The following is a 55677-nucleotide window of genomic DNA, read 5'->3' on the forward strand; positions in this document are numbered from 1 at the left end:
GACGGCACGCTGGGCGAACTGGTCCGCGCGGAGGTCCGGATGGCGATGCCCGCACCGGCGGACGACGATCCACGCTGGTCGACGGCGATGGCCGGCGGCGCAATGATGGACCTGGGCTGCTACGGGATGCATCTGCTGCGCAGGCTCGGCCGCCCGTCGATCGTGAGCGCCCGTGCCGAACAGCGCTTCCCTGGGGTGGACGCCCGCTGCGACGTCGAGGTCGCCTTCCCCGGCGGGGCCACCGGCCTGTCGACGAATTCAATGGTCGCGGATGACTATTCGTTCACTCTGCGGATCGCCGGAACCATGGGCGAGGTGCTGGTGCACGACTTCATCAAGCCCCACGACGACGACCGGGTGACGGTGCGCACCGCGGCGGGCGTCTCGGTCGAACGGCTGGGCACCCGACCGTCCTACACCTATCAGCTGGCGGTCTTCGCCGCCCACGTGGAAACCGGTGCGCCACTTCCGATCGATCTCGCCGACGCGGTCGAGAACATGGCCTATGTCGACGACGCCTACCGGGCGGCCGGGATGGCGCCGCGCTAGGGGCGTCGGTTGGTGTGCAGCCGCTGGCTCAGCTGTCCCAGCGGCCGCCTGCGGTCGGTGTCGGCGTGCCGGCGTTCGTGCCACCGCAACCGCAGCATCAGCAGTTGCCGGTGGGCAGACCAGCCGACCGACATCGGATCGCGCCACGCTGAGGCGCGGCTCCGTGCGGGATGTGGCTCCATGGCTCCATTGTGCCCATCTCCGGCGAATCGGCACGTCGACGCACCCGTGCAACGGATGTCGACCTGGTGAATTGCCGCCGAATTGAGGTGTCGGTCACCCTCGCTCCGCGAGGTAGTGGGCGGAGATGTCATCGGATGTGGTGACCCACACGTCGGGATGGTTGACGACGTAGCGCAGCGCCTCGTCGAGATATCTGGCGCGGAACGGCTGGCCAGTCACGAACGGGTGCAGCGCCAGTGCCATCACCCTGCCGCTGTGTTCGGCGTCGGCGTGCAGTTGATCGACCTGGTCCTTCACGATCTGGACGAACTGGTCACCGGGGAGGCTCTTGCCGACGAACAGCGGGATGTCGTTCAGTTCCACGGAATACGGCAGGCTGTGCAGGCCGGGGGTGCGCAACGGGTAGGGCTGGTCGTCGTTGGTCCAGTCCAGCGTGTAGCGGACGCCCAGTTCGGCCAGCAGTTCCGGCGTGCGGAATGTTTCGGTCAGAGCAGGGCCGAGCCAGCCGGAAGGGCGCTGCCCGGTGGCCTTCTCGATGGTGTCGAGGACCTCGAGCAGGTAGTCGCGTTCGTCGTCGCCGAGATCGGTCTGCAGCGTGGAATTGTTCCTGCCGTGCGCCAGCCACGCCCACCCGCGGTCGACGCCGGCCCGGATCACCTGCGGGTAATGTTGCGCCACATCGGAGTTCAGCAGGACACTCGGCCGGATCCCGTGCCTGTCGAAGATCTCGACGAGGCGCCAAATCCCAACCCGCAGTCCGTAATCGCGCCAGCCGTAGTTCAGCGGGTCGGGAGTCAGCGCCGCGGTGTCGGGATGGATACTGGTCGACGGGCGGTCGACCTCGAAGTGTTCGACGTTCAGCCCGACGTAGAACGCCACCCGGGCGCCGCCGGGCCATCGGATGGCCGGTCGTTCAGTGATCGGTGTGTAGGTGATGAGTTGGGTGTCCACGGCGGTATCGTCGAACCCTGACATCGATGCGAAGGTCAACCCCGGAGTGAGGTGCGTCACATGCGGATCGGCGAGCTGGCGCGGCGCACCGGGGTCTCCACCAGACTGCTGCGCTACTACGAGGACCAGGGCCTGATCGTGCCGCAGCGCTCGGCCAACGGGTACCGGGCCTACAGCGAGGAATTCGTCGACCAGATCGCCCAGATCCGCAGCCTGCTCGACGGTGGCCTCCCGACGCGGGTGATCAGGCAGGTCCTGCCCTGCCTGAAGACACCGCGGAACATCCACTTCGCCGACGCGTCCCCGGAGATCATCGCGGTACTGCAGCGCGAATGCGACCGGATGGGCGACCGGATCGACCACCTCACCCGCAACCGCGACGCGATCTCGGCCTACCTCGCCGAACTCCGCCGCTGCGCGCGGCCCGCGTGAAGCGATTTCGGCGCGGTCTCGTTCGTTGAGCGAACGAAACCGCGCCCGAATCGCTACTTGCCGCTGCGAAGCTCGTGGGACAGCGCCTCGAGTTCGTCGCCGCCGGCCATCTCCTGGGTGAGGTGCTCGAGAGTGATGTCGTCGTAGGTGCAGTCGAGCTTCTGGCGGCCGCGGTTGAGCAGCACGAAGTGGTCGCCGACCATGTGGGCGTGATGCGGGTTGTGCGTGATGAAGACGACGCCGAAGCCCGCCTCCTTGGCCGCGGTGATGTACTTCAGCACCACGCCGGACTGCTTGACGCCCAACGCCGCGGTCGGTTCGTCGAGGATCAACACCCGGGCGCCGAAGAACACCGCCCGCGCGATGGCCACACACTGCTTCTGCCCGCCGGACAGCGAGCCGATCGGCACGTCGACGTCGGGCAGGTCGATCCCCATCTTGGACAGCTCGATCAGCGTGGTGGCCCGCATCGCGTTGGCGTCCAGCGAGTACGGGAACGACGACTTGCGGAGCTCCTGGCCCAGGAAGAAGTTGCGCCACACCGGCATCAGCGGCACGACGGCGAGGTTCTGGTACACCGTCGCGATGCCCTTCCCGAGCGCATCGGCGGGCGATCCGAACCGGGTGGGCTCGCCGTCGACGAGGAGTTCGCCGTCGGTCTGCTGATGCAGCCCGGCGATGATCTTGATCAGCGTGGACTTGCCCGCGCCGTTGTCGCCGAGGATGCCGGTGACCTCGCCCGCGTGCACCCGAAGGCAGATGCCCTTGAGCGCGGTGATGTTCCCGTAGGACTTGCCGACGTCGCGCAGTTCGACCAGCGGTACCCGGCCGCCGGAAGGGGCGTCGTGGGCGGGCTTTTCAACAGAGATGGTCATCGGATCACTTCTTCGCTGCGTAGTTGCGGAAGGCGTTGTTGGCGATCACCGCGAACAGCAGCATCGCGCCGAGGAAGAACTTGAACCAGTCGGGGTCCCAGCCCGCGTAGACGATGCCCTGGTTCGTCATGCCGAAGATGAACGCGCCGATCGCGGCCCCGATCGCGGTGCCGTAGCCACCGGTCAGCAGGCAGCCGCCGATCACCGCGGCGATGATGTAGAAGAACTCGTTGCCGATGCCCTGACCGGACTGCACGGTGTTGAACGCGAACAGCAGGTGCATGCCCACGAACCAGGCGCAGAAGCCGACGAACATGAACAGCCCGATCTTGACTTTCGTGACCGGGACACCCACGGCGCGTGCGCTGTCGGCGTCACCACCCACCGCGAAGATCCAGTTGCCGATCTTCGTCTTGAACAGCACGTAGGTCGCCACCGCGGTGAACACCAGCCACCACACCACGGTGATGCGGATACTGACGCCGAAGACGGTGAACGACGAGGCGAAGACCTTCTGTGCGGAGTCCCAGCCCTGCATGTCACTCACGCTCTGCGTGGCGACCTGGCCGGAAACCAGCTTGGTCACCGCGAGGTTGATGCCGGCGAGCATGAAGAACGTGCTCAACGTGATCAGGAAGCTGGGGATCTTCGTCTTCATCACCAGATACCCGTTGAAGAATCCCACCACCAGCGCGAGCACCAGCGCGAGGAGCGCGCCGACCCACAGGTTGAGGTGCAGGTTGTAGGCCAGCATCGACGCGGCGAGTGAGCTGAAGGTCACCGCCACGCCCGCCGACAGGTCGAACTCGCCGCCGATCATCAGCACGGCCACGCCGCACGCCATGATGCCGATCGTCGAGCTGGCGTAGAGCACCGTCGCCAGCGATCCCGCCTCGCGGAACGGCGGCGCGACGACAAGGAAGAACACGAAGATGCCGATCGCGCCGATACCGGCGCCCATCTCGGGACGGATCAGCAACCGCTGCAAGCGGTTCCGCTCCTTGACACGTTCGTCGCGGATGACCTTGTGGTCGGCGACGTCCAGATCTGCCTGTGTGGTCATGTTCTCTGCTCCTGCCGCTACCGAGTACCGGCCTTGGCCAGTTCGGCCACGGCGTCGATGTTGGACTTGTCGATGAAGGACGGGCCGGTCAGCGTCGGCTCACCACCGCCGATCAGGTTCTTGTTGTTGAGGAACAGCCAGAGCCCGTCGATGGCGAGATAGCCCTGCAGGTACGGCTGCTGGTCGACGGCCCACTGCACGTCGCCCTGACTGATGGAGTCGACGAGCGCGGCGTTCGTGTCGAACGTCACGATGTTGGCGTTGCTGCCCGCGTTGGTCTTCGACTGCACGGCGGTCAGCGCGATCGGCGCACCGAGCGCGACGAAGGTGTCGACCGCCGGATCCTGCTGCATCTTGGCCGTGATCGTCGCGTCGACCGACGGCATGTCCTTGCTGTTGACGTTCAGGATCTCGCTCGGCCCTTTGAAACCCTGCTTGACACCCGCACAACGTGATTCGAGCGCGACCTGGCCCTGCTCCTGGATGATGCAGACGACCTTCTTCGCGCCGTCCTTGGTCAGGCGCTCGCCGGCGGCGATGCCGGCCAGCTTCTCGTCCTGCCCGAAGTACTCCTGGATGCCCATCTGCTTGAAGTTGTCGAATCCGGAGTTGAAAGCGACCACCGGGATGCCCTTGTCGATGGCGGCCTTGATCGCGGGAGCCATGGCGTCGGGCTTGGCGAGTGTGACGGCGATGCCGTCCACACCACTGTCGATGGCGCTCTGCACCAGGTTGGCCTGGTTGGGCGCCTCGGGATCGTTCGAGTAGCGGAGCTCGATGTTGTCCTTCTTGGCGGCGGTCTCGGCGCCCTTGCGGATCAGGTCCCAGAACGAGTCGCCGGGCACCTCGTGGGTGATCATCGCGATGGTCTTGCGGGGGGTGTCGACCGTGCCTCCGCCGTCTCCGCCGCCGGCCGAATCGGGTCGCCCGCCGGTCGATGAACACGACACGGCAGCCAGCGCCAGAACGCCCGCCCCTGTGATCGCCGCGAGCCGCTTGAACGCCATTGTCTGTCTCCTCGCTGTCAGTTCGCCGCGGCGTCCGCCAGTGGCGGCCGACACGCCTCGCCGTTGATGTAATACGGCTCACAGCGGAATGTCAATACTTTGTCCTGACATTAGGACTGCACGTCAAATGTTGGGTGCATGCCGCTACCGCCCGGGCGGCTCACACTCGCCGAGTGTGAAGCCACTGCGAGATTTCGGGTCGTTTCTCGCAGTGGCCGCACGTTCGGCGAGGTCGCGCCCAGGGTCGTGGGTCAGCGGTCGACGAGCGTCGTCTCGAAGTAGTAGCGGGAGGCCCGGTAGCAGTGGTCCCCGAACTCGACGGCCTTGCCCGAGTCGTCGAAGGCGGTGCGGGACATCGTCAACAGCGGGGCGCCCGCCTTCTCGTCGAGTAGCCGGGCCTCGGTCCTGGTGGCGGGCTTGGCGCCGATGCGCTGCCGGGCCAGCCGGATGTGCACGCCGCGGGCGCGCAGGGACTGGTAGAGCCCGTTGGCCTCCAGCTGATCCGCCTCGGGCGCGAGTTCGACGGGCAGGTAGTTGGTCATCACCGCCAGCGGTTCGCCGTTGGCGCACCGCAGCCGCTGGATGGTGACGACCTCGTGATCCTTGGCGAGGTTCAGCTCAGCGGCGATCTGTTCGTCGACGATGCCGGCGTGGTACTCGAGCAGCTCGGTGGTGGGTTCTTGTCCGGCCCGGACGAGGTCGTCGAACAAGCTTGTGAGCTCCACCCGGCGATGGACTGGGTTCTGCACCACCTGGGTGCCGACACCCCGCTTACGCACAAGCAGGCCCTTGTCGACGAGCTCCTGGATGGCCCGCCGGGTCGTCGGCCGGGACAGCGTGAGGCGACTCGCGAGGGCGAGCTCGTTCTCGAACCGGTCCCCCGGCGCGAGTTCCCCGTCGCGGATGGCGGCTTCGATCGCCTGGGCGAGTTGGTAATAGAGCGGCACAGGGCTGGACCTGTCGAGCTCGATGGATAGGGGCACGTCCACTCCGATCTCGGGCCTTGCCAGAAAAGAGTAGCTGAATCCTAACATCGGCATGACATAAAGTTAGAATGTCAGGACAAACTATTGACAGAGCCGAGTGGCGCGAGGCACAGTCGTAGACACCTACCGCCCCCCGATCCCTGGGAGCCGAATTGACCAGCACGGAACCGTTCGACGTCGTCGCGATCGGCCGCAGCGGTGTCGACGTCTACCCCCTCCAGACAGGCGTCGGCCTGGAGGACGTCGAGACCTTCGGAAAGTTCCTCGGCGGCAGCGCCGCCAACGTCGCGGTTGCTGCCGCCCGGCTCGGCAACCGCACCGCACTGATCTCCGGAGCCGGCGCGGATCCGTTCGGCCGGTTCGTGCGCGCCGAGCTCGAACGCCTGGGCGTCGACAGCCGGTTCGTCTCCGTGCACGACGAATTCCCGACGCCGGTGACGTTCTGCGAGATCTTCCCGCCGGACCACTTTCCGCTGTACTTCTACCGCAAGCCGTCGGCTCCCGACCTGCAGATCAGCGCCGACGAACTCGACACCGATGCGATCAGGGCGGCCCGCCTGTACTGGTCGACCGTGACTGGCCTCTCCGAAGAGCCAAGTCGCAGTGCGCATTTCGCGGCCTGGGCAGCTCGCGGCAGAAGCCCGCTGACGGTGCTCGACCTCGACTACCGGCCGATGTTCTGGGAGTCGCCCGCCGCCGCGACCGAACAGGTGCAGCGCGCCCTGCCCCACGTCACTGTCGCGGTGGGCAACCGCGAGGAATGCGAGATCGCTGTCGGCGAGTCGAATCCGCGCAAGGCCGCCGAGGCCCTGCTCGACCTGGGTGTCGAGCTGGCCATCGTCAAGCAGGGCCCGCGCGGCGTGCTCGGCAAGACCCGACACAGTTCGGTCACCGTGCCGCCCAACGACGTCGACGTCGTCAACGGCCTGGGCGCCGGCGACGCGTTCGGCGGCAGCCTCATCCACGGCCTGCTGAACGGCTGGCCGCTGGAGAAGACACTGCGCTATGCCAACGCCGCAGGTGCCATCGTGGCGACCCGGCTCGAGTGCTCGACCGCGATGCCGACCACGGCCGAGGTCGCGGCACTGGCCGAGCAGACCGCCGTGGAGGCCGTCAATGTCTGACCTCACCTACGCCGACATCACCGGGATACGTGCTGCCGATCCCGGCGCGGTCGCCCGGGCCTGGGCGGACCGCGTCACCCGCCCGACTGTCCGCGGCGACGGCCGGCTGATGATCGTGGCGGCCGACCACCCGGCGCGCGGCGCGCTCGCCGTCGGATCGCGTGTCACGGCGATGAACAGTCGCGTCGATCTGCTCGACCGGTTGCGGGCCGCACTCGCCGACCCCGGCGTCGACGGGGTGCTCGCCACCGCCGACATCCTCGACGACCTGGTGCTGCTCGGCGCGCTGGAGGACAAGGTGGTGTTCTCCTCCTTCAACCGCGGCGGGCTGGCCGGCGCATGCTTCGAACTCGACGACCGCATGACGGGTGCGACCGCCGCCTCCACTGCCGCAGCGCGGATGAACGGCGGGAAGATGCTGTGCCGCATCGATCTCGACGACCCCGGCACCGTGTCGACCATGGTGGCGTGCGCGCGAGCGGTCGACGAACTGGCCGCGCACGGACTGGTCGCCATGGTGGAACCGTTCATGTCGGGCCGGGTCGCGGGCAAGGTCCGCAACGACCTGTCCCCCGACGCGGTGATCAAGTCCATCCACATCGCGCAGGGGCTCGGCTCCACCTCGGCGTACAGCTGGATGAAACTTCCCGTCGTCGACGAGATGGACCGCGTCATGGAGGCGACGACAATGCCGACCCTGCTGCTCGGCGGCGATCCGACCGATCCCGACGAGGCATTCGCCAGCTGGGAGAAGGCACTCGCGCTGCCCGCGGTGCGCGGCCTCATCGTCGGCCGCACCCTGCTCTATCCCCCCGACGACGACGTCCGCACGGCCGTCGCCACCGCCGTGTCGATGGTGAGGTGACGATGCACAGCAAGCTCTACATCCCGGCCCGCAGCGCGACGCCGCCCCACACCGTCGACATCACCCCGGAATCGGCGGGCTGGACCGAATCCTCGCTCCAGGTGCTCGAACTCGACGACACCGGGTGTGCCGAGCTCGCCACCGGTGACACCGAGGTGATGATCCTGCCGCTGGCCGGCGGCGGCACCGTCGACTGTGGCGGCGAGAACTTCGAACTCGCGCCTCGTGCTTCGGTGTTCGACGGTCCCTCCGACATGGTCTATCTCGGCATCGGCCAGAGGTACGTGCTCACCGGCTCGGGTCGGTTCGCGATCTGCGGAGCCCGCGCAACCCGGCGCTTCCCGAACCGGCGGGTCGCCGCGGCGGACGTGTCGGTGGAGTTGCGGGGTGCGGGCAACTGCAGCCGCCAGGTGCACAACTTCGGCACCGCGGATGTCTTCGAGGCGGACTCGCTGATCGCCTGCGAGGTCATCACCCCCGGCGGCAACTGGTCGAGCTACCCCGCGCACAAGCACGACGAGAACACGCCGACCGAAAGCGAACTCGAGGAGATCTACTACTTCGAGATCGCCCCCGGCCCGGACGGTTCGCGGGGCTTCGGCTACCACCGGGTGTACGGCACGCCGGAGCGCCCCATCGAAGTGCTCGAAGAAGTGCGCACCGGCGACGTCGTGCTGGTGCCGCACGGCTACCACGGTCCGTCGGTCGCCGCCCCCGGCTACCACATGTACTACCTGAACGTCATGGCCGGACCGGGCGAGGAACGCGCCTGGAAGATCGTCGACGATCCCGAGCACACCTGGTTGCGCGGCACCTGGGCCGACCAGGCCGTCGACCCCCGCCTTCCCCTGCACGCACCGAGAGGACACTGATCGTGGTCTCCACCGCACCGAAGCGGGCCGAGAAGACGCCCGACACCGAGGCGACCGTCCGACTCACAGTGGCGCAGGCCACCATCCGTTTCCTGGGCAACCAGTACGTCGAACGCGACGGCGAACGCACGAAGTTCTTCGCCGGCTGCTTCGGCATCTTCGGCCACGGCAACGTCGCGGGCCTGGGGCAGGCGCTGCTCGAGGACGAGGTGACCGCGCACGAAGCCGGCACCGCCCCGAAGCTGCCCTACGTGCTCGGCCGCAACGAACAGGCCATGGTGCACAGTGCCGTCGCTTACGCGCGGCAGAAGGACCGGCTGCAGACCTGGGCGGTCACCGCCAGTGTCGGCCCCGGAGCGACCAACATGCTGACCGGCGCCGCACTGGCGACGATCAACCGGCTCCCGGTGCTGCTGCTTCCGGCCGACACCTTCGCCACCCGCGCCAGCGCGCCCGTCCTGCAGGAACTCGAACTGCCGTCCAGCGGCGACGTCACCGTCAACGATGCGTTCAAACCCTTGTCGCGGTACTTCGACCGGGTGTGGCGGCCAGAGCAGCTGCCCGCTGCACTGCTCGGCGCGATGCGCGTGCTCACCGATCCCGTCGAGACCGGCGCGGCCACCGTCGCGATCCCGCAGGACGTTCAGGCCGAGGCCCACGATTGGCCGGAATCGCTTTTCGCCGAACGCACGTGGCACGTCGCGCGGCCACTGCCGGAACGCTCGGTGATCGAGCGCGCCGCCGAGGTGATCCGGTCGGCGCGTACCCCGCTCATCGTCGCCGGCGGCGGCGTCGTGTACTCCGGGGCCACCGACGCGCTCGCCACATTCAGCAAGAGGACCGGAATCCCGGTCGGGATGAGCCAGGCAGGCAAGGGGGCGCTGCCCTACGACCACCCGCAGTGCATGGGCGCCGTCGGATCGACGGGCACCACCGCGGCGAACGCCCTGGCCACCGAGGCCGACGTCGTCATCGGGATCGGCACCCGCTACAGCGATTTCACCTCCGCGTCGCGCACCGCGTTCAACAACCCCGACGTGCGGTTCGTCAACATCAACGTGGCGTCGCTGGACTCGGTGAAGCAGGGCGGCATCAGCGTCGTCTCCGACGCGCGCGAGGCGCTCGATGCGCTCGGTGCGGCACTGGACGGGTATGCGGTGAGCGACGACTACCGCGCCCGCGCCGCCGCGCTGGCCACGGAATGGGACGACACCGTGTCGGCCGCCTACGCGGTGGAAGACGGTGTCGCACTGAACCAGAACCAGGTCATCGGCCTGGCGAACACGCTCAGCGATCCGCGTGACGTGGTGGTGTGCGCGGCCGGGTCGATGCCCGGCGATCTGCACAAGCTGTGGCGCACCCGCGATCCCAAGGGCTACCACGTCGAGTACGGCTACTCCTGCATGGGTTACGAGGTCGCGGGCGGCCTCGGCGTGCGGATGGCCGACGAGACCCGCGACGTCTTCGTGATGGTCGGCGACGGCTCCTACCTGATGATGGCCACCGAGCTGGTGACCGCCGTCCAGGAGGGCATCAAGGTGATCGTCGTGCTCGTGCAGAATCACGGCTTCGCGTCCATCGGGTCTCTGTCGGAGGCGCTCGGCTCGCAGCGGTTCGGCACCGCGTACCGCTTCCGTGGCCGCGACGGCCGGCTCGACGGCGACAAGCTGCCCGTCGACCTCGCCGCCAACGCCGCCAGCCTCGGCGCCGAGGTGATCAAGGTGAGCACCGCGGCCGAGTTCGGTGACGCCGTCAAGGTGGCCAAGGCCAGCGACCGCACCACAGTCATCCACGTCGAGACCGATCCGCTGATCCCCGCGCCGGACAGCGAATCCTGGTGGGACGTACCGGTCAGCGAGGTCTCCACCCTCGAGTCCACACAGGCCGCCCACCGCACCTACGCCGACTGGAAGACGATCCAGCGGCCCCACCTCCGACCCTCCTGAGCACGAAGGACACAGCGTGAGCACCATTCTCGTCGGCAGCGCCCCCGACTCCTGGGGCGTGTGGTTCCCCGCCGACCCGCAGCAGACGCCCTACACCCGGTTCCTCGACGAGGTCGCGGCGTCCGGTTACGAGTGGATCGAACTCGGTCCGTTCGGCTACCTGCCCACCGACCCCGCCCTGCTCTCCGACGAGCTCGCCAAGCGCAACCTGAAGTTGTCGGCCGGCACGGTCTTCGAGCATCTGCACAAAGACGGCGACGATTCGTGGTCGGCGGTGTGGAGCCAGGTCGAGGACGTCGCCAAGCTGACCGCGGCGGTCGGCGGCAAGCACGTGGTCGTCATTCCCGAGATGTGGCGTGATCCCGCCACGGGCGAGGTGCTCGAGGACCGCGATCTCACCGCCGAGCAGTGGCGCAAGAAGACCACGGGCATGGACGAACTCGGCCGGGCGATGTTCGAGAAGTACGGCTTGCGTGCGCAGTACCACCCGCATGCCGACAGCCACGTCGACACCGAGGAGAACGTGTACCGGTTCCTCGACGGGACGGACGGCGAGTTCGTCAACCTGTGTCTGGACACCGGGCACATCAGCTACTGCGGCGGCGACAACATCGCCATCATCCGCCGGGCGCCCGAGCGGATCGGCTACCTGCACCTCAAGCAGGTCGACCCGGCGGTGGTCGCCAAGGTCGAGGCCGAGGACCTTCCGTTCGGTGAGGCCGTCCGACTCGGCGCGATGATCGAACCGCCGCTGGGTGTTCCGGAGATGCCACCGCTGCTCGCGGAGATCGAACGGCTCGGTATCGATGTCTTCGCGATCGTCGAACAGGACATGTACCCGTGCGAGGTCGACGCTCCCCTGCCCATCGCCCAGCGCACCCGGTCCTACCTGGGTTCGTGCGGTGTCCCTTCCGTCCGCTTCAACCAGGAATGAGAAGCCATGTCTGACTTGCGTGTAGCCGTCCTCGGTGTCGGCGTCATGGGCGCCGACCACGTGGCGCGTCTCACCACCCGGATCTCGGGGGCCCGGGTGTCCGTGGTCAACGACTACGTCACCGAGAAGGCCGAACAGATCGCCGCGGCCATCCCCGGGTGCCGCGCGGTCGTCGACCCCCTCGACGCCATCGCCGATCCCGACGTCGACGCCGTCGTGCTCGCCACCCCGGGCCCGACCCACGAGAAGCAACTGCTGGCCTGCCTCGAGCACGGCAAGCCGGTGTTGTGTGAGAAACCGCTGACCACTGACGTGGAGACCGCCCTCGGCGTGGTCAAACGCGAGGCCGAACTGGGTCGCCGGCTCATCCAGGTCGGCTTCATGCGCCGGTTCGACCACGAGTACGCCCAGCTGAAGGCCCTGCTCGACGGAGGTGAGCTGGGCCGCGCGCTGGTGCTGCACTGCGCGCACCGCAACCCCGCCGTGCCACCGACGTTCGACAGCGCGATGGTGGTCCGCGACTCGCTGGTGCACGAGGTCGACGTCACCCGTTTCCTCTTCGACGAGGAGATCACATCGATCCAGATCATCAAGCCGGCCGCCAATCCCGGTGCACCACAGGGGCTTGCCGACCCGCAGATCGCGATCATGCGGACGGCGTCGGGCAGGCACGTCGACGTCGAACTGTTCGTCACCACCGGCGTCGCCTACGAGGTGCGCACCGAGGTGGTGGCCGAGAAGGGCAGTGCGATGATCGGCCTGGACGTCGGACTGATCCGCAAGCGCGGCGACGGCACGTGGGGCGGGCAGATCACGCCCGGGTTCCGCGAGCGGTTCGGCCAGGCCTACGACACCGAGTTCCAGCGCTGGGTGGACGCGGTGGCGGCCGGGGCCGGCTCGGGAGACCACACAGACGGGCCCACCGCCTGGGACGGGTACGCCGCCGCCGCCGTGTGTGAGGCGGGCGTGGAGTCGCTGAACAGCGGACTGCCCGTCGACGTGACGATGGTCGACCGCGCGTCGATCCCGGGGGCCTGACGTGAAGATCGCCCTCGACCCCACGCCGTTCCACCACGACCACGACCTGCTCGAGTTCCCGGCGCTGGTCGCCGAACTCGGCTACGAACACCTGCAACTCACCCCGCACCGGGACTTCATCCCGTTTTTCAACCACCCCCGCGCCGACGACGACCTGGTGGCGAAGTTCCGCAAGGCGTGCGCCGATGCGGGTGTCGGCATCGCGTCGGTGCTACCGGTGCTGCGGTGGTCGGGCCCCGACGAGGATGCCCGCGAAGCGGCAGTACGCAATTGGAAGCGGGTCGTCCAGATCACCGTCGACCTCGGGGTGAACGTCATCAACACCGAGTTCTCCGGCCGCCCGGAGAAGGCCGAGGAATCGGAGCGGGCGTTCTTCCGGTCGATGGAGGAGCTGGTGCCGATCTTCGAGCGCGAGGGCATCGACGTCCGGATCGACCCGCATCCCGACGATTTCGTCGAGGACGGCCTCGAAGCGGTCCGCATCATCCGCGGCGTGAACTCACCCAACATCGGCATGGTCTACGTCGCCTGCCACACCTTCCATATGGGGGGTGACATGGCGGCCATCATGCGGGCCGCCGGTGACAAATTGCGCCTGGTGCACGTCGCCGACACCATGGACCACCACCGCAGCCACGGCTTGCGTTACATCACCAATCCGCCGGGCAATCCGGCGCGGGTGCACCAGCACCTCAAGATCGGCGACGGCGACGTCGACTGGGACGAGTTCTTCGGCGGCCTGGCTGAACTCGGCTTCTACGATCGCGATGACACCGTGATGGTGTCGTCGGTGTTCGCCGAGGACGAGACCGCCCACGACGTGTCCCGCTACCAACTGAAGACCATGACCGAGTACGTCTCGAAGTACGGAGCCCGACCATGAGCACGATCACCCACTGGATGAACAACGCGCCGTTCACCGGCACCGGCACCGGGACGGCCCCGGTGACCAACCCGGCCACCGGTCAGGTCACCGGCGAGGTCGCCCTGGCCGGCGTCGAGGACGCCCGCGCCGTCATCGACGCCGCCGCAGCGGCGTTCCCGGCGTGGCGCGACACCTCGCTGGCCAAACGCACCGCGATCCTGTTCAACTTCCGGGAACTGCTCAATGCCCGCAAGGGCGAGCTGGCCCGGATCATCACCGCCGAGCACGGCAAGGTCGTCTCCGATGCGCTCGGAGAGGTCAGCCGCGGCCAGGAGGTCGTCGAGTTCGCCTGCGGCATCCCGCATCTGCTGAAGGGCGGGTTCACCGAGAACGCCTCGACCAAGGTCGACGTCTACTCGGTCCGCCAGCCGCTCGGCGTCGTCGGCGTCATCAGCCCCTTCAACTTCCCGGCGATGGTGCCGATGTGGTTCTTCCCGATCGCCATCGCGACGGGCAACACCGTCGTGCTCAAGCCCTCGGAGAAGGACCCGTCCGCGGCGCTGTGGATCGCCGCGCTGTGGGCCGAGGCCGGTCTGCCCGACGGGGTGTTCAACGTGCTGCAGGGCGACAAGACCGCCGTCGACGAACTGCTGACCAACCCGAAGGTCAAGTCGGTGTCTTTCGTCGGGTCGACGCCCATCGCGCAGTACGTGTACTCGACCGGCACCGCCGCGGGCAAGCGGGTCCAGGCCCTCGGCGGCGCCAAGAACCACGCCGTGATCCTGCCCGACGCCGATCTCGACCTGGCCGCCGACGCGATGGTCAACGCCGGCTTCGGCTCCGCCGGTGAGCGGTGCATGGCCATCAGCGCCTGCGTGGCCGTCGGCCCGATCGCCGACGACCTGGTCGCCAAGATCGCCGAACGCACTACGCCGTTGAAGATCGGCGACGGCACCGGGGATTCGGACATGGGCCCACTGGTGACCAAGGCCCACCGCGACAAGGTGGCGTCCTACATCGACGCCGGCGAGGCCGACGGCGCCAAGATCGTCGTCGACGGCCGCTCCGTCGAAGCCGACGGCGGCGAGCAGGGTTTCTGGCTCGGGCCCACCCTGATCGACCACGTCACCCCCGAGATGAGCGTCTACACCGACGAGATCTTCGGCCCTGTGCTGTCGGTCGTGCGCGTCGAAACCTACGACGAGGCACTCGATCTCATCAACACCAACCCCTACGGCAACGGCACCGCGATCTTCACCAACGACGGTGGCGCCGCCCGGCGGTTCCAGAACGAGGTGCAGGTCGGCATGGTCGGCATCAACGTGCCGATCCCGGTGCCTATGGCGTACTACAGCTTCGGCGGCTGGAAGGCCTCGCTGTTCGGCGACTCCCACGCCCACGGGATGGACGGCGTGCAGTTCTTCACCCGGCAGAAGGCCATCACCAGCCGCTGGCTCGACCCCAGCCACGGCGGCATCGAGTTGGGCTTCCCGCAGAACCAGTGATTTGTGGAGTCTGAGCCGCGCTCACCGCGGCTAGGACTCCACAAATCGCAAGGTCCCCGGCGCTCAGTCGGAGGTGCCGCGGGCGTCGAGGCGGCGCAACACGCGATCGACGACGGTGGGGTCGGTGCCCGATTTCGCGCGGGCGCCCACCACCGCGTCGCGAGCGGCTTCGAGCACCTCCTCCTTGAGCGCGTTCACCGTGCAGGCGTCGTGCACGTGCACGGTGTCCTGCCGGTCGGCCTCGTCTCGGATCAACCCGAGCGAGTGCCACATGCGGGTGGCGTTCTCGCAGGCCTCGTCGATCACCTGCGAGTCGACGTCGCCGCGGTCGCGGACCTCGTCGAGACGGCGGAATCCGGCGTCCCGGGCCCGTTGCAGCAGCTCCTGTTCCTCGGCGTCCTGCTCTTCGCCCGACACCGTGACACCGAGAACGCGGACCAGCACCGGCAGGGTGAGGCCTTGGGCCAGCATCGTGCCGATGATCACCACGAACGCGATGAAGATCAGCCGCTCACGCTCCGGGAAGCCGGGCGGCAGCGCCAGCACCGCCGCCAGCGTCACCACCCCTCGCATGCCCGCCCACGACGCCACCGTCATCTCCCGCCAGCCGACGGGTTCGGGCCTGTCGCTACGTCGCCGCATGACCTTCTCGTCGATCGCGGCGACGGGGAAGATCCACAGGAACCGCACCACCACCACCACCGCCGTGATCAGCAGTGCCTGCCCGATCAGCGTGCCGAACGACCCGGACACCTGGTCGGCGACGGCGCGCAGTTCCAGGCCGACGAACGCGAAGGCCGCCCCCGTGACCAACAATTCGATGATCTCCCACGTCGTCCCGGACACCAGCCGGGTCTGCGCGGACTCCTGGTCGGCATAGCGGCTGAGCGCCAGCGCGATCGTGACCACCGCGAGCACCCCGCTGCCGTGCGCCGCGTCGGCGGCCACGTATGCCGCGAACGGCATCACCAGCACCAGTGCGCTGCCCGCGGGGTGGGCGGGCAGCTTCTTCAGCAGCCAGCGCGTCGCGACGGCGATCGCCAGCCCCACCGCGATCCCGATGCCCACCGCCGCTCCGAGCGTCGCACCGGCATGCCAGGGCACGAACGCCCCCGTCACCGTCGACGCGACAGCCACCTCGTAGAGGACCAGTGACGTCGCGTCGTTGACCAGTCCCTCGCCCTCCAGGATGGTGCGCAACCGGCGGGGCAACTTCAGCTTGTTCGCCACCGCGGTGGCGGCAACCGGATCGGGCGGCGCCACCGCCGCACCCAGCGCGAGCGCGGCGATGAGTGGCAGCCCGGGCACCACCGCCTGCAGCACCACGCCGACCGCGCACGCGGTCACCCCGACCAGCGCGATCGCGAGCAGGCCGATGGCGCGACGGTTGTCCAGGAACTGCCGCCACGACGTGCGACGGGCCGCGGCGAAGAGCAGCGGGGGCAGCACCAGCGGCAGGATCAGTTCCGGGTTCACCGTCGGCGGCGGAAGCCCCGGCACATAGGCCAGGGCGAGGCCGAAGATCAGCAGTACCACGGGATAGGGCAGGTTGATGCGCTCGGCGAGCGGAGCCAGCAGCACGGTGGCCGCCGCCAGCCCGAGCAGCAGCGTCAGGCCGGCCATCGGTGCCGGCCTCGGTGGGGTGTGGGTCTCATGTCGACCTGCACATTCCCCATTCCCGGACGCGGGAACCCCTGGTGGCGGAATTCTTACGATCCGGGCCGGGCCGTCTCGGCGCGGGCGGCCGTGGCTATCCGACCGCCATGACCCTGCGACCACTGCTGTTGACGCTCGTGCTGATCCTCGCGGGCTGCGGCGGTGAGGCCGCGGAGCAGTCCCCCGCCGAGCCGTCGACGCCCGGTGCGGCAACGACGACCACCGGCCTGCTGCCCTCCGGGGTGCCGACCGAGGGCAACCGCCCGCCTGCCGGCGACCTGCCACCGCCCGCCGAACCGCAACAGGCGCCGCGACAGACCGCACCGGTGCCCGGCCGTACGGTGGCGGTCGGCACCGCACCCGAAGGTGTCGTCGTCGACGCGCAGACCCGCATCGTCGCGGTGGCCACCCGCAAACCCGACACGCTGGTGCTGCTCGACGCCGACAGCGGCGACGTCGTCGCACGTACACCGCTGCCCGGCTTCGTGCGCCACCTGCAGCTCGCCGCGCCCGGAGGACCCGTCCTGGTGCCCGTCGAGAGCGCCGACGCGTTGATCCGGGTCGAGCTGCCCGGCGGCCGGGCCGAACCGCAGGTGATCACCGGGACGGTTCCGCACGACGCCGCGCAGGCCCCGAACGGCACCGTGTTCGTCGCCAACGAACTGGGCGGCACCGTCGCCGCGGTGCGTGGCGACGACATCGTCAAGGTCTTCACCGACAGCGTCCAGCCGGCCGGGCTCGCACCGGTGGGCACCTCGATGGGACTGCTCGACGTGCGCAAGAACGACCTGACCGTCTACGACAGCGACCGGCTGACCATCGTCGGGTCGACACCGGCAGGAGAGGGCCCGACCCATCTGGTCGCCGACCGGCACGGCCGGATGATCGCCACCGACACCCGCGGCGACGCGGTGCGCGTGTTCGAGCCGCGGCCGACGCCCCGTGAGGTCGCCTCGGTGCCGCAGGCCGGTGGGCCGTACGGCATCGCCTACGACCCGACCCGTGACCGGCTGTGGGTCGCCTCGTCGGGCACCAACGAGGTCGTCGGCTACGACATGTCCTCGGCGCAGCCACGCGAGCTCCAGCGGCTGCCGACCGTGCAGAACCCGTACACCCTCGGTGTCGACGCGACGACCGGTCGGCTGTTCGTCGCCGGGGTGTCCGGCGGCGTGGTGCAGATCATCGACCCCGCGTGAGCGTGGCCGCCGAGTGTGAGGGCTGCGGTTACCAGGGCCCGTACAGGACGGGAACCCTCACACCCGGCGGCGGTACGGGGTACGCGGCGAAGCGGGTCAGCGGCCGTGTTGATCAGAGGATGTAGAGCATCTCCTGGTAGGTCGGCAGCGGCCACAGGTCGTCGGCGACGATGCCCTCGAGGGTGTCCGCGGCGGCACGCACCGCGTCCATCGCGGGAAGCAGGCCGTCGCGGGCGTGGGTCGCCTCCTCGAGCGCGCCCTCGGCGTGATGGGCCAGCGCGGCCTTCAGCGCCGACACCGCCGCGGTCAGCTCGCCGATCGGCTCCGAAACACCCTGCAGCAGCGTCATGTCGGGCTCGATGCCGGCCGCCTTGAGCGTCGCGACGTTCTGCGCGAGCTCGGTCTGGTAGCGCACCGCCGCGGGCAGGATGACCGTGGATCCCAGCTCCAGGGCCAGCTTCGCCTCGACCGCGACGGTCAGCGCGTACTGCTCGAGGCGGACCTCGTAGCGGCTGTGCAGTTCGCGCTCGCTGAACACGCCGTACCGCTCGAACACCTCGATCGCCTCCGGCTTGATCAGCTCGGGAACCGCGTCGAGGGTGGTCTTGAGGTTGGGCAGTCCACGCTCGGCCGCCTCGATGTGCCAGTTCTCGGAGTAGCCGTCGCCGTTGAACACCACCGCGCCGTGCTCGGTGATGATCTCGGTGAGCAGCGTCTGCACCGCGGTGTCGAACGCCTCGCCGTCGGACACGGCCTTCTCCAGCACCGTGGCCATGTAGTCCAGCGAGTCGGCCATGATCGTGTTCAGGATGATCATCGGCACGTTGATCGTCTGGCCCGAACCGGGCGCGCGGAACTCGAAGCGGTTGCCGGTGAACGCGAACGGGCTGGTGCGGTTACGGTCGCCCGGATCGGTGGGCAGGATCGGCAGGGTGTCGACGCCGATGATCATGGTGCCCTTGCCCTTCGACGACGTCGCCGCGCCCTTGGCGATCTGGTCGAAGACGTCGGCGAGCTGATCGCCGAGGAAGATCGAGATGATCGCGGGCGGTGCCTCGTTGGCGCCGAGACGGTGGTCGTTGGTGGCCGAGGCGACCGACACCCGCAGCAGGCCGGCGTACTTGTGCACCGCGCGGATCACCGCGGCACAGAACACCAGGAACTGCGCGTTCTCGTGCGGGGTGTCGCCGGGCACCAGCAGGCTGCCGAACTGCGCGTTGCCCATCGAGAAGTTCACGTGCTTGCCCGAACCGTTGACCCCGGCGAACGGCTTCTCGTGGAACAGGCACTCCATGCCGTGCTTCTTGGCGATGGTCTTGAACGTGGTCATCAGCAACTGCTGATGATCGGCGGCGATGTTGGCCCGCTCGAACATCGGCGCGATCTCGAACTGGCCGGGCGCGACCTCGTTGTGGCGGGTCTTGGCCGGGATGCCCAGCTTGAACAGCTCGCGTTCGGTGTCCATCATGAAGCCGAGCACGCGCTCGGGGATGGCGCCGAAGTAGTGGTCGTCGAACTCCTGGCCTTTCGGCGGCTTGGTGCCGAACAGGGTGCGTCCCGCGTTGATCAGGTCCGGGCGGGCGAGGAAGAAGTGCCGGTCGATCAGGAAGTACTCCTGCTCAGGACCGCAGAACGACACGATGTGATCGAAGTCTTTGTGGCCGAACAGCTTCAGGATGCGCTCGGCCTGCGCGCCCATCGCCTGCTGGCTGCGCAGCAGCGGCGTCTTGAAGTCCAGCGCCTCACCGGTCATCGAGACGAACACCGTCGGGATGCACAGCGTGTTGCCGTTCGGGTTCTCCAGGATGTACGCCGGGCTGGTGACGTCCCAGCCGGTGTAGCCGCGCGCCTCGAAGGTGCTGCGCAGGCCGCCCGACGGGAAACTCGACGCGTCGGGCTCACCCTGGATCAGGGTCTTGCCGGCGAACTCGGCCAGCGTCTGGCCGTCGGAGACCGGCTCGAGGAAGCTGTCGTGCTTCTCGGCGGTGAACCCGGTCATCGGGTAGAAGACGTGGGCGTAGTGGGTGGCCCCCTTGGACAGCGCCCAGTCCTTCATCACCGAGGCGACGGAGTCGGCGACGGCCGGGTCGAGTTTGGCGCCCTTCTCGATGGTGGCGACCACGGACTTGTACACCGACTTGGGCAGCCGCAACTGCATCTCGGCCTTGGTGAACACGTTCGATCCGAAGATCTCGCCGGGCGCCTCGGCGGGATCGAAGCTGATCGCCGGCGGCACGTACGCCTCGACGTTGTTGATGGCCTGCAGACGCACGGCATTTCCGCTCAATGAAGTTCCTATCACTCCCATGGTCCGCGCGTGTCTCACGCCGACGGTTGACCGGCCAACACTAGGAACGGTCGATGGCAAACTTGTTACGCGCCCGTCACCGGCAGAATTCAATCGCCGTCCCGCGGCGTCACCACCTCACCACCCCGACCCGCGGCCGCGGCGTTGCGACGACGCCTACGCTGGTTTCATGGGGCTTCGACTACGCAGAGGACGCGGTGTCACCCGCGACATCGAGGCGGACTACGACGAGCACGCCGCGGTGACCACCGGACCGGAAGGCGAGGCCGCGGGCGTCAAAGCCGTGCTGGTGTCGCTGCAGCGCGGCCTCAAGTCGATGGGTCCGCTGCGCACCGCCGCATCGCTGGTCCGGCTCAACCAGAGGCACGGGTTCGACTGCCCCGGTTGTGCCTGGCCGGAGGAGCCCGGCGGCCGCAAGTTCGCCGAGTTCTGCGAGAACGGCGCGAAGGCCGTCGCCGAGGAGGCCACCAAGCGGGTGGTGACACCGGAGTTCTTCGCCCGGCACTCGATCGCCGACCTGGGAGCCCGTCCCGAGTACTGGCTGAGCCAGCAGGGCAGGCTCACCCACCCGGTGGTGCTGCGTCCCGGTGACGACCACTACCGCGAGATCGGCTGGGCCGAGGCGTACCGGCTGATCGCCGGCGAATTGCGGGCCCTCGCCGATCCGAACGAGGCGGTGTTCTACACCTCTGGTCGCACCAGCAACGAGGCCGCGTTCCTGTACCAGCTGCTGGTCCGCAGCTTCGGCACCAACAACCTGCCGGACTGTTCGAACATGTGCCACGAGTCCTCGGGCGCCGCGCTGGGCGATGCGATCGGCATCGGCAAGGGATCGGTCAGCGTCGAGGACGTCGCCACCGCGGACCTGATCATCATCGCCGGCCAGAATCCGGGCACCAACCATCCCCGGATGCTGTCGGTGCTGGAGAAGGCGAAGGCCGACGGCGCGAAGATCATCGCCGTCAATCCACTGCCCGAGGCCGGCCTGATCCGCTTCAAGGACCCGCAAAAGGTGCACGGCGTGGTCGGACACGGGGTGCCGATCGCCGACGAGTTCGTCCAGATCCGCCTCGGCGGCGACATGGCGCTGTTCGCGGGCGTGGCGCGCCTGCTGTTGGAGGCCGACGACCGGCAGCCCGGCACCGTCGTCGACCGCGAATTCATCGACAAGCACTGCGCTGGCTTCGCCGAGTACGAGGCGCACGCCCGGGCGGTGGACCTGGACGCCGTGCTCGAGGCCACCGGCATCGACCGCGAACAGCTGGAACGGGTGGCGGCGATGGTCGCCGGTTCGCAGCGCACCGTGGCGTGCTGGGCGATGGGGCTCACGCAGCACCGGCATGCGGTGGCGATGATCTCCGAGATCGCCAACGTGCTGCTGATGCGCGGCATGATCGGCAAGCCCGGGGCCGGATTGTGCCCGGTGCGTGGCCATTCCAACGTGCAGGGCGACCGCACGATGGGCATCTGGGAGAAGATGCCGGAGGCGTTCCTCGCCGCGCTGGACGCCCACTTCGGAATCGTCAGCCCGCGCGACCACGGCGTGGACACCGTCGACGCGATCCGGGCGATGCGCGATGGCCGGGCCAAGGTGTTCATGGGCATGGGCGGCAACTTCGCGCTGGCGACGCCGGACACCGCGGTGACCGAGGCCGCGCTGCGCAGTTGCTCGCTCACCGTGCAGGTGTCGACGAAGCTCAACCGCAGCCACATCGTGCACGGCCGCACCGCGCTCATCCTGCCCTCGCTCGGCCGCACCGACCGTGACCTGCAGAACGGCATGAAACAACAGGTTTCCGTAGAGGATTCGATGTCGATGGTGCACCTGTCGCGCGGCAGCCTGCACCCGCCGGGCGACGAGGTGCGCAGCGAGGTCGCCATCATCTGCCAGTTGGCTCGCGAGCTGCTCGGCCCCGACCATCCGGTGCCGTGGGAGCGGTTCAACGCCGACTACGACACCATCCGCGACGCCATCGCCGCCGTGGTGCCCGGATGCACCGACTACAACGCCAGGGTGCGCGCACCCGACGGCTTCCAGCTGCCCAACGGCCCCCGCGACTCACGCGAGTTCCCGACCAGCACAGGCAAAGCCAACTTCGCTGTCAACGAGCTCGAATGGGTGCCGGTGCCGCCCGGCCGACTGGTGCTGCAGACCCTGCGCAGCCACGACCAGTACAACACCACGATCTACGGGCTGAGCGACCGCTACCGCGGTGTCGAGGGTGGCCGGCGCGTCGTCTTCGTCAACCCGACCGACCTCGCCGAATTCGGTCTCACCGAAGGCGACCGTGTCGATCTGGTGTCGGAGTTCGCCGTCGGTGGCGAGACGCAGGAACGCCGGGCCAAGGACTTCATGGTGGTGCCGTACTCGACACCTGCGGGCAACGCCGCCGCCTACTACCCGGAGACGAATTCGCTGGTGCCCCTCGACCACGTCGCCGCGAGGTCGAACACCCCGGTCTCCAAGGCCGTCGTCATCCGGCTCGAGAGGGCCAGCGCGCCCAGCGATCTGGTGAGCGGTTCGACATGGGACGAGTGACCACCCGCCGGCGGGCGCACCACCTCACCGGCGAGGACACCGTCGCCCGGCCGGAGACGCTGGTGGTCGAGGAACCGCTGGAGATCCGCCTGAACGGCACGCCGATCACCGTGACGATGCGCACACCGGGCTCCGATGTCGAACTCGCGCAGGGTTTCCTGCTCACCGAGGGCGTCATCGGCCACCGTGACGATGTGCTGACCGTCCGCTATTGCCGCGGCGCTGACGAAACGGGCGCCAACACCTACAACGTGCTCGACGTCACCCTGGCGCCGACGGTGCCCATGCCGGACATCGACGTGCGGCGCAACTTCTACACCACGTCGTCCTGCGGGGTGTGCGGCAAGGCGTCGCTGGAGGCTGTGCAGCTGTCGAGCAGGCACTGTCCGGGCGACGATCCGTCGACCGTTCCCGCAGGGACGCTGTCGGCGATGCCGGACCAGTTGCGCCGGGCGCAGAAGGTGTTCGCCAGCACCGGCGGCCTGCACGGCGCCGCGCTGTTCACCACCGACGGCACGCTGCTGGTGGTGCGCGAAGACATCGGCAGGCACAACGCCGTCGACAAGGTGATCGGCTGGGCGACCGAACAGGATCGCGTCCCGCTGACGGGCACGGTGCTGCTGGTCAGCGGTCGCGCATCGTTCGAGCTCACCCAGAAAGCGGTGATGGCCGGCATCCCGGTGCTCGCCGCGGTGTCGGCGCCGTCGTCGCTCGCCGTCGACCTGGCCAGCCAGTCCGGACTCACGCTGGTGGCGTTCCTGCGGGGCGACTCGATGAACGTGTACACCCGGCCGGACCGCGTCACCCGCTGAGCAGGACGCACCCGTAGACTTCGGATCGTATGGCAACGCGATGACGGGTTGCCCCGACCCGACGGCCACCGCCACATGTCATGGACGCCATCGAACAAGGATTGACCAATGGTGATCAGCCAGGTCCGCGCCTACGCGCATCTGACCGACGCAGACCTCGACGCATTCGGCAGTGAACTCGACACCCTGCGCACCCGCATCGAAGAAGATCTCGGCGCCCGTGACGCCGCCTATATCCGCAGGACCATCTTCTTCCAGCGCACGCTGGACATCGCGGCGCGGCTGACGATCCAGTGCAGCCGCAGCCGGGCCGGCTGGCTGCTGGGCACGGTGGCGCTGGCCACCGCCAAGAGCATCGAGAACATGGAGATCGGGCACAACGTCGGCCACGGCCAGTGGGACTGGATGAACGACCCGGAGATCCACTCCAACACCTGGGAGTGGGACATGGCGGGACTGTCCTCGCAGTGGCGCTACTCGCACAACTACACCCACCACGTCTTCACCAACATCCTCGGCATGGACGACGACATCGGTTTCGGGGTGATCCGGGTGACCCGGGACCAGACCTGGAGACCGGAGCACCTCATCCAGCCGGCACGCAACGTGCTGCTCGCACTCATCTTCGAATGGGGCATCGCGCTGCACGGCGTGCACTCCAACCGGGACCGTGTGGACACCGCCGCCGAGCGAACAGCCGGACGGAAAGCGCTGCTACGCAAGATCTCACGTCAGGTCACCAAGGACTACGTGGTCTTCCCCGCGCTGAGCGGGCGGCGCTGGCGACGGACGTTGGGCGCCAACACCGCGGCCAACGTCCTGCGCAACCTGTGGGCCTACCTGGTGATCTTCTGCGGCCACTTCCCCGACGGGGCGGAGAAGTTCGATCCTGCGGTGCTGACCGACGAGACGAAGCCGCACTGGTATCTGCGCCAGATGCTCGGCAGTGCCAACTTCACCGCCGGCCCGTTGATGGCGTTCCTCAGCGGCCACCTCTGCTATCAGATCGAACACCACCTGTTCCCCGACCTGCCCAGCAACCGCCTTCCGGAGATCGCGGTGTCGGTGCGGCAGTTGTGCGAGAAGTACGACCTGCCCTACACCACCGGCCCGCTGGCCCGGCAGTACTTCCTCACCCTGCGCACCATCCACAAACTCGCGCTGCCGGACCGGTTCCTGACCGCCACGGTGGACGATGCCCCGGAGACCGCGTCCGAGCGGCGATTCGACGGTGACCCCGCATGGCCGGCGGATCCCCACGTGCGATACGGGCTGCGCAGCGCCCTTGAGCGGCGGCGTCAGGCCCGGCGATCGCGGATGCCGTGGCGGAGCGGCGGGTAGCGTCCGCCTCGCGCGGTGAACCTTTGACGGCGGTGGCTCGTCGGAGTGGTCGGAACACAATCGACCACTCGAAGGAGCCCTCCCATGGCGGAGATCTTGATCGTCGCGATGCCCCCGATCGGCCACGTGAGCCCACTGCTCAGCGTCGCCGCCGGACTGATCGACCGTGGCGACCGCGTCACCGTGCTGACGTCGGCCACCCACGCCGAACGGGTCCGTGCCGTCGGCGCCACGCCGGCCGCCATTCCCACTGAGGCCGACTTCGATCTGTCGCGCCTCGACATCGACTTCCCGGGGCGCGCCGAGACGACGGGTGTCGCACGGGTCAACTTCGACATCACCCACCTGTTCGTCGCACCGATGCCGCACCAGGCCCGCGCGCTATCCGAAGTCCTGGCGCACAACAGGTTCGACGCCGTGATCGTCGACGCCGCCTTCCTGGGTGTGCTACCGCTGCTGCTCGGCGACCGGGCCGGCCGGCCGCCGGTGCTCGCCTACACCACCACACCGCTGATGATCAACAGCCGCGACACCGCACCCGGCGGCCTCGGCATGGCGCCGTCATCGTCGTGGCCGGGCCGGTTGCGGAACCGGGCGCTCACCGTCCTCGCTCAGAAGGTGCTGCTGCGGGAGTCGCAGCGGGCGGCCGAGGACGTGCTGAACCGCCTCGGCGCCGGCCCGCTGCAGACCTTCGTCCTGGACGCGGGATTGCTGGCCGACCGCTACATCGTGCCGACCATCCCCGAATTCGATTATCCGCGCAGCGATCTGCCCACCACCGTGCGATACGTCGGCACGGTTCATCCCGCACCGTCATCCGGCGTGACGCTTCCGTCCTGGTGGCAACAGCTCGACACGGCGCGCCCGATCGTGCACGTCACCCAGGGCACCATCGACAACGCCGACCTCGGCCGACTGCTTACACCGACGATCGCCGCACTGGGCGGTGAGGACGTCACCGTCATCGCCACCACCGGTGGCAGGCCGGTGACCGACCTGAAGATTCCACTGCCCAGCAATGTCCATGTCGCCGAATACATCCCGCACGATCTGCTGCTGCCCAAGGTCGACGTCATGGTGACGAACGGCGGCTACGGCGCCGTGCAGCGCGCGCTCAGCGCCGGGGTGCCGCTGGTGGTGGCCGGTGACACCGAGGACAAGCCGGAGGTGGCGGCCCGGGTGGCCTGGGCCGGAGCGGGCATCGACCTGCGCACAGGCACACCGTCACCGGAAGCGGTGCGCACCGCGGTTCGTGCGGTGCTCGACGACGACCGCTACGGGCGCAGAGCCCGCGACCTCGCCGCCGGCTATGCCCGGCGCGACGGCGTCGCCGAGATCGCCGCGCTCGTGCACGACGTGATCGCCGAGCGCGGCAATGTGGCGCCGCGCGAAGTCGCGTAGTCGACTACTCATGCGCTTGCACGCTGCGGCCCGCAGGCTCGAACCATGCTGACCGAGCTGCAGTTCGTCGCGATCACCGCGTTCCTCATCTGGGGACTCGTCAGCTCGGTGTGCGGCCTGCTCACATCGTCGGCCCCCGAGCCGGTGCTGGTCTGGCGCGAACACGGCCCGGACGGCTGGGACGGCTGGCGCGAGGTGCATTTCGGGCTGACGGGCGCCGACCGGCGGGCTGTCGAGCAGGCACATGGCAGGGAGCTGACCGAGTCGGACCGGGCCGGCCTCACCGAGGCCGTGCTGCAGCAGACCCGCCGGGATGACAGCGATGCCGTCCAGTTCGCCGTCGTGCACCGCTCACCGGAGGGGATCGACACCGCACCGGCAGTCGTCTGCGTCTGCGCGCCGGTCGCGATACGCCAGGGGGAAGAGGTGGCCGCCGTCGGCACGGCATGAGCCACCAGCAGAAGGGACGGCAGCGTCGAGGAGGGGACGACGCTGCCGTCCCGCTGCTCAGCGGGTCAGATCAGGCGCTCTTGTCGCGGCGTTCGGCGCGCGTCGGCTTGCGCGGCACGATCGTCGGCAGCACGTTGTCCTGCACGGTCTCCTTGGTGACGACCACCTTGGCGACGTCGTCGCGGCTGGGGATGTCGTACATCACCGGCAGCAGGACTTCTTCCATGATGGCGCGCAGACCACGGGCACCGGTGCCGCGGTGGATCGCCTGGTCGGCGATCGCGTCGAGGGCGTCCTCGTCGAACTCGAGCTCGACGCCGTCCATCTCGAACAGCCGGGTGTACTGCTTCACCAGCGCGTTCTTCGGCGTGGACAGGATCTGCACCAGCGATTCCTTGTCCAGGTTCGTCACCGATGCGACGACCGGCAGGCGACCGATGAACTCGGGAATCAGACCGAACTTGATGAGGTCTTCGGGCATGACCTCGGCGAAGTGGTCCTGGGTGTCGATCTCGGCCTTCGAATGCACCTCGGCGCCGAAGCCAAGCCCGCGCTTGCCGACGCGGTCCTGCACGATCCGCTCGAGCCCGGCGAACGCGCCGGCCACGATGAACAGCACGTTGGTGGTGTCGATCTGGATGAATTCCTGGTGCGGGTGCTTGCGGCCGCCCTGCGGGGGCACCGACGCCTGGGTGCCCTCGAGGATCTTCAGCAGCGCCTGCTGCACACCCTCACCGGACACGTCGCGGGTGATCGACGGGTTCTCGCTCTTGCGGGCGATCTTGTCGACCTCGTCGATGTAGATGATGCCGGTCTCGGCGCGCTTGACGTCGTAGTCGGCGGCCTGGATCAGCTTGAGGAGGATGTTCTCGACGTCCTCACCGACGTAGCCGGCCTCGGTGAGCGCGGTGGCATCGGCGATCGCGAACGGGACGTTGAGCATCTTGGCCAGCGTCTGGGCGAGGTAGGTCTTGCCGCAGCCGGTCGGGCCGAGCATCAGGATGTTGGACTTGGTCAGCTCGACGGCCTCGGCGCGCGAATCGCGCGACTTCTCCCCCGCCTGGATGCGCTTGTAGTGGTTGTAGACCGCCACTGCGAGCGTGCGCTTGGCGGTGTCCTGCCCGATGACATAGCCCTCGAGGAAGTCGCGGATCTCCGCAGGCTTGGGGAGTTCATCGAGTTTGACGTCGTCGGCGTCGGCCAACTCCTCTTCGATGATCTCGTTGCACAGGTCGATGCACTCGTCGCAGATGTACACACCGGGACCCGCGATGAGCTTCTTCACCTGCTTCTGACTCTTGCCACAGAACGAGCACTTCAGCAGGTCACCGCCGTCTCCGATACGTGCCATGGTGGTGGAGGCCTACTTCCTGTTCACAAGTCGGTGAATCGGACTGGTGGTTCACTTCGGGCGTCGCCGAGGCGTAGTTCCCGACGCTACCCGCTTGCTCCGGCGCGGTGCGACCGTTAGAGCCGAATCGCGTCGGTGGTATTCAACTGTCGCGCCAACATATCGCCTGATAACCGCTGGAACGCTCCGGACGCGCTGGCGTGTCGCCGCCGTTACCAGACCGAGAGCGCGCGCTTCGACCACGATACCGAAGGCCGAGTCCGACGCGAACTCCCGTTCACCGAGCGCTGACGCACGACACCCGCTTGCCCGGCGGCCAGGAAACCTTTTCATCTCGGCAGCGGAGTCTGGCTTCGCGGTGATTTCGGCAAGTCGGTGTGATCCGCAGAATTCTTCCAACGAGCCGCTACCGCCACCGCTTGATCGGAGCCAGACATGAAAATCCAAGTCGCCGCACGCGCAGTCGCGATCACCACCGTGGGCCTGGGCCTCACGCTCGGCGCGTCCGCCGTTGCGAACGGCAAGCCGGTCTGGGACATCGGTGTCTACGACAGCTGCGTCACCAAAGCGGACAACGACTACGTCAACGGTGTCCTCGCAGCTGATGACTACGCCGACCGAATCGCACACTGCTGTGCCGACAGCGGAGGCGTCTGGGTCGGCGGACCGATCTCCGGTTGGTGCACCGCCCCACCACCGCGCAAAGTCGACGCCGTGCCGATCGCCCCCGGCGCTACGGCGGGCGTGGCCGACGAGCCCCCACCCGGCACGCCGCTTCCGACGCCGACACCGCGCCCCCGGCCGGTCGCCCAACCCGGAACCACCGTCGGTTAGCGGATCCAACGGGACAGTCCGGCTACCCCTTCTGCGCCGACAGCTTGCGGTACTCGAGCACCGTGTCGATGACGCCGTAATCCTTGGCCTCGGCGGCGGTGAGGATCTTGTCGCGGTCGGTGTCCTTGCGGATCTGCTCGGCGGACTTGCCGGTGTGGCCCGCCAGCGTCGTCTCCATCAGCGTGCGCATCCGCTCGATCTCCTTGGCCTGGATCTCCAGGTCGGAGAACTGCCCCTGGATCACACCGGACAGCGCCGGCTGATGAATCAGGATGCGGGCGTTGGGCAGCGCAAGCCGCTTACCTGGCGTTCCTGCCGCCAGCAGCACCGCCGCGGCCGAAGCCGCCTGGCCCAGGCACACGGTCTGGATGTCGGCACGCACGTACTGCATGGTGTCGTAGATCGCCATCAGCGAGGTGAACGAGCCACCGGGCGAGTTGATGTACATGGTGATGTCGCGGTCGGGATCCAGCGACTCCAGGACCAGCAGCTGGGCCATGATGTCGTTGGCCGACGCGTCGTCGACCTGCACGCCGAGGAAGATGATGCGCTCCTCGAACAGCTTGTTGTACGGGTTGGACTCCTTGACGCCGAAGCTCGAGTGCTCGATGAACGACGGCAGGATGTAGCGGGCCTGGGGCATGACGCGGGGGTCAGTGTGATTGGTCATCAGGGTGCCACTCCGTCGTTGATGCTGGCGCTGGTGATGATGTGGTCGACGAAGCCGTACTCGAGGGCTTCCTGCGCGGTGAACCAGCGGTCGCGATCGGAGTCGGCTTCGATGCGCTCGATGGTCTGACCGGTGAACTCGGCGTTCAGCCGGAACATCTCCTTCTTGATCGAGGAGAACTGCTCGGCCTGGATCGCGATGTCCGCCGCGCCACCGGTGATGCCGCCCAACGGCTGGTGCATCAGGATGCGGGCGTGCGGCAGGGCGTAGCGCTTGCCCTTGGTGCCCGCCGCGAGCAGGAACTCACCCATCGATGCGGCCATACCCATGCCATAGGTCGCCACGTCGCACGGCGCGAGCACCATGGTGTCGTAGATCGCCATGCCGGCGCTGATCGAGCCGCCGGGCGAGTTGATGTACAGGTGGATGTCCTTGACGGGGTCCTCGGCCGACAGCAACAGGATCTGCGCACAGATCCGGTTGGCGATGTCATCGTCGACCTGAGAGCCAAGGAAGATGATGCGCTCGGCGAGCAACCGCTCGTAGACCGAGTCCTGCAGTGTGAGCCCTGGCGACCCGCCACGCATTTCCGTCATCGGCTGAGTACCTCTTTCTCGTACGTCTTCATCGCTCTCGAACTTCATCGGCTGTCACCGACACTAACCAAACTGCGCCGCGCCGCACTCCCTGACGGGGGCGCGTTCGCTCACAGCGTCACTTGGTGTCGGCGGCCTCGGCCTCGGCCTGGTCGTCCGTGTCCTCGGCTTCGGCGGTGTCGTCGACGTCGGCCTCGACCTCACCCGCGGCGGCTTCCTCGGCGTCGGCGTCGCCGGCGGGCCCGAAGAACTCCGTGGTGTCGATGACCGTGCCCTCGGTGTCGGTGACCGTCGCGGCGTGCACCACCGCGGCGATGGTGAGCCCGCGCCGCACGTCGGCGAACATCGCCGGCAGCTGGTTGTTCTGCTGCAGCACCTGCAGCAGCTGCTGCGGCTCGATGCCGTACTGGCGTGACATCAGCACCAGGCGCTCGGTCAGGTCGTTCTGGCCGACCTGGATGTCGAGCTTGTCGGCCACCGCGTCCATCAGCAGCTGGGTCTTGACGGCCTTCTCGGCGTCGCTGCGGGTTTCCGCGTCGAACTCCTCGCGGGTGCTGCCCTGCTCGGCGAGCTGCTCGGCGAACCGCTCCTCGTCGTGGTCGAGGCCGTGGATCGCGTTGTGGACCGTGTCGTCGACCTGGGCCTGCACCACCTTCTCGGGCAGCGGGATCTCGGTCTGCTCCAGCAGCGCCTCGAGCGCGCGGTCACGGATCTGCTCGGCCTGGGTGACGCGCTTGACCCGGCGGACCTGCTCCACCAGGCTCTCGCGCAGCTCCTCGAAGGTGTCGAATTCGCTTGCCAGCTGGGCGAACTCGTCGTCGGGCTCGGGCAGCTCGCGCTCCTTGACCGACTTGACGGTGACGGTCACCACGGCCTCGCGGCCGGCGTACTCACCGGCGGCGAGCGTGGTGGTGAAGTCCTTGCTCTCGCCCTCGGAAAGCCCGGTGATCGCCTCGTCGAGGCCGTCGATGAGCTGACCGGAGCCGACCTCGTGGGACAGGCCCTCGGTGGCGGCCTCGGGCACCGGCTCGCCGTCGACGGTGGCAGACAGGTCGATGGACACGAAGTCGCCCTCGGCGGCCGGCCGGTCGACACCGGTGAGGGTGCCGAACCGGGCACGCAGATTCTGCAGCTCCGCGTCCACCTCGTCGTCGCCGACCTCGATCGGGTCGACGGTGATCGTCAGGGATTCCAGATCGGGCAGCTCGATCTCGGGCCGCACGTCGACCTCGGCGGTGAAGACCAGGTCCTCGCCGTACTCCTTGTTGGTGATCTCGATCTCGGGCTGGCCCAGCGGCTGCACCTCGGAGGTGGTGATCGCCTCGGAGTACTTGCCGGGCACGGCCTCGCCGACGACCTGGTCGAGCATCGCCTCACGGCCGACGCGCGCCTCGAGCAACTTGCGGGGCGCCTTGCCGGGCCGGAAGCCGGGCAGCCGGACCTGCTGGGCCAGCTGCTTGAAAGCGCGGTCGAAATCGGGCTCCAGTTCCGTGAAGGGCACCTCCACGTTGATGCGCACCCGGGTGGGGCTCAACTTCTCGACGGTGCTCTTCACGCTCTTTGACTCCTCGATGTCTGAATACGGGTGGTGCTGTCGGGGTGACAGGATTTGAACCTGCGGCCTTCCGCTCCCAAAGCGGATGCGCTACCAAGCTGCGCTACACCCCGAAGGTGGTCCTCGTCGCCCGCACGCGCGTCACTGACCACGCGAGATACTACGTGTTGCCGGCGGCACGCATGCGCGCGCGGCAGCCAATTGGCCTTGATCGACGGCGCGCCGGTACGATCTGCGGTGCACAACATGCGGGCGTAGCTCAATGGTAGAGCCCTAGTCTTCCAAACTAGCTACGCGGGTTCGATTCCCGTCGCCCGCTCCACGAAGTGCCCTGGGCAGAGTCCGGCGAACACCCGTTCGGCCGCTCGCGTGACCTGAAAAGCGCAAACAGGCCGCCACGACGAGCATCGAGCGCGCAAAGGCCGGTGAAGCTCGCCAAACTTCACCCCTTCGGCGCCAAGACCGGATTCTGTGCCGGCGGCGGTGGCGGAGGAGCGACCGGTGCGAGACCCGGATCCGACGCCTGCGGCGGTGTCACGCCGGGCTTGCCCGTGACGGGACCGCTGTCCCCCGGCGACCTCTCCGCCGGAGGGGCGTAGCAATTCATCGGGTCTTCCGGCTTCCAGATACCGCCGGCGGCCTGGCAGCACAACTGGTTGTATGCCTGGAGGTCGCGTGGCCCTTCGTTGTTGTCGTCTCGGACTACCCGGGTCCAACAACGGTCATAGTCGTCGAGATCGAGTCCATCTTCCACCGGTGCGGCCATGACGATCGGGGTTGCCCCGAAAGCGGTTCCGGCCACCAGCGCTGTGACTACCAGAAACTGTCGGACGTGAACGTTGATGCGGCCGAACCGGTGGGTTGCAGTGCGACTGGTGGTCGTCATCTCTTCTGCTCCGTTCTTGGTGGGTCTTGCGTACTTCGGCGGCTCGGTAGCGCCGCGTCACAAGAGGAATTCTTCTGACCATCCAGCGGTTGGGTAATCGCCGAGAGGCCAGATTTCAGTCCCGAACAGCAGGGCTCTTGCTATCCATCCAGCAAGGAACGGACAGCCGGCGGCTGTGCGGGTTCGATTCCCGTCGTCCGCTCCACACCGCCCCAGCGCAGAGGCCGGCGGACGCCCGTTCGAGGGACTGCGCGGTGCCTACTCCGTGCCTACCGCCAGCTTCCTGACCCGCTGCCGGAGGACGTAGAAGGGCTTCACTCCGGGCCATGGAAGAGACAAGAGAACCCCGTCGGGACCGCTGTTGTCCTCGCCGCGATGGGCGAATCCTTCTACAACCCCGCGGCCAATACCGTCAGCAGAAAATTCGGCAGCGAGGTGACTGACTTTGCCATCGCCGGGAATCGACTCCATGCAGGGGTAGCGAACGGGACTGTGCTGGTCATCAATCGCGACAGTTTCGACCTGATCGACGCCGATCCGAATGAGGACGGGACCAATGCAATCGAGCTACCGGCGGGTGCGACCCCTGTGATGGAACTCCGACCGAGCTGACACAGTTCGCGCTGCGTTCGCCCAGATAATTCAAGGCCCCAATATGCAGTGTCCGGTCAAATCGCCCGGGACAATTCGCACGTCGGCTCCCAGCGGAGCAGGGACGCCGGTCGGCAAGCAGGTGTCAACGCCATTGATGAGTGCGCGTTGGCCAACCGGGCCGGGGTTGACCTTGCCCGTTACCGGGTCGATGAAGGGCGTGACTGGGCCTTGTCGCACGGCGTCTTGCCCGGGCTGCACGGCGTCTTGCCCCTGTTGCAGGGCGTCTTGCCCCTGTTGCAGGGCGTCTTCGACCTGGCCGGCGACGCCGGCGGCCTGGTCCTGCTGGCACTGCTGCTGTTGTTCTGGCGGCCGCTGTTCACAGGGCGGATCCTGCGCACCGGCGGTCGGAGCGAATGCGAGGGCGGCGCACGCGCCCACCGCAGCGAACATTGCGCGAGCGGTGCAACGCTTCAACACGAGGTCATCCCTTCGGTCTGCTTCGCCCGACCTTAGACGAGGTGAACGAGTTGATGTCGGGATTCCTTTGCACTGCCCCGATCCGTCAGATCAGCGCGAAGGCCGCCAGTCCCAGCAATCCCAGGGCTGCCAGGAATCCACCGATGACGAGCAGCACGGTGCCGTCTCCCTGACGCGGCGGGACACCACCGAATGGGGCAGGACCGACCGAGTGGTGCGACGGCACCGGCGACGCGTCGCCCCACGGGTGGGCGAGCCGGCGATCGTAGGCGGACCGCCGGATGAACCCGGCGACCAACAGCGCGCTGCCGACCAGGACCGCGATCATCGGCAGCAGGCCGATCACGGCGATGGCGAGCATCACGAGCAGCAGGCCGAACGATCCGCTCTCACCGTTGGGCCCCGCGGCGGCCAGCGTGTCCACGACCATTCATCGAGTGTCACACCGTGCGGCGAGGGTCCTGCGCGGCAATCGGAATCAGGGGCCGACGCGCGTCCACACCGCTGTGATGTTCGCCGCCGGGCAGCTGCTCACCGACACCAGCGTCAGCTCCTGGACGTAGCCGTCGGCCACGACGGTCGGCGTCCCGGTGCCGGTGGCCACACCACAGCCCGCCAGTTCGTGGGTGTGCTGCCAGCCGACGCCGTTCCAGTTCATGACCACCGTCCTCGACGGACCCGTGCCGACGGCGTCGCACTCGGGGCAATCGGACGTGACGTGAACGGTGTCGCCGAACGGGGCGATGACGTACGTGCCGCTGAACAATCCGTCGTTCGCCGCATTCGCAACACCCGGCGACCCCACGGCCGTGGCCGCGAAAACCGCCGCGGCCCCCGCCACGCCCGAAATCGCTTGAGAATTCATGATTCTCCCCATTGTGGTCGAGCGCAGGCGCCCAGTATGCGGCCTTCCCGACGGCAGCACCGTGCGAATCCCTCGATTCGCTGAAGCGGCCACCAGCAATCATGCCGTGACACCGATCGGTACCGACCGCGTAACGATCCGATCGCCTCGGCCGCGGTCGCCGTTTCGGCCGATAGCATCGTCAGTCAAATTGCGCGAGTTGGCTTTTCGCCTCGACCCGACGGGGCCGGCGGCGCCCGGACAGGGGAACAGTGACAGACAAGCCCGTGCACGGCCGCTGTGATCCGCTGTTCGCCAAGGTGCGCGACGCGTTCGAGGCGAACTTCACCGAACGCGACGACGTGGGCGCCGCGGTGGCCGTCTGGGTGGAGGGCGACCTGGTCGTCGACCTGTGGGGCGGCCACGCTGACGCCGCCGCGCAAGGACTGTGGCGGCGCGACACCCTCGCCAGTGTCTTCTCCGGATCGAAAGGCCTGACGAGCACCTGCATCCACCTGCTGGCCGACCGCGGCGAGCTCGACCTGTACGCGCCGGTGGCTGCCTACTGGCCCGAGTTCGCACAAGCCGGCAAGCAGGACATCACGGTCGCGATGGTGCTGTCACACCGCTCGGGGGTGATCGGACCGCGCTCCCCGCTGCACTGGTCGGACACCACCGACTGGGACGCGGTCTGCGTGCGGCTGGCCGCGGCCGAACCCTGGTGGTCACCGGGCACCGCGCAGGGCTACCACATGGTCAGCTTCGGATTCATCCTCGGCGAACTGGTCCGCCGGGTGACCGGCCGAACCCTGGGCCAGTACCTGCGCACCGAGATCGCCGAGCCGCTGGGCATCGACGTCCACATCGGCCTGCCCGCCGCCGAACACCACAGGTGCGCCGACATGATCGGCAAGCCGCACATCCGCGACGTGCTCGCCGCGGGCGACGCACCCGCCATGCCGGTCTCGCTGGCCGAGCACCCGAAGGCCGGACTGTCGGTCGCCATGGGCCACATCCCCGACGACGAGCTGGGCTCACACGCGCTGACGCGGTGGCGCCGCGGCGAGTTCCCCGCCACCAACGCCCACGTGTCCGCAATCGGCATGGCCACCTTCTACAACGCCCTGGCCCAGGGCAAGCTGCTCTCCCCCGAGCACCTCGATCTGGTGCGAATCTGCCAGGGCGGCAACGACACCGACCTCGTGCTCGGATCGCGCGTCGCCGATCACGGGTGGGGACTGGGCTACATGCTCAACCAGCGCCGCGTCGCCGGTCCGAACCCGCGGTCGTTCGGGCACGGCGGGTCCGGGGGCTCCTTCGCGTTCGCCGACCTCGAAAACCGCATCGGCTACGCCTACGTGATGAACCGGTTCGACGCCACGAAGTGCAACGCCGACCCGCGCAGCCTGGCGCTCTCCGACGAGGTCTACGCCGCCCTGAGAGTCGCTCAGGACTGAATCTCGCGCACCCGGTCGCGACCATTCCTGTCGGTACGCTGAAAGGCATGAACGGCGTTCTGCTCGTGCTCATCGTCCTGGTCGTCGCGACGATCGCCGTCGTGGTGTACACCGCCTCGAAGTCGGCGGGCAAGCGTTCGGCGGACTCGCTGGCCGACGCCAAGGCCGACGCCCGCCGGGTGATCGAACGCCTCGGCGGCCAGGTGCTCAATCTCAGCGGCAACGACGACGCCTCCAAGCAGGCGATGGCCGACGCGTCGGAGCGCTACACCGCCGCCTCGTCGCAGATCGACCAGGCGACGACGGCGAAGCAGGCACTGCTGGCCAAGGAGAGCGCGGTCGAGGGCCTCTACTACGTGCGGGCGGCCCGGGTCGCGATGGGCATGGACCCCGGGCCGGAGCTCGAGTCGCTGGCCGGCCAGCGCACCGCAGGCTCGGTGACCGAGTCCCGCAGCGTCGAGTTCGAGGGCCGCGAGATCCAGGCGTCGCCGAGCCCGTCGCAACGCACCCCGAATTACTACCCGGGAGGCACCGTTGCGGGTCGCCCGGTGCCTGCGGGCTGGTACTCCGAGCCATGGTGGAAGCCGGCGATCGTCGCCGGCGCCTGGGGTGTGGGCTCGGTGCTCCTGTTCAGCGCGTTGTTCTCCGGGATGGCCGGTACGGGTTACGAGCAGGGGTTCGCCCAGGGCTACGACCAGGGCGCGGAGGGCGCCGACGGCGGCGACGCGGGTGGCTTCGACGGCGGCGGCGGTGACGGCGGCGGCTGGGGCGGCGGTGACGGCGGCGGCTGGGGTGGCGGCGATTTCGGTGGCGGTGACTTCGGCGGCTTCTGACCGCCGAGTCTGAACTTGTGTGCGCGAAGTCCTCGAATTAGCGCACACGAGCTCAGGTTCGAGCCCTCCCGACGCTAGAAGCGGCTCTCGAGCCGCGCCGAGACTCCGGCCTCCTGCAGGTCGAGCCGCTCGAGCATCGCGCGCACGGCCTCGTCCTCGATGCGCCCCTCGTCACGCTCGGCGATGAGCGCGGCCCGCTGGGCGGCGAGCACGTCGCGGTAGAGCGCCGAGTAGACCTTCGCCCGCTTGGTCGGTGCCTCGGGGTCGGGCATCTCGTCGATCTCCTCGGACTGCCGGGTGATCGCCGCGCGGATCTCGGCGAGCACCCGCGGGTCCATGTTCTCCGGCGGGTTGGCCCGGAATTCTGCGAGCACGGCGTCCAACGCATCGTGGACGACGCGTTCGGCCTTGAGCTCCTCCTCGCGGTCGGCGGCGTGGTCGTCGGAGAACCGGGAGATCTGAAGCCTGCGGATGAGCACCGGCAGCGTCCAGCCCTGGATGAGCAGGGTGCCGACGCTGACCACGAAGGCGATGGCCTGGATGGTGGCGCGCTCGGGGAACGGATCCCCCGCCGCCGTCGTCGCCGGGATGGCGGCCGCGGCGGCCAGCGTGACCACGCCGCGCATTCCGGTCCACGACACCACCACGTTCTCCTGCCACGACAGCGACCGCCGGTCGATGCGGGCGCGCCAACCCGCGCTGGGTCTCTTGCGCTGTCGCGTGCCCAGCGCGCCGCGCCCACCGACCGGGACCGGCACGCTGAGCCGGTTCCCGACGTGGCTGGACAGCTTGTTGCGGCCGAATATCGCGAACACCGACAGCGGCCGGATCACCAGCACGATCAGCAGCACGATGACCGAGGCGACGGCCACCTCGACCAGCGACTCGTGCGCCTCCCGCAGGTCCTCCAGCACGAACCGCAGATGCAGGCCGATGTAGGCGAACACGAACGCCTCGAGCAGCACGTCCACCGAGTTCCACACGTAGCGCTCCTGCAGCCGCGTCTGGTAGCCGGCGTCCAGGGTGCCGTTGCCGACCACGAAGCCGGCGACGACGACGGCCAGCACCCCGGAGGCGTGCAGTTCCTCGGCGGCGATGAACGCGGCGAACGGCACCACCAGGCCCTGCACCGTCTCCAGGCCGGGATTGGCCAGCCTGCGGCGGATCCACAGCGTGACGTAGCCCAGCACGCCGCCGACGACCGGTCCGACGAGCGCGCTGTAGCCGAACAGCAGGAACGGGTTCTCGATGAAGGTGTGGCTGCCGGCGACCTGCGCCACCGCGATGGAGAACAACGTCAGCGCCGCGGCGTCGTTGATGAGGCTCTCACCGGTCAGGATCGCCATCACCCGCTTGGGCAGCCCGAGCTTGCGTCCCACCGCCACGGCGGTGACGGCGTCGGGCGGCGCGACGATCGCGCCGAGCACCAGCGCGGTGGCGAACGTCAGCGGCACCACCACCAGCCAGGAGGACACCATCGCCACGGCGAACGCGGACACCACCACCAGGCCGACGCCGAGGCCGAGGATCGGGCGGATGTTGCGCAGGAACGTCGGGAAGGAGAAGTTCAGCGCCGCGGAGTAGAGCAGCGGCGGCAGGACCACCGTGAGCAGGATGTGCGAATCCAGTTCGGGCGGCTCGAACTCCGGCAGGAAGGACACCGCGCCGCCGATGACGACGATGATCAGCGCGGGTTCCAGGCCGCGCCGGTGGGCGATGGCGGTGACCACGATGGCGCCGACGACTACCAGGATCAGTTCCACGCGCCGATTCTCTCGTCAAAAGCGGCGCCGCGCCCGCTCACCTTCAACGCTGGCAGTGCGGGCACCAGAACAGGTTGCGGCCCTCCAGCACCGCGGTGCGGATCGGGGTGTCGCAAACCCGGCACGGCTCGAGCGCCCGGCGGTAGACGTAGGTGCGCGGCCTGCCCTTGCGGTACGACGGTGCGCCGTGGTCGTCGTCCGGTCTCAGTGTGATAATCCTGCCGCGCCGCACACCGACCTTCATCAGGTCCACCAGGTCGGCCCACATGGCGTCGAATTCACCTGAGGCGACGTCGATTCCGGTGCGGTAGGGGTCGATGCGATGGCGGTACAGCAGCTCGTTGCGGTAGACGTTGCCGACGCCGGCGAGCACCGTCTGGTCCATCAGCAGCGCGCCGATCGGCCGACGGGACTTGGCGATCCGCGCCCAGGCGGTGCTCGGATCGGCGTCCCGGCGCAGCGGATCGGGCCCCAGCCTGGCCAGGATGTCGGAGACCTGCGCCTCGTCGACCACCTCGCAGGCCGTCGGACCGCGCAGATCGGCGCCGTACTCACTGCTGAAGATGCGCATGCGCACCTGGCCGACCGGATCGGGCGGCGGGTCGCCGGGAGTGAGGGTGAAGTCGTCGAACCGGCCGTACAGCCCGAGGTGCACGTGCACGATCCGGCCGCCGTCGTAGTGGTGGAACAGGTGCTTGCCCCAGGCGCTGGCACCGGTGAAGGTGCGGCCGTCGACCATCGCGGCGCCGTCGGCGAACCGGCTCTGCGGGCTGCTCACCCGCATCCGACGGCCCTTGAAGCGCTTCTGATGCAACCGGGCGAGCCGGTGCAGCGTGTGCCCCTCAGGCATCGCTACTCCGGCGCCCCCGGCACCGGCGGGGGGACGTGCGTCTGCTCGTACTTGGCGAGGATGTCGATGCGGCGCTGGTGCCGCTCGGCTTCCGACCACGGGGTGGTGACAAAGGCGTCGACGATGGCGAGCGCCTCCTCGCGGGTGTGCATCCGCCCGCCGATGCCGATCACCTGGGCGTTGTTGTGCTGGCGGGCCAGTGACGCCGTCTCGGTGCTCCACGCCAGCGCGCAGCGGATGCCGGGCACCTTGTTGGCCGCGATCTGCTCACCGTTGCCCGAGCCGCCGAGCACGATGCCCAGGCTCTCCGGGTCGGCCAGCGTCTTCAGCGCGGCGGCGATGCAGAACGCCGGGTAGTCGTCCTCGGCGTCGTAGCTGTGAGCGCCGCAGTCGATCGGCTCATGACCGCCGGCCTCCAGGTGCTCGATGATCGCCTGCTTGAGTTCGAAACCGGCATGGTCGGCACCGAGATAGACACGCATGGCGGCCATTGTGGCAGACGCCGGTGTCAGGACACCGTGATCGCGTCCAGCCGCTCCTTGATGAAATCCGAGCTGGTGACCGGCGTCAGCCCCGCAACCCGCCCGACCGGTGGCGCGAGCGGCGTCACGCGGGCGTCGTGGTTGGCCTCGTAGAAGTAGATCAGCGAGACGAGGTCCTCTTCGGGGGCGTGCGGTTGAGGCGGCAGGACGCGGTGCCGGCCCGACGGCCAGCGCCGTCCGCTCCAGTACTCGAGCAGGTCGCCGATGTTGACGGTCAGCGCGTCCGGGTCGTAGGGCGCGTCGGTCCAGCCGTCGGCCTCCGAGTAGATCTGCAGGCCGCCTGCCCCCGGTTCGCGGTCGAGGATGGTGACGGTGCCGAAGTCGGTGTGCGGGCCGATCCGAAATTGGCCCGGCTCGGGCTCGCCGACGACGCTCACCGGCGGGTAGTGGTTGATGTTCATCGTCCACGTCGGCCGGTCGGCGAGCGTCGCAAAGGGGTTGTCCGGCAGCTTCAGCGCGTGCGCGAACAACGCGAGCAACTCGTCGGCCACCTGCCGCACCGCGTCGGTGTAGGCGGTGACCAGGGCGTGCAGCCCCGGCACTTCGGCTGGCCAGACGTTGGGCGCGAACCAGATCCGGTCCACGTCGGGATCGCCGGTCTGCGTCTCCGCGCCAAGGCTGAAGCTCTCCTTGAGATCCGGCGGCGTCTCGGTGCCCTCGGCGTAGCCGTTGGCCTCGGCGCCGGGGCCGATCCAGCCGTGCCCGCCCACCGGCACCGCGTAGCGCTGCTTGACCGTCACCGGCTGGGCGAAGAAGGCACGGGCGGCGGTACGTACGTCGGCCGCCAGTGCGGCGTCCACGCCGTGACCGGTGACCAGGATGAAACCGGCGCGCTGCAGGCTGTCGTCGACCTCGTCGGCCACCCGGCGGGCACCCGAACCGCCCGCGCGCCAGCGGGAGAGATCAACGGTGGCAATCGAACTCACTGCGCAACTCCGATGTCTTCGTTCCACAGACCGGGATGGGCGGCGATGAAGTCGCGCATCATGTCCGCACATCGGTCGTCGTCGAGGACGGTCACCGACACACCGTACTCGGCCAGCCACTCGTGGCCGCCGGAGAACGTGCGGGCCTCGCCGATCAGCACCGCGCCGATGTTGAACTGCCGCACCAGTCCGCTGCAGTACCAGCACGGCGACAGCGTGGTCACCATCACCGTGGACCGGTAGTCGCGCTGCCTGCCCGCGGCCCGGAAGGCGTCGGTCTCGGCGTGGATGGAGGGATCGTCGGACTGCACCCTTCGGTTGTGTCCGCTGCCGAGCAGTGTGCCGTCCACCGCGAACAGCGCCGCACCGATCGGGATGCCGCCCTCGGCAAGCCCTTGTCGCGCTTCCCGATAGGCGACCTCGAGCATGTCCTGCGCTGTCGTCATACCGCGAGACGCTCCACGGCGATACGGGCGCGGCACGTCAGCAGATAGCAGCCACCGGCCAGCAGGAATCCGACATAGAACGTGACGTCGCCCAGCCCGGGCAGCGCGCGCGCGGCGAAGCCGACGAACTTCTGCTGGTTGCAGAACAGCAGCACCGACACGACGAGTCCGATGCCGAAGGACAGCAGGCCCGGCCAGTTGGTGTACGAACGGTCGTAGAGGAATCCGGCCACCCGCTGGCCGCGGCGCAGGTACTGGTCGGCGAACACCACTCCCAGCCACGGACCGATCCAGTAGGCGATGATCAGCAGGAACGCCTCGTAGCTGTGCGCCGCGTCGGGCAGGGCCCACCACGCGACGAGGAACCCGGCCACGCCGAAGAACACCGTCACCAGCGCGCGGGCGATGTGCGGCGGCAACTTGATCCCGATGGTCACGAAAGCCATTGCGCCCGAATAGACGTTGATCGAGTTCGCCGCGATCGCGCCGATCGCGATGGCCAGCAGCGTGGCTCCGGCCAGCCATCCGGCGAGCGGGGCCGTGAAGGAGGCGGTGGGGTCCCCCAGCGCGTCACCGGCGCCGATGGTCACCGAGGCGGCGCCGACACTCATCAGGCCGATGCACCCGAGGAAGAGCCCCGCGGAGGCGAAGGATCCGGTCCGTCGGGTCGATACGCTCGCCGGCAGGTACCGCGTGTAGTCGGCCGCATACGGTGTCCATCCCGCCGCATAGCCGAAAGCCGTTCCGACGGTGAGCAGGAAGCCGCCCGTGCCGCCGACACCGCCCTCGGCCGCGGGCGCGCCGAGATCGGCCTGCCACAGGATGACCACTGAGGTGACCGCGAAGATCACCGCGAGCAGCGGGAAGGTCCAGCGTTCGAACGCCTGCACCAGGTTGTGGCCGAAGAACGCCAGCCCGGTCTGCAGCAGGACGATGATGACCAGTCCCACCAGGGGCCCGAAACCGAACAGGGTGGACAACGCGTAGGCGCCGCTGACGCTGTTGGTGGCGAACCAGCCCACCCCTGCGGTGATGGACATCAGCACCGCAGGCACGGCGTTGCCGCGGAAGCCGAAAGCCAACCGGCCCAGCACCATCTGCGGCACCCCGTGCAGCGGCCCGCGGGCGGACAGGAAGTAGTGCGCGAGGGCGCCGAGGCCGGTGCCGAGGGCGAGGCCGGCGACGGCTTGCCAGAAGGTCATGCCGTAGGCGGCGACGGCCAGCACGCCGACGAACACCGTCGCGAACTCGAGATTCGGCGACGCCCAGGTCCAGAACAGCTGGCTGGGCCTGCCGTGCCGATCGGCCTCGGCGATGGCCTCGTTGCCGCCGGGTTCGACGGCCACCACCCGGTCACGGTAGGTGCCGTCGGACTGTTCGAGGATGTCGGCGGGTTCGGCGACTGTCATCGGTCAACGGTGAGGTCGGATGCGTTGAACCGCAACCGGAGTAAACGCAATCGAAACAAATGGGATCGGCGCGGGGGTCAGGAACCCCCGCAGCCACCGCCTCCGCCGCCGCAGCCACCGCCGCCGCACCCGGCACCGCCGTCGGGAGCGCCGCCCGCGCCGCCGTCGTCGGTCGGCGTCCCGCCGTCGTAGTTGACGTAGTACGCGCCGCCCGTTCCCCCCGCGGCCCAGGCCGAACCGGCACCGTAGCGGCGGGCCCACAGCTCGCGCCGGTCCTTGACCTTCTTCCGCGCGGCCGGCGCAGCGCGTTCGTTGACCAGCCCGGCGGCCCAGACGTCCTCAGCGCGGCCCGGTGCGGTCGACTGCCGCTGCCGTCGTTGCATCAGCAAATATGCGGCGGCGATCATCGCCACTCCCCCGACGGCGACCGCCGTCAAGATCACCCCCGTGCTCATGGCTGAAGATTACGCCGCGACAGCCCCCGCGCATACAGTGAAAACATGTTGCGGCGGCGGGTGGATTCGGTGTCCCGGGCGGACTCCGCGGTGACCCGGCTCGAGCTGCCCCCAGCGGTGTTCAAGACGTGTCCGTGGCAACCTCGCGAGCTGGTTGAGACCGGTTTGCGGCAGTGGTTGCGCTGTTGTGCCGCTGCGATGCGCGACGACCAGGTGATCGGCATGCCGTCGCGTGCCGTCGACGAGGCGTGGCACGGCCTGATCCTCTGCACGGCAAGATATTCGGCGTTTTGCGATGAAGCGTACGGCCGCTTCCTGCACCACCACCCCGAGGGCGGCGCGCCGCCGGGTGCGCGCCATGACCCGCTCGATCAGTTGCGGCGCACCGTCATCGCCTGGTCGATGGTCGCCCGACCCGGAGAGAGCTGCGTGCTGTGGGACATCGACCGCCGGGTCGGCGTTGCCGAACCGTGGGGCCTCGACCTCGGGCGGGTCGCCGAGATCGAGGCCGCCATGGCCGGGCGGCGCTGACGCTAGTCGAACTCCGGCGCCTCGGTGCGGGTGCGCTTGAGTTCCCAGAAGTGCGGATACGACGCGAAGATCACCGACGCGTCCCACAGCTTTCCGGCCTCCTCGCCACGCGGGATGCGGGAGAGCACCGGACCGAAGAAGGCGACGCCGTTGATGTGGATGGTCGGGGTGCCGACGTCCTCGCCGACGGCGTCCATCCCCTCGTGGTGGCTGGTGCGCAGCGCCTCGTCGTACTCCTCGCTGTTCGCCGCCTCGGCCAGCTCGGCCGGGAGACCCACCTGCTCGAGCGCCTTGGCGATCACGTCACCGAAGTCTTTATTGCCCTCGTTGTGGATCAGCGTGCCCATCGCGGTGTAGAGCGGGCGCAGGATCTCGCGGCCCTTGAGCTGCTCCGCGGCGATGGCCACGCGGACCGGCCCCCAGGCCTTCTTCATCATCTCGAGGTACTCCTCGGGCAGATCGCGTCCCTCGTTGAGCACCGCGAGGCTCATCACCCGGAATTCGACCTCGATATCACGCACCTTCTCGACCTCGAGGATCCAGCGCGAGGTGATCCAGCACCACGGGCACAGCGGGTCGAACCAGAATCCAGCGACATCTTTCCCGGCCATTGACAGTCCTCTCGGTTTCACGGGTGCACTCCGCTCAACACAACTGAGCTCGTCTCGCCGGTGTTCCCCTCGGCGGCGATCAGCATGCATCGCGGTTTCGCCGGCGACGCGACGCGCTTTGGTGGGTGAATCTTGACCGAAGCGTGTTGTTGCTGTGACTGAAGTGAACCAGTGTTGCTCGAGTACACGGAGCGGCCTCGACCGGACTCCCACCCCTGGACGAGGAGCAGCGATGCCGGCAGCAGTCAATCGACAATGGGCGCTCATCGGCGCCTCCGCGCTGGTCGCGGGAGCCACCCTGTTCGCACCGCCGGCCGCGGCCGACCCGGTCGACGACGCCTTCCTCACCGCGCTCAACCGGGCCGGGGTGGGCTATGGCAATCCCGCCGACACCGTCGAACTCGGCAAGCGGGTGTGCCCGATGCTGGTGGAACCCGGCAAGAACTTCGCGAAGGTGGTCTCCACCGTCCGCAACGACGGCGTCCCACCGGAGATGGCCGCGTTCTTCGCCGGCATCGCCATCCAGATGTACTGCCCGTCGATGATGTCCAAAGTGGGCACCGGCGACTTCCTCGGATGGCTGGGGAACCCGGGTCTGCGGTGAGGCCGCACCGCGACTGACCTCGCCCGGCCCTCTGCCCCGACCTTCCGGCGCCGCGCCCACTAGGGTTGGCGGTCGTGGCACTCCCGAATCTGACCCGCGATCAGGCCGCCGAGCGCGCCGCCCTCGTCACGGTGAACTCCTACCGCATCGACCTCGACCTCACCGACGGTGACGGCAAACCCGGCGAGGGCACGTTCCGCTCGGTGACCACCGTCGAGTTCGACGCCCTGGCCGGCGCCGACACCTATCTCGACCTGGCCGCCGACACAATCCGCGGCGCCACCCTCAACGGCCGGGACCTCGACGTCTCGGGCTACGACGAGGCCACCGGCATCGCGCTGACCGGGCTCGCCGAGCACAACGTCGTGGTGGTCGACGCCGACTGCCGCTACTCCAACACCGGTGAGGGTCTGCACCGTTTCGTCGACCCGGTGGACGGCGAGGTGTACCTGTACTCACAGTTCGAGACCGCGGACGCCAAGCGGATGTTCGCGTGCTTCGACCAGCCCGATCTCAAGGCCACCTTCGACGTCACCGTGACCGCGCCGGCGCACTGGGAGGTGGTGTCCAACGGCGCCCTGGAGGCCACCCGCGACGACGGCGCGTCCAAGACCCACAGCTATGTGACGACGCCGCGGATGAGCACCTACCTGGTGGCGTTGATCGCCGGGCCGTACGCCCGCTGGGACGACCTCTACCGCGACGAGCACGGCGAGATCCCGCTCGGCCTGTTCTGCCGGAGGTCGCTCGGCGAGTTCATGGACGCCGAGCGGCTGTTCACCCAGACAAAGCAGGGTTTCGGCTTCTATCACCGCAACTTCGGCGTGCCCTACGCCTTCGGCAAATACGACCAGCTGTTCGTGCCGGAATTCAACGCGGGCGCGATGGAGAACGCCGGCGCGGTCACGTTCCTCGAGGACTACGTGTTCCGCAGCAAGGTCACCCGCGCGTCCTACGAACGCCGCTGCGAGACGGTGCTGCACGAGATGGCGCACATGTGGTTCGGCGATCTGGTGACCATGCAGTGGTGGGACGACCTGTGGCTCAACGAGTCGTTCGCGACGTTCGCCTCGGTGCTGTGCCAGGCCGAGGCGACGGAGTTCACCGAGGCGTGGACCACGTTCGCCAACGTGGAGAAGTCGTGGGCGTACCGCCAGGACCAGTTGCCCTCGACACATCCGGTCGCCGCCGACATCCCCGACCTGCACGCGGTCGAGGTCAACTTCGACGGCATCACCTACGCCAAGGGCGCCAGCGTGCTCAAGCAGCTCGTCGCCTACGTCGGGCTGGAGTCGTTCCTCGCAGGCCTGCGCGACTACTTCCGCGATCACGCGTTCGGCAACGCCACGTTCGGCGATCTGCTGGGCGCGCTGGAGAAGTCGTCGGGCCGTGACCTGTCCGGCTGGGGCAGGCAGTGGCTGAAGACCACCGGGCTCAACACGCTGCGCGCCGACTTCGACCTCGACGCCGACGGACGCTTCACCCGCTTCGCCATCGACCAGAGCGGCGCCGCGCCCGGCGCCGGCGAGACCCGCGTGCACCGGCTCGCTGTCGGCGTGTACGACGACGACGAGGTCACCGGCAAGTTGGTGCGGGTGCACCGAGAGGAACTCGACATCGAGGGTTCGACCACCGATGTACCTGCACTGCAAGGTGTTTCGCGTGGCAAGCTGATCGTCGTCAACGACGACGACCTGACGTACTGCTCGCTGCGGCTCGACCCGGATTCGTTGCAGACGGTGCTCACCCGCATCGCGGACATCGGCGAACCGTTGCCGCGCACCCTGGCGTGGTCGGCCGCATGGGAGATGACCCGCGAGGCCGAACTCAAGGCGCGCGACTTCGTCGCCCTGGTGATGAGCGGACTGCACGCCGAGTCCGAGGTGGGCGTGGCCCAGCGTCTGGTGCTGCAGGCGCAGACGGCGCTGAACTCCTACGCCGATCCGGCGTGGGCGAGCGCCGACGGGTGGCCGGCTTTTGGCGACCGCCTGCTCGATCTGGCCCGTGAAGCGGCGCCGGGGTCGGATCACCAGCTGGCGTTCGTGAACGCCCTGTGCGCGTCGGTGCTGTCCCGCAACCATGTCGCCGTACTGGCGACGCTGCTGGACAACGAACCGGCCGCGGTCAACCTGTCCGGCCTGGTCATCGACACCGATCTGCGCTGGCGCATCGTCACCGCACTGGCCGCCAGCGGCGATCTGGACGCCGACGGTGTCGAGACGCCGTTCATCGACGCCGAGGCCCAGTCCGACCCGACCGCCGCGGGCAGGCGCAACGCCGCCGCGGCCGCCGCGGCCCGTCCGCAGACCGCCGTGAAGGACGGCGCGTGGCAGCAAGTGGTCGAGGACGACACGCTCGCCAACATCACCGCCCGCGCCATCATCGGCGGTTTCGTCCGGCCGGGCCAGCAGCAGCTGCTGGCGCCGTTCACCCAGCGCTACTTCGACGCGATCTCCGGAGTGTGGGAGCGGCGGTCCAGCGAGGTGGCCCAGACCGTGGTCGTCGGGCTGTACCCGGCATCGGACATCAGCCAGGAGGCGATCGACGCCGCCGACCGCTTCCTCGCCGGCGACGTCCCGCCCGCACTGCGCCGGCTGGTGGTCGAAGGCCGCGCCGGCGTGGAGCGCGCTCTGCGAGCCCGGGAGTTCGACGTCTCGTAACGGCGCAGGACCGTGTCCCGCGCTACATCCGTGAGTAGCGGGTGAGCGTGAGGCTGTACAGCCCGTACGCGCCGAAGCCGACGGCCGCGCCGATCAGCAGCATCGTGCCGCCCTGCGTCCCACCCAGCGCCTTGACCGCGGCATCGAGCCCGGCCGCCTTCGAGGGGTCGACGTCGACGGCGGCGACGACCAGCAGCACCCCCGCGATGGCGAGCACGGTTCCCTCGGCGACGTAGCCGAACAGGCCGAGGACGACGATCAGCGGGCTCACCGGACCCGTCAGGTCGGCGAGGAAACGCCGCGACGCGCCCTTGTAGGCGTAGTAGCCGCCGATGACGGCGACCACCACTCCCGCCACGATCAACACCGTCTGACCCGGCACGGTGTGCATCAACCGGGAACTGATGCCGGTGTTCTGGTCGCGGCTCGACTCGCGGTCGCCGGTGGCGAACCGGACAGCGGTGACCATGACGCCGCAATAGACGAGGAGCAGCCCGAAGGCCTTCAGCCGGTTCAGCTTTCCCGCGTCGTCACGATTCGGGTCATGGCTCTCGGCCGGGTGCAGACCGATCAGCGACTCGGCGAGCCGCCACAACATCAGTGGCACGAGCGCCACCACGATGACCCACAGCGCGATCTCGCCGCCGCGGGTCTCCGCGACCGTCGCCAGCGCACCCGAGGGGTCGGCGTCGCCGCGGTGGCCGAGGGCGATCCGCACGATGACGTAGGCGATCAGCAGATGCAGCAGCCCGCTGACCACGTACCCGGACCGCGCCGCGGTCTGCAGGCCGTCATGGCGGGTAGCCCTGTGGACCACCGAACCTCGCCGCATCGATCACCTCTCCGCGGCAGCCCCTGCACCCGCGGGCCAAGCGATACCCGTTGCGGGCAGCGCGAAAACAGCCGGCGAGCGCGGGAAGGTGCGGTTAGGTCAGCGGGGCGAGACGCCGGCGGTCAGCACCCGCACCGCGCTGATCAGGCCGTCGATCAGGTTGCCGTCCTTGAACGACGCCGCGGCGGCCGACACCCCCAACGGAGCGGCCTCCTCGATGCCGCGGCCCTTGACCCTCGAGCCGTACACCACCTCGATGGCATGCTGATCCGGCGAGACGGCCAGCAGCACGGCGTTGTCGGGCGTCGGCACCTTCGCCAGGAGTTCCCGCGCCGTCGCCGCGGTGTCCGCGCCGAGATCGCCGATGTAGACCGCGAAACGAGCCTTGGCCGCCCGCGAGCCGTACTTCAGCGCGTCGTCGAGCACCACCAGGTCCTTGGTCGGGAACGGGTAGTGCACCGACAGCTCGCCGGGTTCGGTCACCCCGGACAGCCGTCCGCTCGTGGTCAGCGCCCAGCCGTGGGGAAGGTCGAGTTCACCGCGCGTGACGGGCGCGATCTCACCACTTGCCACTTGCGCCGCCTCCTACCGTCAGGTGATCGCCGTGTCCACCGTGTCCGTGGTCGGCAGGTTCTTCGGCCGCCCAGAGGATCGGCGCATGCGTCCACGGCTCGGACATGTTGTAGCTCGCCGGATGAGGACCCTTGCCGCGCCAGATCAGCAGGGCCAGCACGGCGGTCAGTCCCAACGGCACCAGGACGAACAGAGAGTGCATCAGCGGTGTGCTCACGAGCAAACCGTATCCCACACCCGCTTCAGGCCGCGCCCTCACCCAGGTATCGCACCCAGGCGGGATCGAGCTCCTTCACCGACGACAGCAGACGCCAGTGCTGCCCCTTCGGCGGCAGCGGCGTCGACCGCAGGCTCCAGCCCAGTTCGGTGAGCAGATGGTCGGCCTTGCGGTGATTGCACTCCGAGCAGGCCGCCACGCAGTTCTCCCAGGAGTGGTCCCCGCCGCGGCTGCGCGGGATCACGTGGTCGACGGTGTCGGCCTTCGCGCCGCAGTAGGCGCAGCGGAACCGGTCACGGTGCATCAGCGCCGCCCGCGTCATCGGGATGCGGGCGCGATACGGCACCCGCACGAAGCTGCGCAACCGGATCACCGAGGGCACCACGATGGTGCGGGTGGCCGAGTGGATCACCGGCCCGTTGGGGTCGTCGTGCACCACGTCGGCCTTGCCGCACATCAGCATGATCACCGCCCGGCGCATGGGCAGGGCGGTCAACGGCTCGTAGGTCGAGTTCAGCAGCAGCACCCGGCGGCGACCCCATACCGAGGCTTCGCGGACGACCGGTGGGGAGGTCTCGACACTGTGCAGGGCGCGCGTCGGCGCAGTCGTGGTCGCGGACCCTGTGGGACCCGCCGCGGTTCCGGGACTCCGGTGACCGCGGCTTTTCTTGCGCTGCGCCATTCGTCCTCCGAGGAGACAGTCCACCATGGATCGACGCCGATCGCACGACAATTCTGCGAGTGTTCGCAGGTCAGTCCGGTGAATTCCGGGTGACATCACCGGCTGACCGGCCGTTACGGCCCAGGGGCCACAATGGATGCGTGACGCAACCACAACGCTCGTTCTACGACGAAGTCGGTGGCCACGAGACCTTCCACGCCCTGGTGCGGCGGTTCTACGAGCTGGTCCGCGACGACGAGATCCTGCGCCCGCTCTACCCGGAGGACGAGCTCGACGCCGCCGAGGTGCGGCTGCGAATGTTCCTCGAGCAGTACTGGGGCGGCCCCCGAACCTATTCCGACCAGCGCGGCCACCCGCGGCTGCGGATGCGGCACGCGCCGTTCCGGATCGGCTTCATCGAACGCGACGCCTGGTTGCGCTGCATGCACACCGCCGTCGCCGAGATCGACGCGAACACCCTCGACGACGCGCACCGCCGCGAGCTGCTGGCCTACCTGGAGATGGCGGCCCAGAGCATGGTCAACTCGTCGTTCTGAGCGGCTCCCGCGCGACGTCGGCACAATTGATGCAATGACTGAGAGTGCGACGAACGAGCAACAGCCCTGGTGGTCCCGAGCGGTGTTCTATCAGGTGTATCCGCGTTCGTTCGCCGACAGCGACGGCGACGGCGTCGGCGACCTGGACGGGGTGACCGCGCGACTCGACCATCTGCAGCGCCTCGGCGTCGACGCGATCTGGCTCAACCCGGTCACCGTCTCCCCCATGGCCGACCACGGCTACGACGTCGCCGACCCACGCGACGTCGACCCGCTGTTCGGCGGCATCGACGCACTCGACCGGCTGGTCGAGGCGGCCCACGACCTCGGCATCAAGATCACGATGGACCTGGTGCCCAACCACACCAGCTCCGCACATCCGTGGTTCCAGGCCGCGCTGGCGTCGAGCCCCGGCAGCGAGCAGCGGGCGCGCTACCTGTTCCGCGACGGCAGCGGCCAGGACGGCCTGCACCCTCCCAACAACTGGGTGTCGGTGTTCGGCGGTCCCGCCTGGACACGGGTGGTCGAGGCCGACGGCAATCCCGGCCAGTGGTATCTGCACCTGTTCGACTCCGAACAGCCGGACCTCAACTGGGACAACCCGGAAGTGTTCGACGACCTGGAGAAGACGCTGCGGTTCTGGCTCGAACGCGGCGTCGACGGCTTCCGCATCGACGTCGCGCACGGCATGTCGAAGCCGGCGGACCTGCCCGACATGACCAGCGCCGAGAACAAGCTGCTCTCCGACACCGAGCGCGACCCCCGCTTCAACCACGCCGGCGTGCACGACATCCACCGCGGGATCCGCGCGGTGCTCGACGACTACCGGGATGCCGTCGCCGTCGGCGAGGTCTGGGTGTACGACAACGCCGAGTTCGCGGCGTACCTGCGCCCCGACGAGCTGCACCTGGGCTTCAACTTCCGGCTGGTCCGCGCGGCGTTCGACGCCGGCGAGATCCACGACGCCATCGAGAACTCGCTGGCCGCGGTGGCACTCCAGAACGCGACGCCGACCTGGACGCTGTCGAACCACGATGTCGAGCGCGAGGTCACCCGCTACGGCGGGGGCCCGGTCGGGCTGGCGCGCGCGAAGGCCATGGCGCTGGTGATGCTGGCGCTGCCCGGGGCGGTGTTCGTCTACAACGGCGAGGAACTCGGCCTGCCCAACGTCGAGCTGCCCGACGAGGTGCTGCAGGATCCGGTGTGGCTGCGATCCGGCGGCACCGAACGCGGCCGCGACGGCTGCCGTGTGCCGATGCCGTGGTCGGGTGAGGCGCCGCCGTTCGGGTTCTCCGAGTCGGCAGACACCTGGCTGCCCATCCCGCCGGAATGGTCGGAGCTCACCGTGCAGAAGCAGTCCGCCGATGACGGCTCGACGCTGGCGTTCTTCACCACCGCCCTCCGGTTGCGGCGCGAGAGAACGGAATTCGACGGCTGGTCGGTCGAGTGGCTCGACTCGGCGCCCGACACCCTGGCGTTCCGGTTGCCCGGCGGCCTGAGCTGCGTCCTCAACGCAGGCACGGAGCCGGCCGAGCTGCCCGACGGCGAGTTGCTGTTCGCGAGCGCACCGCTCGTGGCCGGTGCGCTGCCGCCCGACGCCGCCGCCTGGCTGGTCTGACGCGCCGGCTCAGCGCAGTACCAGGGCGGGATCGCCGCGGCGGCGGTACACCGATCCGAAGCGGGCGTCGATGCGCAGCCACGTCGGCAGCACCCGGACCCGGACGATCTCGTCGGCGGCCACCGCCTCCCCCGACTGCGGCAGGAATCCCATCGCCGTCAACGCGAAGACGCACCGCATCGGGATGCCGACGCTGTCGTCTGCCGAACTGACCGCCACCACCTCCTGGTCGAGCAGCGACGCGGGCGGGCCGTGGGCGCTGCTGTGCTCCTTGGCCAGTTCGGCGCCGCGTGCCGCCAGGTCCAGCACCACCCGGGCGGGCACGTCGTCGAGATGGACGAAGCCGCTGTCGGGCGGCAGTCCGCCCCGCCACGCCGAATCCATCGGGAATCCCGTGTCGACGAACCCGTCGGCACCCGCCGCAGTCAAGCCGTGAGCGAGCGCGTCGGCGCCCGAACTGAGGTCCGCGGGCCGCGCCCGCCCGGCGACCACCCGGCTGGCCAGCACGTCGAAACCGGTTGCCACCCAGGCGACGATGTGGTCGGGTGAGCGCTCCCGCAGCCGGATGACGGCGGCTTCGTCGAGGCGCAGCGCACGGTCGACGAAGATGGCGAGGTCGTCGCGATGCCGGGCGTCGTCCAGCCAGATGCCGCGTTCGTGGGCGCTCATCGCAGATAGCGCTGTAGGTAATCCCTCTGCGCGGCGGTCAGGCGCTCGAGCCGTTGCTCCTGGATGTGCACGGCCGCGAGCTGGGTGTCGGCGATCACCGCCGGCTTGGAGTCCGGCGGGGCGCCGACCGACCGCACCTCGTAGCCGATGGTGAAGTCCACCGCGCGAACGCGTTTCGACCACATCGTCACCTGCAGCGGCGAATCCACCAGCCGCAGTTGACCCTTGTAGACGATGTTCACCTCGGCGATCAGCAGTCCGATGGTCGTGATGTTGTCGCCGAAAGGCTCGCGCAGGAACGGGATCCGCGCCTCCTCCAGGAGGGTGACCATGGTGGCGTGGTTGATGTGCTGGTACATGTCGATGTCCGACCAGCGCACATGCACCGGTGCGGTGAACCCTACGGCCGTCATCCGGCTCCTGTTCCGCTCGTGCGAGTCATGCTGCGGATCTGGCGGGCCGCCACCGAAAGCGTGGCCAGATCGCGCTCGTCGTCCTCGTAGATCTCGGTGAGGGTGCGCCGCGCCCGCGCGACCCGCGAACTGTTGGTCGCCTCCCACTCGGCGATCTTCTCCTCGCCGTTCTCCTCGACCTCGCCGACGGCCAGCACGTCGAAGCACAGCGCCCGAAGCGATCCGTAGATGTCGTCGCGGATCGCCAACCGCGCCAACGAATGCCAGCGGTCACCGCGCGGGAGCTGCGACACCGCGGTGAGCAGTGCATCGGTGTTGAGGTGGTCCATCAGGGCGAAATAGGTGTCGGCGACCTCAGCGGGTTCGCGGTCGACGATGTCGGCGATGTCGATGATGTCGAGCAGGCTGAACTGGTACAGCCCGCTGGCCACGATGTAGGCCAGGTCCTCCGAAGCGCCGTTGCGACAGAAGTCGGCGGCCTCCTTGTCGACGATGGCCTCGTCGTCGCCGCGCAGCCACTCGCGCATGCGAGGCGTGAGCGACTCCACCTTCTTGGCGAACCGGTTGATCTCCGCGCCGACGGCAAGCGGCTGCGGCCGGTAGTTGAGCAGCCACCGTCCGGCCCGGTCGACGAGCCGGCGGAGATCGAGCGTCATCCGGTCGGACACCGACACCGGCAGGTCGGTGGCGCGGATCTGCCGCCACACCTCGCCGATCCGGAAGATCTCGTTGGTGGCGACGAAGCTGCGCACCGCGTCGGTCGGCCCGACGCCGGCGTCCTCGGTGATCCGATAGGCGTAGGTGATGCCGCTGGTGTCGACCAGGTCGTTGACGAGCATCGTGGTGACGATCTCGCGGCGCAGCTCATGGTTGCGGATGTCGGCGCCGTAGCGCTCCCGAAGCGTCGACGGGAAGTACGTCGGCAGTCTCGACGCGAACACCTCCTGGTCGGGCAGATCGCCGACCAGCAGGTCGTCCTTGAGCCCAAGCTTGACGTGGGCCATCAGAGTGGCGAGCTCCGGCGAGGTCAGACCGATCCCGGCCTCCAGCCGCCTGCGGATCTCCTTCTCCGACGGCAGCGCCTCCAGTTCGCGGTTGAGCCCCTTGTCGGCGACGAAGTCCTTGATCATCCGGGCGTGCACGGGAAGCAGGCTGGCGGCGTTGGCGCGGCTGGTGCCCATCAGGTCGTTCTGATCCTCGTTGTCCGCCAGCACCAGCCGACCGACCTCGTCGGTCATCGACACCAGCAGATCGGTGCGGTCGGCGGGGTCGACCTTGCCCGCGGTGACCAGCGAGTCGATCAGGATCTTGATGTTGACCTCGTGGTCGGAACAGTCCACACCGGCGGAGTTGTCCAGCGCGTCGGTGTTGATCCGCCCGCCGGCGAGGTCGTACTCGATGCGACCCAGCGAGGTCACGCCGAGGTTGCCGCCTTCGCCGATCACCTTGGCGCGCACCTGGTTCCCGTTGACCCGCACCGGATCGTTGGCGCGGTCGCCGACGTTCGAGTCGGCCTCGGTCTCGGCCTTGACGTAAGTGCCGATGCCGCCGTTGAACAGCAGGTCGACCGGGGCCTTCAGGATCGCCTTGATCAACTCGGGCGGCGACATCTCCTCGGCATCACCCTCGATGCCGAGGGCGGCACGCACCTGCGGGCTGACCGGTATGGACTTCTGCTGGCGCTGGTAGACGCCGCCGCCCTCGCTGAGCAGCGAGGTGTCGTAGTCCTCCCACGACGAGCGCGGCTGGTCGAACAACCGCTTGCGCTCGTCCCAGGACGACGCCGCGTCGGGGTCGGGGTCGAGGAACACGTGCCGATGGTCGAAGGCGGCGAGCAGCCTGATGTGCTTCGACAGCAGCATGCCGTTGCCGAATACGTCCCCGCTCATGTCGCCGACACCGACGACGGTGAAGTCCTCGCTCTGGGTGTCGACTCCCATCTCGCGGAAGTGCCGTTTGACCGACTCCCATGCGCCCTTGGCAGTGATGCCCATCGCCTTGTGGTCATAGCCCACCGACCCACCGGAGGCGAAGGCATCCCCCAGCCAGAAGTCGTACGAGCCGGCCACCTCGTTGGCGATGTCGGAGAAGGTCGCGGTGCCCTTGTCGGCGGCCACCACAAGATAGGCGTCGTCGCCGTCGCGGCGGATCACCTCAGGCGGGGTGACCACGTCGCCACTGGCCTTGTCGACGTTGTCGGTGACGTCCAGCAGGCCGCTGATGAACAGCCGGTAGCACGCGATGCCCTCGGCGCGCTGCGCATCCCGGTCGGTGGCCGCGTCACCGGTCAGGTCGGGGGGCTGCTTGACGACGAAACCACCCTTGGCGCCGACCGGGACGATGAC

At 68.5% G+C, this 55677-nt stretch carries 56 protein-coding genes and 2 tRNA genes (2 of these 58 only partly in view); 27 read left to right on the top strand and 31 right to left on the bottom strand.

Going from position 1 to position 55677, the window contains the following annotated elements:
• On the top strand, positions 1 to 549 hold the 3' portion of the coding sequence (locus H7I41_RS25465; protein ID WP_264015413.1) for a Gfo/Idh/MocA family protein. Its footprint begins 414 nt before the window's first position; the window shows 549 of its 963 coding nt (coding positions 415–963); the start codon falls outside the window, past its left edge; its stop codon occupies positions 547 to 549.
• Here the strand turns inward: H7I41_RS25465 and H7I41_RS25470 are convergent.
• On the bottom strand, positions 546 to 731 hold the full coding sequence (locus H7I41_RS25470; RefSeq protein WP_264015414.1) for a hypothetical protein: 186 nt from the start codon (positions 729 to 731) through the stop codon (positions 546 to 548). The genes H7I41_RS25465 and H7I41_RS25470 overlap by 4 nt on opposite strands.
• A gap of 94 nt (positions 732 to 825) precedes the next feature.
• Positions 826 to 1707, bottom strand: coding sequence for a polysaccharide deacetylase family protein (locus H7I41_RS25475; RefSeq protein WP_372503805.1), 882 nt, complete (start codon positions 1705 to 1707; stop codon positions 826 to 828).
• Between the two features lie 36 nt (positions 1708 to 1743).
• Here H7I41_RS25475 and H7I41_RS25480 point away from each other — a divergent pair, with 36 nt between their 5' ends.
• Entirely contained in the window at positions 1744 to 2115 is a 372-nt protein-coding gene (locus tag H7I41_RS25480) for a MerR family transcriptional regulator (RefSeq protein ID WP_264015416.1), read from the top strand.
• Between the two features lie 53 nt (positions 2116 to 2168).
• Here the strand turns inward: H7I41_RS25480 and H7I41_RS25485 are convergent, their stop codons facing one another.
• The 4 genes from H7I41_RS25485 to H7I41_RS25500 all read right to left on the bottom strand — a co-directional run bounded on the left by H7I41_RS25485 (position 2169) and on the right by H7I41_RS25500 (position 6094).
• On the bottom strand, positions 2169 to 2990 hold the full coding sequence (locus tag H7I41_RS25485) for an ATP-binding cassette domain-containing protein (protein WP_264015417.1): 822 nt from the start codon (positions 2988 to 2990) through the stop codon (positions 2169 to 2171).
• A 4-nt stretch (positions 2991 to 2994) separates the two neighbouring features.
• Positions 2995 to 4053: an ABC transporter permease gene (locus H7I41_RS25490; protein WP_264015418.1), complete on the bottom strand. Its 1059-nt coding sequence runs from the start codon at positions 4051 to 4053 to the stop codon at positions 2995 to 2997.
• 17 nt (positions 4054 to 4070) lie between these two features.
• Positions 4071 to 5060, bottom strand: a complete 990-nt coding sequence (locus H7I41_RS25495) for a substrate-binding domain-containing protein (RefSeq protein ID WP_264015419.1) — start codon at positions 5058 to 5060, stop codon at positions 4071 to 4073.
• A gap of 251 nt (positions 5061 to 5311) precedes the next feature.
• The gene (locus H7I41_RS25500) at positions 5312 to 6094 is read right to left on the bottom strand and encodes a GntR family transcriptional regulator (RefSeq protein ID WP_276009652.1); all 783 of its coding nucleotides are present in this window, start codon (positions 6092 to 6094) and stop codon (positions 5312 to 5314) included.
• A gap of 104 nt (positions 6095 to 6198) precedes the next feature.
• On the opposite strand from H7I41_RS25500, the gene iolC reads away from it, so the two are divergent.
• The 8 genes from iolC to H7I41_RS25540 are packed head-to-tail and all read left to right on the top strand — an operon-like array spanning position 6199 to position 15195.
• Complete coding sequence (gene iolC, locus H7I41_RS25505) at positions 6199 to 7170, top strand: 5-dehydro-2-deoxygluconokinase (RefSeq protein ID WP_264015421.1); 972 nt, start codon at positions 6199 to 6201, stop codon at positions 7168 to 7170.
• Positions 7163 to 8035: a Cgl0159 family (beta/alpha)8-fold protein gene (locus H7I41_RS25510; protein ID WP_264015422.1), complete on the top strand. Its 873-nt coding sequence runs from the start codon at positions 7163 to 7165 to the stop codon at positions 8033 to 8035. The genes iolC and H7I41_RS25510 overlap by 8 nt, the downstream gene beginning before the upstream one ends.
• 2 nt (positions 8036 to 8037) lie before the next feature.
• A complete protein-coding gene (iolB, locus tag H7I41_RS25515; protein WP_264015424.1) occupies positions 8038 to 8907 on the top strand; it encodes a 5-deoxy-glucuronate isomerase in 870 nt (289 codons plus the stop codon).
• A 2-nt stretch (positions 8908 to 8909) separates the two neighbouring features.
• Positions 8910 to 10853: a 3D-(3,5/4)-trihydroxycyclohexane-1,2-dione acylhydrolase (decyclizing) gene (gene iolD, locus H7I41_RS25520; RefSeq protein WP_264015425.1), complete on the top strand. Its 1944-nt coding sequence runs from the start codon at positions 8910 to 8912 to the stop codon at positions 10851 to 10853.
• Positions 10854 to 10869: 16 nt separating this feature from the next.
• On the top strand, positions 10870 to 11787 hold the full coding sequence (locus H7I41_RS25525; protein WP_264015426.1) for a sugar phosphate isomerase/epimerase family protein: 918 nt from the start codon (positions 10870 to 10872) through the stop codon (positions 11785 to 11787).
• A 6-nt stretch (positions 11788 to 11793) separates the two neighbouring features.
• Complete coding sequence (locus H7I41_RS25530; RefSeq protein ID WP_264015427.1) at positions 11794 to 12825, top strand: Gfo/Idh/MocA family protein; 1032 nt, start codon at positions 11794 to 11796, stop codon at positions 12823 to 12825.
• Between the two features lies 1 nt (position 12826).
• A complete protein-coding gene (locus H7I41_RS25535) occupies positions 12827 to 13708 on the top strand; it encodes a sugar phosphate isomerase/epimerase family protein (RefSeq protein WP_264015428.1) in 882 nt (293 codons plus the stop codon).
• Positions 13705 to 15195, top strand: coding sequence for a CoA-acylating methylmalonate-semialdehyde dehydrogenase (locus H7I41_RS25540; protein ID WP_264015429.1), 1491 nt, complete (start codon positions 13705 to 13707; stop codon positions 15193 to 15195). The genes H7I41_RS25535 and H7I41_RS25540 overlap by 4 nt, the downstream gene beginning before the upstream one ends.
• Before the next feature lie 63 nt (positions 15196 to 15258).
• Here the strand turns inward: H7I41_RS25540 and H7I41_RS25545 are convergent, their stop codons facing one another.
• Positions 15259 to 16818, bottom strand: a complete 1560-nt coding sequence (locus H7I41_RS25545) for a Na+/H+ antiporter (protein WP_264015430.1) — start codon at positions 16816 to 16818, stop codon at positions 15259 to 15261.
• Between the two features lie 140 nt (positions 16819 to 16958).
• Here H7I41_RS25545 and H7I41_RS25550 point away from each other — a divergent pair, with 140 nt between their 5' ends.
• The gene (locus tag H7I41_RS25550; protein ID WP_264015431.1) at positions 16959 to 18047 is read left to right on the top strand and encodes a YncE family protein; all 1089 of its coding nucleotides are present in this window, start codon (positions 16959 to 16961) and stop codon (positions 18045 to 18047) included.
• Positions 18048 to 18159: 112 nt separating this feature from the next.
• On the opposite strand, the gene H7I41_RS25555 is transcribed toward H7I41_RS25550, so the two are convergent.
• Positions 18160 to 20334 (bottom strand): glutamine synthetase III family protein, encoded by a 2175-nt coding sequence (locus H7I41_RS25555; RefSeq protein WP_264015432.1) that lies wholly within the window; start codon positions 20332 to 20334, stop codon positions 18160 to 18162.
• Positions 20335 to 20524: 190 nt separating this feature from the next.
• On the opposite strand from H7I41_RS25555, the gene H7I41_RS25560 reads away from it, so the two are divergent.
• The 5 genes from H7I41_RS25560 (at position 20525) to H7I41_RS25580 (ending at position 26898) form a co-directional block, all read left to right on the top strand.
• A complete protein-coding gene (locus tag H7I41_RS25560) occupies positions 20525 to 22894 on the top strand; it encodes an FdhF/YdeP family oxidoreductase (RefSeq protein ID WP_264015433.1) in 2370 nt (789 codons plus the stop codon).
• Positions 22882 to 23706 (top strand): formate dehydrogenase accessory sulfurtransferase FdhD, encoded by an 825-nt coding sequence (gene fdhD, locus H7I41_RS25565; protein ID WP_264015434.1) that lies wholly within the window; start codon positions 22882 to 22884, stop codon positions 23704 to 23706. The genes H7I41_RS25560 and fdhD overlap by 13 nt, the downstream gene beginning before the upstream one ends.
• A 108-nt stretch (positions 23707 to 23814) precedes the next feature.
• Positions 23815 to 25047 (top strand): fatty acid desaturase family protein, encoded by a 1233-nt coding sequence (locus H7I41_RS25570; protein ID WP_264015435.1) that lies wholly within the window; start codon positions 23815 to 23817, stop codon positions 25045 to 25047.
• Between the two features lie 84 nt (positions 25048 to 25131).
• Positions 25132 to 26448 carry a nucleotide disphospho-sugar-binding domain-containing protein gene (locus H7I41_RS25575; protein ID WP_264015437.1) on the top strand — a complete coding sequence of 439 codons (1317 nt, stop codon included), beginning with the start codon at positions 25132 to 25134 and terminating at the stop codon, positions 26446 to 26448.
• 45 nt (positions 26449 to 26493) lie between these two features.
• Positions 26494 to 26898 carry a hypothetical protein gene (locus H7I41_RS25580; protein WP_264015438.1) on the top strand — a complete coding sequence of 135 codons (405 nt, stop codon included), beginning with the start codon at positions 26494 to 26496 and terminating at the stop codon, positions 26896 to 26898.
• Between the two features lie 70 nt (positions 26899 to 26968).
• Here H7I41_RS25580 and clpX read toward each other — a convergent pair whose 3' ends face one another.
• A complete protein-coding gene (gene clpX, locus H7I41_RS25585; protein WP_264015439.1) occupies positions 26969 to 28249 on the bottom strand; it encodes an ATP-dependent Clp protease ATP-binding subunit ClpX in 1281 nt (426 codons plus the stop codon).
• 435 nt (positions 28250 to 28684) lie between these two features.
• Between clpX and H7I41_RS25590 the strand changes: the two genes are divergently transcribed.
• Entirely contained in the window at positions 28685 to 29083 is a 399-nt protein-coding gene (locus H7I41_RS25590) for a hypothetical protein (RefSeq protein WP_264015440.1), read from the top strand.
• A 22-nt stretch (positions 29084 to 29105) separates the two neighbouring features.
• Here H7I41_RS25590 and H7I41_RS25595 read toward each other — a convergent pair whose 3' ends face one another.
• From H7I41_RS25595 to H7I41_RS25610, 4 genes are all read right to left on the bottom strand, one after another.
• Entirely contained in the window at positions 29106 to 29753 is a 648-nt protein-coding gene (locus H7I41_RS25595; protein ID WP_264015441.1) for an ATP-dependent Clp protease proteolytic subunit, read from the bottom strand.
• Positions 29753 to 30349 carry an ATP-dependent Clp protease proteolytic subunit gene (locus H7I41_RS25600; RefSeq protein ID WP_264015442.1) on the bottom strand — a complete coding sequence of 199 codons (597 nt, stop codon included), beginning with the start codon at positions 30347 to 30349 and terminating at the stop codon, positions 29753 to 29755. Before H7I41_RS25600 ends, H7I41_RS25595 begins: the two co-directional genes overlap by 1 nt.
• Positions 30350 to 30467: 118 nt before the next feature.
• Positions 30468 to 31904, bottom strand: a complete 1437-nt coding sequence (gene tig, locus H7I41_RS25605; RefSeq protein WP_264015443.1) for a trigger factor — start codon at positions 31902 to 31904, stop codon at positions 30468 to 30470.
• Positions 31905 to 31943: 39 nt separating this feature from the next.
• Positions 31944 to 32017 (bottom strand) — tRNA-Pro (locus tag H7I41_RS25610).
• 135 nt (positions 32018 to 32152) lie between these two features.
• Here H7I41_RS25610 and H7I41_RS25615 point away from each other — a divergent pair.
• Positions 32153 to 32226: transfer RNA gene (locus tag H7I41_RS25615), tRNA-Gly, on the top strand.
• 120 nt (positions 32227 to 32346) lie between these two features.
• On the opposite strand, the gene H7I41_RS25620 is transcribed toward H7I41_RS25615, so the two are convergent.
• Positions 32347 to 32790 carry a hypothetical protein gene (locus H7I41_RS25620; protein WP_264015444.1) on the bottom strand — a complete coding sequence of 148 codons (444 nt, stop codon included), beginning with the start codon at positions 32788 to 32790 and terminating at the stop codon, positions 32347 to 32349.
• 375 nt (positions 32791 to 33165) lie between these two features.
• Here H7I41_RS25620 and H7I41_RS25625 point away from each other — a divergent pair, with 375 nt between their 5' ends.
• The gene (locus tag H7I41_RS25625; protein ID WP_264015445.1) at positions 33166 to 33402 is read left to right on the top strand and encodes a hypothetical protein; all 237 of its coding nucleotides are present in this window, start codon (positions 33166 to 33168) and stop codon (positions 33400 to 33402) included.
• A gap of 147 nt (positions 33403 to 33549) precedes the next feature.
• Positions 33550 to 33897 carry a hypothetical protein gene (locus tag H7I41_RS25630; protein ID WP_264015446.1) on the top strand — a complete coding sequence of 116 codons (348 nt, stop codon included), beginning with the start codon at positions 33550 to 33552 and terminating at the stop codon, positions 33895 to 33897.
• A 49-nt stretch (positions 33898 to 33946) separates the two neighbouring features.
• Here the strand turns inward: H7I41_RS25630 and H7I41_RS25635 are convergent, their stop codons facing one another.
• Positions 33947 to 34291 (bottom strand): hypothetical protein, encoded by a 345-nt coding sequence (locus H7I41_RS25635; RefSeq protein WP_264015447.1) that lies wholly within the window; start codon positions 34289 to 34291, stop codon positions 33947 to 33949.
• A 48-nt stretch (positions 34292 to 34339) separates the two neighbouring features.
• Positions 34340 to 34726: a hypothetical protein gene (locus H7I41_RS25640; protein ID WP_264015448.1), complete on the bottom strand. Its 387-nt coding sequence runs from the start codon at positions 34724 to 34726 to the stop codon at positions 34340 to 34342.
• A gap of 251 nt (positions 34727 to 34977) precedes the next feature.
• On the opposite strand from H7I41_RS25640, the gene H7I41_RS25645 reads away from it, so the two are divergent.
• Both H7I41_RS25645 and H7I41_RS25650 read left to right on the top strand, forming a co-directional pair.
• Positions 34978 to 36162 (top strand): serine hydrolase domain-containing protein, encoded by a 1185-nt coding sequence (locus tag H7I41_RS25645; protein ID WP_264015449.1) that lies wholly within the window; start codon positions 34978 to 34980, stop codon positions 36160 to 36162.
• 47 nt (positions 36163 to 36209) lie between these two features.
• Positions 36210 to 36995 (top strand): DUF1542 domain-containing protein, encoded by a 786-nt coding sequence (locus tag H7I41_RS25650; protein ID WP_264015450.1) that lies wholly within the window; start codon positions 36210 to 36212, stop codon positions 36993 to 36995.
• Positions 36996 to 37069: 74 nt separating this feature from the next.
• Here H7I41_RS25650 and H7I41_RS25655 read toward each other — a convergent pair whose 3' ends face one another.
• The 7 genes from H7I41_RS25655 to H7I41_RS25685 form a co-directional block, all read right to left on the bottom strand.
• The gene (locus H7I41_RS25655; RefSeq protein ID WP_264015451.1) at positions 37070 to 38758 is read right to left on the bottom strand and encodes a cation:proton antiporter; all 1689 of its coding nucleotides are present in this window, start codon (positions 38756 to 38758) and stop codon (positions 37070 to 37072) included.
• Positions 38759 to 38801: 43 nt separating this feature from the next.
• Entirely contained in the window at positions 38802 to 39608 is an 807-nt protein-coding gene (locus H7I41_RS25660; protein ID WP_264015452.1) for an Fpg/Nei family DNA glycosylase, read from the bottom strand.
• 2 nt (positions 39609 to 39610) lie between these two features.
• The gene (locus H7I41_RS25665; protein ID WP_264015453.1) at positions 39611 to 40090 is read right to left on the bottom strand and encodes a ribose-5-phosphate isomerase; all 480 of its coding nucleotides are present in this window, start codon (positions 40088 to 40090) and stop codon (positions 39611 to 39613) included.
• A gap of 26 nt (positions 40091 to 40116) precedes the next feature.
• Positions 40117 to 41076: an isopenicillin N synthase family dioxygenase gene (locus H7I41_RS25670; RefSeq protein ID WP_264015454.1), complete on the bottom strand. Its 960-nt coding sequence runs from the start codon at positions 41074 to 41076 to the stop codon at positions 40117 to 40119.
• Positions 41073 to 41522 carry a nucleoside deaminase gene (locus H7I41_RS25675; RefSeq protein ID WP_264015455.1) on the bottom strand — a complete coding sequence of 150 codons (450 nt, stop codon included), beginning with the start codon at positions 41520 to 41522 and terminating at the stop codon, positions 41073 to 41075. The genes H7I41_RS25670 and H7I41_RS25675 overlap by 4 nt, the downstream gene beginning before the upstream one ends.
• Entirely contained in the window at positions 41519 to 42931 is a 1413-nt protein-coding gene (locus H7I41_RS25680; protein WP_264015456.1) for a purine-cytosine permease family protein, read from the bottom strand. Before H7I41_RS25680 ends, H7I41_RS25675 begins: the two co-directional genes overlap by 4 nt.
• Before the next feature lie 77 nt (positions 42932 to 43008).
• Positions 43009 to 43386, bottom strand: a complete 378-nt coding sequence (locus tag H7I41_RS25685; RefSeq protein WP_264015457.1) for a hypothetical protein — start codon at positions 43384 to 43386, stop codon at positions 43009 to 43011.
• Between the two features lie 45 nt (positions 43387 to 43431).
• On the opposite strand from H7I41_RS25685, the gene H7I41_RS25690 reads away from it, so the two are divergent.
• Positions 43432 to 43917, top strand: coding sequence for a glycine-rich domain-containing protein (locus H7I41_RS25690; protein WP_264015458.1), 486 nt, complete (start codon positions 43432 to 43434; stop codon positions 43915 to 43917).
• A 2-nt stretch (positions 43918 to 43919) separates the two neighbouring features.
• On the opposite strand, the gene H7I41_RS25695 is transcribed toward H7I41_RS25690, so the two are convergent.
• Positions 43920 to 44528, bottom strand: coding sequence for a mycothiol-dependent nitroreductase Rv2466c family protein (locus H7I41_RS25695; protein ID WP_264015459.1), 609 nt, complete (start codon positions 44526 to 44528; stop codon positions 43920 to 43922).
• A gap of 232 nt (positions 44529 to 44760) precedes the next feature.
• Between H7I41_RS25695 and H7I41_RS25700 the strand changes: the two genes are divergently transcribed.
• Together H7I41_RS25700 and pepN are read left to right on the top strand one after the other, a co-directional pair.
• Positions 44761 to 45132, top strand: coding sequence for a DUF732 domain-containing protein (locus H7I41_RS25700; RefSeq protein WP_264015460.1), 372 nt, complete (start codon positions 44761 to 44763; stop codon positions 45130 to 45132).
• Positions 45133 to 45206: 74 nt separating this feature from the next.
• Positions 45207 to 47792: an aminopeptidase N gene (gene pepN, locus H7I41_RS25705; RefSeq protein ID WP_264015461.1), complete on the top strand. Its 2586-nt coding sequence runs from the start codon at positions 45207 to 45209 to the stop codon at positions 47790 to 47792.
• Between the two features lie 22 nt (positions 47793 to 47814).
• Here pepN and H7I41_RS25710 read toward each other — a convergent pair whose 3' ends face one another.
• The 4 genes from H7I41_RS25710 to H7I41_RS25725 form a co-directional block, all read right to left on the bottom strand.
• Positions 47815 to 48609 carry a DUF1206 domain-containing protein gene (locus H7I41_RS25710; RefSeq protein ID WP_264015462.1) on the bottom strand — a complete coding sequence of 265 codons (795 nt, stop codon included), beginning with the start codon at positions 48607 to 48609 and terminating at the stop codon, positions 47815 to 47817.
• A gap of 114 nt (positions 48610 to 48723) precedes the next feature.
• Positions 48724 to 49197, bottom strand: a complete 474-nt coding sequence (locus tag H7I41_RS25715) for a DUF5130 domain-containing protein (RefSeq protein ID WP_264015463.1) — start codon at positions 49195 to 49197, stop codon at positions 48724 to 48726.
• The gene (gene ctaJ, locus H7I41_RS25720) at positions 49184 to 49399 is read right to left on the bottom strand and encodes an aa3-type cytochrome oxidase subunit CtaJ (RefSeq protein WP_264015601.1); all 216 of its coding nucleotides are present in this window, start codon (positions 49397 to 49399) and stop codon (positions 49184 to 49186) included. Before ctaJ ends, H7I41_RS25715 begins: the two co-directional genes overlap by 14 nt.
• A 40-nt stretch (positions 49400 to 49439) precedes the next feature.
• The gene (locus H7I41_RS25725) at positions 49440 to 50096 is read right to left on the bottom strand and encodes an HNH endonuclease (protein WP_264015464.1); all 657 of its coding nucleotides are present in this window, start codon (positions 50094 to 50096) and stop codon (positions 49440 to 49442) included.
• A 140-nt stretch (positions 50097 to 50236) separates the two neighbouring features.
• Here H7I41_RS25725 and H7I41_RS25730 point away from each other — a divergent pair, with 140 nt between their 5' ends.
• Positions 50237 to 50632: a globin gene (locus tag H7I41_RS25730; protein WP_264015465.1), complete on the top strand. Its 396-nt coding sequence runs from the start codon at positions 50237 to 50239 to the stop codon at positions 50630 to 50632.
• Between the two features lie 34 nt (positions 50633 to 50666).
• Complete coding sequence (locus H7I41_RS25735; protein WP_264015466.1) at positions 50667 to 52250, top strand: glycoside hydrolase family 13 protein; 1584 nt, start codon at positions 50667 to 50669, stop codon at positions 52248 to 52250.
• 9 nt (positions 52251 to 52259) lie between these two features.
• Here H7I41_RS25735 and H7I41_RS25740 read toward each other — a convergent pair whose 3' ends face one another.
• The 3 genes in view from H7I41_RS25740 to H7I41_RS25750 are tightly spaced (each overlapping or abutting the next) and all read right to left on the bottom strand, a layout consistent with a single transcriptional unit that may run on beyond the window.
• Positions 52260 to 52919 (bottom strand): DUF8185 domain-containing protein, encoded by a 660-nt coding sequence (locus H7I41_RS25740; RefSeq protein WP_264015467.1) that lies wholly within the window; start codon positions 52917 to 52919, stop codon positions 52260 to 52262.
• Positions 52916 to 53332: an acyl-CoA thioesterase gene (locus H7I41_RS25745; RefSeq protein WP_264015468.1), complete on the bottom strand. Its 417-nt coding sequence runs from the start codon at positions 53330 to 53332 to the stop codon at positions 52916 to 52918. Before H7I41_RS25745 ends, H7I41_RS25740 begins: the two co-directional genes overlap by 4 nt.
• Positions 53329 to 55677 carry the 3' end of an NAD-glutamate dehydrogenase gene (locus H7I41_RS25750; RefSeq protein WP_264015469.1) on the bottom strand. 2523 nt of this gene lie beyond the right edge of the window, so the window shows 2349 of its 4872 coding nt (coding positions 2524–4872); the start codon falls outside the window, past its right edge — the gene reads right to left on this strand; its stop codon occupies positions 53329 to 53331. The genes H7I41_RS25745 and H7I41_RS25750 overlap by 4 nt, the downstream gene beginning before the upstream one ends.

This window comes from [Mycobacterium] manitobense, assembly GCF_025821665.1.
Taxonomy (GTDB): Bacteria; Actinomycetota; Actinomycetes; order Mycobacteriales; family Mycobacteriaceae; genus Mycobacterium; species Mycobacterium arseniciresistens.

What these genes read in the sequence shown, in the direction of transcription:
- H7I41_RS25470 (WP_264015414.1), bottom strand. Translation starts at nt 731, where the DNA reads ATGGAGCCACATCCCGCACGGAGCCGCGCCTCAGCGTGGCGCGATCCG.
- H7I41_RS25475 (WP_372503805.1), bottom strand. Translation starts at nt 1,707, where the DNA reads ATGTCAGGGTTCGACGATACCGCCGTGGACACCCAACTCATCACCTAC.
- H7I41_RS25480 (WP_264015416.1), top strand. Translation starts at nt 1,744, where the DNA reads ATGCGGATCGGCGAGCTGGCGCGGCGCACCGGGGTCTCCACCAGACTG.
- H7I41_RS25485 (WP_264015417.1), bottom strand. Translation starts at nt 2,990, where the DNA reads ATGACCATCTCTGTTGAAAAGCCCGCCCACGACGCCCCTTCCGGCGGC.
- H7I41_RS25490 (WP_264015418.1), bottom strand. Translation starts at nt 4,053, where the DNA reads ATGACCACACAGGCAGATCTGGACGTCGCCGACCACAAGGTCATCCGC.
- H7I41_RS25495 (WP_264015419.1), bottom strand. Translation starts at nt 5,060, where the DNA reads ATGGCGTTCAAGCGGCTCGCGGCGATCACAGGGGCGGGCGTTCTGGCG.
- H7I41_RS25500 (WP_276009652.1), bottom strand. Translation starts at nt 6,094, where the DNA reads ATGTTAGGATTCAGCTACTCTTTTCTGGCAAGGCCCGAGATCGGAGTG.
- H7I41_RS25510 (WP_264015422.1), top strand. Translation starts at nt 7,163, where the DNA reads ATGTCTGACCTCACCTACGCCGACATCACCGGGATACGTGCTGCCGAT.
- iolB (WP_264015424.1), top strand. Translation starts at nt 8,038, where the DNA reads ATGCACAGCAAGCTCTACATCCCGGCCCGCAGCGCGACGCCGCCCCAC.
- H7I41_RS25530 (WP_264015427.1), top strand. Translation starts at nt 11,794, where the DNA reads ATGTCTGACTTGCGTGTAGCCGTCCTCGGTGTCGGCGTCATGGGCGCC.
- H7I41_RS25540 (WP_264015429.1), top strand. Translation starts at nt 13,705, where the DNA reads ATGAGCACGATCACCCACTGGATGAACAACGCGCCGTTCACCGGCACC.
- H7I41_RS25545 (WP_264015430.1), bottom strand. Translation starts at nt 16,818, where the DNA reads ATGGCCGGCCTGACGCTGCTGCTCGGGCTGGCGGCGGCCACCGTGCTG.
- H7I41_RS25550 (WP_264015431.1), top strand. Translation starts at nt 16,959, where the DNA reads ATGACCCTGCGACCACTGCTGTTGACGCTCGTGCTGATCCTCGCGGGC.
- H7I41_RS25560 (WP_264015433.1), top strand. Translation starts at nt 20,525, where the DNA reads ATGGGGCTTCGACTACGCAGAGGACGCGGTGTCACCCGCGACATCGAG.
- fdhD (WP_264015434.1), top strand. Translation starts at nt 22,882, where the DNA reads ATGGGACGAGTGACCACCCGCCGGCGGGCGCACCACCTCACCGGCGAG.
- H7I41_RS25570 (WP_264015435.1), top strand. Translation starts at nt 23,815, where the DNA reads ATGGTGATCAGCCAGGTCCGCGCCTACGCGCATCTGACCGACGCAGAC.
- H7I41_RS25575 (WP_264015437.1), top strand. Translation starts at nt 25,132, where the DNA reads ATGGCGGAGATCTTGATCGTCGCGATGCCCCCGATCGGCCACGTGAGC.
- H7I41_RS25580 (WP_264015438.1), top strand. Translation starts at nt 26,494, where the DNA reads ATGCTGACCGAGCTGCAGTTCGTCGCGATCACCGCGTTCCTCATCTGG.
- clpX (WP_264015439.1), bottom strand. Translation starts at nt 28,249, where the DNA reads ATGGCACGTATCGGAGACGGCGGTGACCTGCTGAAGTGCTCGTTCTGT.
- H7I41_RS25590 (WP_264015440.1), top strand. Translation starts at nt 28,685, where the DNA reads ATGAAAATCCAAGTCGCCGCACGCGCAGTCGCGATCACCACCGTGGGC.
- H7I41_RS25595 (WP_264015441.1), bottom strand. Translation starts at nt 29,753, where the DNA reads ATGACCAATCACACTGACCCCCGCGTCATGCCCCAGGCCCGCTACATC.
- H7I41_RS25600 (WP_264015442.1), bottom strand. Translation starts at nt 30,349, where the DNA reads ATGACGGAAATGCGTGGCGGGTCGCCAGGGCTCACACTGCAGGACTCG.
- H7I41_RS25620 (WP_264015444.1), bottom strand. Translation starts at nt 32,790, where the DNA reads ATGACGACCACCAGTCGCACTGCAACCCACCGGTTCGGCCGCATCAAC.
- H7I41_RS25625 (WP_264015445.1), top strand. Translation starts at nt 33,166, where the DNA reads ATGGGCGAATCCTTCTACAACCCCGCGGCCAATACCGTCAGCAGAAAA.
- H7I41_RS25635 (WP_264015447.1), bottom strand. Translation starts at nt 34,291, where the DNA reads ATGGTCGTGGACACGCTGGCCGCCGCGGGGCCCAACGGTGAGAGCGGA.
- H7I41_RS25640 (WP_264015448.1), bottom strand. Translation starts at nt 34,726, where the DNA reads ATGAATTCTCAAGCGATTTCGGGCGTGGCGGGGGCCGCGGCGGTTTTC.
- H7I41_RS25650 (WP_264015450.1), top strand. Translation starts at nt 36,210, where the DNA reads ATGAACGGCGTTCTGCTCGTGCTCATCGTCCTGGTCGTCGCGACGATC.
- H7I41_RS25660 (WP_264015452.1), bottom strand. Translation starts at nt 39,608, where the DNA reads ATGCCTGAGGGGCACACGCTGCACCGGCTCGCCCGGTTGCATCAGAAG.
- H7I41_RS25665 (WP_264015453.1), bottom strand. Translation starts at nt 40,090, where the DNA reads ATGCGTGTCTATCTCGGTGCCGACCATGCCGGTTTCGAACTCAAGCAG.
- H7I41_RS25675 (WP_264015455.1), bottom strand. Translation starts at nt 41,522, where the DNA reads ATGACGACAGCGCAGGACATGCTCGAGGTCGCCTATCGGGAAGCGCGA.
- H7I41_RS25680 (WP_264015456.1), bottom strand. Translation starts at nt 42,931, where the DNA reads ATGACAGTCGCCGAACCCGCCGACATCCTCGAACAGTCCGACGGCACC.
- H7I41_RS25685 (WP_264015457.1), bottom strand. Translation starts at nt 43,386, where the DNA reads ATGAGCACGGGGGTGATCTTGACGGCGGTCGCCGTCGGGGGAGTGGCG.
- H7I41_RS25690 (WP_264015458.1), top strand. Translation starts at nt 43,432, where the DNA reads ATGTTGCGGCGGCGGGTGGATTCGGTGTCCCGGGCGGACTCCGCGGTG.
- H7I41_RS25695 (WP_264015459.1), bottom strand. Translation starts at nt 44,528, where the DNA reads ATGGCCGGGAAAGATGTCGCTGGATTCTGGTTCGACCCGCTGTGCCCG.
- H7I41_RS25700 (WP_264015460.1), top strand. Translation starts at nt 44,761, where the DNA reads ATGCCGGCAGCAGTCAATCGACAATGGGCGCTCATCGGCGCCTCCGCG.
- ctaJ (WP_264015601.1), bottom strand. Translation starts at nt 49,399, where the DNA reads ATGCACTCTCTGTTCGTCCTGGTGCCGTTGGGACTGACCGCCGTGCTG.
- H7I41_RS25725 (WP_264015464.1), bottom strand. Translation starts at nt 50,096, where the DNA reads ATGGCGCAGCGCAAGAAAAGCCGCGGTCACCGGAGTCCCGGAACCGCG.
- H7I41_RS25735 (WP_264015466.1), top strand. Translation starts at nt 50,667, where the DNA reads ATGACTGAGAGTGCGACGAACGAGCAACAGCCCTGGTGGTCCCGAGCG.
- H7I41_RS25740 (WP_264015467.1), bottom strand. Translation starts at nt 52,919, where the DNA reads ATGAGCGCCCACGAACGCGGCATCTGGCTGGACGACGCCCGGCATCGC.
- H7I41_RS25745 (WP_264015468.1), bottom strand. Translation starts at nt 53,332, where the DNA reads ATGACGGCCGTAGGGTTCACCGCACCGGTGCATGTGCGCTGGTCGGAC.